Source organism: Serratia sp. 4542 (assembly GCF_016805595.1).
Taxonomy (GTDB): domain Bacteria; phylum Pseudomonadota; class Gammaproteobacteria; order Enterobacterales; family Enterobacteriaceae; genus Serratia; species Serratia nevei.
Genome location: NZ_RXKV01000003.1, coordinates 57,071 through 114,741, shown reverse-complemented (window position 1 = coordinate 114,741; position 57,671 = coordinate 57,071). Strand labels below are relative to the sequence as shown.

44 protein-coding genes and 1 pseudogene (2 of these 45 running past the window's edge) are annotated in these 57,671 nt (G+C 59.6%); 15 read left to right on the top strand and 30 right to left on the bottom strand.

Going from position 1 to position 57,671, the window contains the following annotated elements; all coding sequences use genetic code 11:
- From EKL15_RS02915 to cmoM, 6 genes are all read right to left on the bottom strand, one after another.
- On the bottom strand, window positions 1-182 hold the start of the coding sequence (locus EKL15_RS02915) for a YcbK family protein (protein WP_025302289.1). Its footprint begins 367 nt before the window's first position; only the first 182 of its 549 coding nucleotides appear in the window; the start codon lies at window positions 180-182; its stop codon lies off the left edge, out of view.
- A gap of 180 nt (window positions 183-362) precedes the next feature.
- Window positions 363-2,171: a L,D-transpeptidase gene (ldtD, locus tag EKL15_RS02910; protein ID WP_071605332.1), complete on the bottom strand. Its 1,809-nt coding sequence runs from the start codon at window positions 2,169-2,171 to the stop codon at window positions 363-365.
- Between the two features lie 220 nt (window positions 2,172-2,391).
- Window positions 2,392-6,840 carry a chromosome partition protein MukB gene (mukB, locus tag EKL15_RS02905; RefSeq protein ID WP_060440277.1) on the bottom strand — a complete coding sequence of 1,483 codons (4,449 nt, stop codon included), beginning with the start codon at window positions 6,838-6,840 and terminating at the stop codon, window positions 2,392-2,394.
- Window positions 6,837-7,565 carry a chromosome partition protein MukE gene (gene mukE, locus EKL15_RS02900; protein WP_203088763.1) on the bottom strand — a complete coding sequence of 243 codons (729 nt, stop codon included), beginning with the start codon at window positions 7,563-7,565 and terminating at the stop codon, window positions 6,837-6,839. The genes mukB and mukE overlap by 4 nt, the downstream gene beginning before the upstream one ends.
- Window positions 7,546-8,868: a chromosome partition protein MukF gene (gene mukF, locus EKL15_RS02895; protein ID WP_004928228.1), complete on the bottom strand. Its 1,323-nt coding sequence runs from the start codon at window positions 8,866-8,868 to the stop codon at window positions 7,546-7,548. The genes mukE and mukF overlap by 20 nt, the downstream gene beginning before the upstream one ends.
- A complete protein-coding gene (gene cmoM / locus EKL15_RS02890; RefSeq protein WP_015377334.1) occupies window positions 8,865-9,650 on the bottom strand; it encodes a tRNA uridine 5-oxyacetic acid(34) methyltransferase CmoM in 786 nt (261 codons plus the stop codon). Before cmoM ends, mukF begins: the two co-directional genes overlap by 4 nt.
- Before the next feature lie 152 nt (window positions 9,651-9,802).
- Between cmoM and elyC the strand changes: the two genes are divergently transcribed.
- Window positions 9,803-10,576 (top strand): envelope biogenesis factor ElyC, encoded by a 774-nt coding sequence (elyC, locus tag EKL15_RS02885; protein WP_038880809.1) that lies wholly within the window; start codon window positions 9,803-9,805, stop codon window positions 10,574-10,576.
- A gap of 7 nt (window positions 10,577-10,583) precedes the next feature.
- On the opposite strand, the gene EKL15_RS02880 is transcribed toward elyC, so the two are convergent.
- From EKL15_RS02880 to EKL15_RS02855, 6 genes are all read right to left on the bottom strand, one after another.
- The gene (locus EKL15_RS02880) at window positions 10,584-11,480 is read right to left on the bottom strand and encodes a YcbJ family phosphotransferase (RefSeq protein ID WP_060421759.1); all 897 of its coding nucleotides are present in this window, start codon (window positions 11,478-11,480) and stop codon (window positions 10,584-10,586) included.
- A gap of 149 nt (window positions 11,481-11,629) precedes the next feature.
- On the bottom strand, window positions 11,630-12,379 hold the full coding sequence (gene kdsB, locus EKL15_RS02875; protein ID WP_004928235.1) for a 3-deoxy-manno-octulosonate cytidylyltransferase: 750 nt from the start codon (window positions 12,377-12,379) through the stop codon (window positions 11,630-11,632).
- A complete protein-coding gene (locus tag EKL15_RS02870; protein WP_004928237.1) occupies window positions 12,376-12,558 on the bottom strand; it encodes a Trm112 family protein in 183 nt (60 codons plus the stop codon). Before EKL15_RS02870 ends, kdsB begins: the two co-directional genes overlap by 4 nt.
- Window positions 12,559-12,853: 295 nt before the next feature.
- A complete protein-coding gene (locus EKL15_RS02865; protein ID WP_159317866.1) occupies window positions 12,854-14,080 on the bottom strand; it encodes a winged helix-turn-helix domain-containing protein in 1,227 nt (408 codons plus the stop codon).
- Between the two features lie 113 nt (window positions 14,081-14,193).
- Window positions 14,194-14,415, bottom strand: a complete 222-nt coding sequence (locus EKL15_RS02860; RefSeq protein ID WP_203088761.1) for a cold-shock protein — start codon at window positions 14,413-14,415, stop codon at window positions 14,194-14,196.
- A gap of 222 nt (window positions 14,416-14,637) precedes the next feature.
- A complete protein-coding gene (locus EKL15_RS02855) occupies window positions 14,638-14,847 on the bottom strand; it encodes a cold shock domain-containing protein (protein WP_019454537.1) in 210 nt (69 codons plus the stop codon).
- A gap of 525 nt (window positions 14,848-15,372) precedes the next feature.
- Here EKL15_RS02855 and EKL15_RS02850 point away from each other — a divergent pair.
- Entirely contained in the window at window positions 15,373-16,779 is a 1,407-nt protein-coding gene (locus EKL15_RS02850; RefSeq protein WP_060421754.1) for a VOC family protein, read from the top strand.
- 2 nt (window positions 16,780-16,781) lie between these two features.
- Here EKL15_RS02850 and lpxK read toward each other — a convergent pair whose 3' ends face one another.
- The 9 genes from lpxK to ansB form a co-directional block, all read right to left on the bottom strand.
- Window positions 16,782-17,762 carry a tetraacyldisaccharide 4'-kinase gene (gene lpxK, locus EKL15_RS02845; protein WP_060421751.1) on the bottom strand — a complete coding sequence of 327 codons (981 nt, stop codon included), beginning with the start codon at window positions 17,760-17,762 and terminating at the stop codon, window positions 16,782-16,784.
- The gene (msbA, locus tag EKL15_RS02840) at window positions 17,762-19,510 is read right to left on the bottom strand and encodes a lipid A ABC transporter ATP-binding protein/permease MsbA (RefSeq protein ID WP_047727931.1); all 1,749 of its coding nucleotides are present in this window, start codon (window positions 19,508-19,510) and stop codon (window positions 17,762-17,764) included. The genes lpxK and msbA overlap by 1 nt, the downstream gene beginning before the upstream one ends.
- A gap of 35 nt (window positions 19,511-19,545) precedes the next feature.
- Window positions 19,546-21,816 (bottom strand): ComEC family protein, encoded by a 2,271-nt coding sequence (locus EKL15_RS02835; protein WP_080440226.1) that lies wholly within the window; start codon window positions 21,814-21,816, stop codon window positions 19,546-19,548.
- Window positions 21,817-22,093: 277 nt separating this feature from the next.
- Entirely contained in the window at window positions 22,094-22,378 is a 285-nt protein-coding gene (gene ihfB / locus EKL15_RS02830) for an integration host factor subunit beta (RefSeq protein ID WP_004928264.1), read from the bottom strand.
- A gap of 62 nt (window positions 22,379-22,440) precedes the next feature.
- Window positions 22,441-24,114, bottom strand: coding sequence for a 30S ribosomal protein S1 (gene rpsA / locus EKL15_RS02825; protein WP_004928267.1), 1,674 nt, complete (start codon window positions 24,112-24,114; stop codon window positions 22,441-22,443).
- Window positions 24,115-24,298: 184 nt separating this feature from the next.
- Window positions 24,299-24,988 (bottom strand): (d)CMP kinase, encoded by a 690-nt coding sequence (gene cmk / locus EKL15_RS02820; protein ID WP_004928270.1) that lies wholly within the window; start codon window positions 24,986-24,988, stop codon window positions 24,299-24,301.
- Window positions 24,989-25,254: 266 nt separating this feature from the next.
- Complete coding sequence (gene aroA, locus EKL15_RS02815) at window positions 25,255-26,541, bottom strand: 3-phosphoshikimate 1-carboxyvinyltransferase (protein WP_060440282.1); 1,287 nt, start codon at window positions 26,539-26,541, stop codon at window positions 25,255-25,257.
- 113 nt (window positions 26,542-26,654) lie between these two features.
- Window positions 26,655-27,740, bottom strand: a complete 1,086-nt coding sequence (gene serC, locus EKL15_RS02810; protein WP_033637853.1) for a 3-phosphoserine/phosphohydroxythreonine transaminase — start codon at window positions 27,738-27,740, stop codon at window positions 26,655-26,657.
- A gap of 302 nt (window positions 27,741-28,042) precedes the next feature.
- Complete coding sequence (ansB, locus tag EKL15_RS02805; protein WP_203088759.1) at window positions 28,043-29,089, bottom strand: L-asparaginase 2; 1,047 nt, start codon at window positions 29,087-29,089, stop codon at window positions 28,043-28,045.
- Between the two features lie 148 nt (window positions 29,090-29,237).
- Between ansB and ycaO the strand changes: the two genes are divergently transcribed.
- The 4 genes from ycaO (at window position 29,238) to pflA (ending at window position 35,682) form a co-directional block, all read left to right on the top strand.
- Entirely contained in the window at window positions 29,238-31,001 is a 1,764-nt protein-coding gene (gene ycaO / locus EKL15_RS02800) for a 30S ribosomal protein S12 methylthiotransferase accessory factor YcaO (RefSeq protein ID WP_102984911.1), read from the top strand.
- 461 nt (window positions 31,002-31,462) lie between these two features.
- Window positions 31,463-32,323, top strand: a complete 861-nt coding sequence (gene focA, locus EKL15_RS02795; protein WP_019454548.1) for a formate transporter FocA — start codon at window positions 31,463-31,465, stop codon at window positions 32,321-32,323.
- A 54-nt stretch (window positions 32,324-32,377) separates the two neighbouring features.
- Window positions 32,378-34,660, top strand: a complete 2,283-nt coding sequence (gene pflB, locus EKL15_RS02790; RefSeq protein WP_016928324.1) for a formate C-acetyltransferase — start codon at window positions 32,378-32,380, stop codon at window positions 34,658-34,660.
- Window positions 34,661-34,941: 281 nt separating this feature from the next.
- Complete coding sequence (pflA, locus tag EKL15_RS02785) at window positions 34,942-35,682, top strand: pyruvate formate lyase 1-activating protein (protein ID WP_203088757.1); 741 nt, start codon at window positions 34,942-34,944, stop codon at window positions 35,680-35,682.
- Between the two features lie 48 nt (window positions 35,683-35,730).
- Here the strand turns inward: pflA and EKL15_RS02780 are convergent, their stop codons facing one another.
- Window positions 35,731-36,882: an MFS transporter gene (locus EKL15_RS02780; RefSeq protein WP_033637849.1), complete on the bottom strand. Its 1,152-nt coding sequence runs from the start codon at window positions 36,880-36,882 to the stop codon at window positions 35,731-35,733.
- Window positions 36,883-37,045: 163 nt separating this feature from the next.
- On the opposite strand from EKL15_RS02780, the gene EKL15_RS02775 reads away from it, so the two are divergent.
- Window positions 37,046-37,411: a DUF1801 domain-containing protein gene (locus EKL15_RS02775; RefSeq protein WP_060421731.1), complete on the top strand. Its 366-nt coding sequence runs from the start codon at window positions 37,046-37,048 to the stop codon at window positions 37,409-37,411.
- Window positions 37,412-37,462: 51 nt separating this feature from the next.
- On the opposite strand, the gene serS is transcribed toward EKL15_RS02775, so the two are convergent.
- The 5 genes from serS to lrp form a co-directional block, all read right to left on the bottom strand.
- Window positions 37,463-38,755: a serine--tRNA ligase gene (gene serS, locus EKL15_RS02770; RefSeq protein ID WP_038880767.1), complete on the bottom strand. Its 1,293-nt coding sequence runs from the start codon at window positions 38,753-38,755 to the stop codon at window positions 37,463-37,465.
- A gap of 109 nt (window positions 38,756-38,864) precedes the next feature.
- Window positions 38,865-40,151 (bottom strand): replication-associated recombination protein A, encoded by a 1,287-nt coding sequence (locus EKL15_RS02765; protein ID WP_060421860.1) that lies wholly within the window; start codon window positions 40,149-40,151, stop codon window positions 38,865-38,867.
- 67 nt (window positions 40,152-40,218) lie between these two features.
- On the bottom strand, window positions 40,219-40,830 hold the full coding sequence (gene lolA, locus EKL15_RS02760) for an outer membrane lipoprotein chaperone LolA (protein ID WP_019454555.1): 612 nt from the start codon (window positions 40,828-40,830) through the stop codon (window positions 40,219-40,221).
- A 198-nt stretch (window positions 40,831-41,028) separates the two neighbouring features.
- On the bottom strand, window positions 41,029-44,679 hold the full coding sequence (locus EKL15_RS02755; protein WP_203088755.1) for a DNA translocase FtsK 4TM domain-containing protein: 3,651 nt from the start codon (window positions 44,677-44,679) through the stop codon (window positions 41,029-41,031).
- Between the two features lie 120 nt (window positions 44,680-44,799).
- Window positions 44,800-45,294, bottom strand: coding sequence for a leucine-responsive transcriptional regulator Lrp (lrp, locus tag EKL15_RS02750; RefSeq protein ID WP_004928318.1), 495 nt, complete (start codon window positions 45,292-45,294; stop codon window positions 44,800-44,802).
- A gap of 653 nt (window positions 45,295-45,947) precedes the next feature.
- Between lrp and trxB the strand changes: the two genes are divergently transcribed.
- The 7 genes and pseudogenes from trxB to infA all read left to right on the top strand — a co-directional run bounded on the left by trxB (window position 45,948) and on the right by infA (window position 53,356).
- Window positions 45,948-46,919: a thioredoxin-disulfide reductase gene (gene trxB / locus EKL15_RS02745; protein ID WP_203088746.1), complete on the top strand. Its 972-nt coding sequence runs from the start codon at window positions 45,948-45,950 to the stop codon at window positions 46,917-46,919.
- Window positions 46,920-46,994: 75 nt separating this feature from the next.
- Window positions 46,995-47,882 (top strand): annotated as a pseudogene (locus EKL15_RS02740) (LysR family transcriptional regulator).
- A 93-nt stretch (window positions 47,883-47,975) separates the two neighbouring features.
- Window positions 47,976-48,593 carry a glutathione transferase GstA gene (gene gstA / locus EKL15_RS02735; RefSeq protein ID WP_203088744.1) on the top strand — a complete coding sequence of 206 codons (618 nt, stop codon included), beginning with the start codon at window positions 47,976-47,978 and terminating at the stop codon, window positions 48,591-48,593.
- A 175-nt stretch (window positions 48,594-48,768) separates the two neighbouring features.
- Complete coding sequence (gene cydD / locus EKL15_RS02730) at window positions 48,769-50,535, top strand: cysteine/glutathione ABC transporter permease/ATP-binding protein CydD (protein ID WP_060440290.1); 1,767 nt, start codon at window positions 48,769-48,771, stop codon at window positions 50,533-50,535.
- Window positions 50,536-50,537: 2 nt separating this feature from the next.
- Window positions 50,538-52,277 (top strand): cysteine/glutathione ABC transporter ATP-binding protein/permease CydC, encoded by a 1,740-nt coding sequence (cydC, locus tag EKL15_RS02725; protein WP_203088742.1) that lies wholly within the window; start codon window positions 50,538-50,540, stop codon window positions 52,275-52,277.
- Between the two features lie 29 nt (window positions 52,278-52,306).
- A complete protein-coding gene (aat, locus tag EKL15_RS02720) occupies window positions 52,307-53,032 on the top strand; it encodes a leucyl/phenylalanyl-tRNA--protein transferase (RefSeq protein ID WP_084826495.1) in 726 nt (241 codons plus the stop codon).
- Window positions 53,033-53,137: 105 nt separating this feature from the next.
- A complete protein-coding gene (gene infA / locus EKL15_RS02715; RefSeq protein ID WP_002211347.1) occupies window positions 53,138-53,356 on the top strand; it encodes a translation initiation factor IF-1 in 219 nt (72 codons plus the stop codon).
- A 205-nt stretch (window positions 53,357-53,561) separates the two neighbouring features.
- Here infA and clpA read toward each other — a convergent pair whose 3' ends face one another.
- Window positions 53,562-55,841, bottom strand: coding sequence for an ATP-dependent Clp protease ATP-binding subunit ClpA (clpA, locus tag EKL15_RS02710; protein ID WP_004928343.1), 2,280 nt, complete (start codon window positions 55,839-55,841; stop codon window positions 53,562-53,564).
- 27 nt (window positions 55,842-55,868) lie between these two features.
- A complete protein-coding gene (gene clpS / locus EKL15_RS02705; protein ID WP_004928347.1) occupies window positions 55,869-56,189 on the bottom strand; it encodes an ATP-dependent Clp protease adapter ClpS in 321 nt (106 codons plus the stop codon).
- 356 nt (window positions 56,190-56,545) lie between these two features.
- Here clpS and cspD point away from each other — a divergent pair, with 356 nt between their 5' ends.
- On the top strand, window positions 56,546-56,767 hold the full coding sequence (gene cspD, locus EKL15_RS02700) for a cold shock-like protein CspD (protein ID WP_004928349.1): 222 nt from the start codon (window positions 56,546-56,548) through the stop codon (window positions 56,765-56,767).
- An 87-nt stretch (window positions 56,768-56,854) separates the two neighbouring features.
- Here the strand turns inward: cspD and macB are convergent, their stop codons facing one another.
- Window positions 56,855-57,671: the 3' portion of a macrolide ABC transporter ATP-binding protein/permease MacB gene (macB, locus tag EKL15_RS02695; protein WP_047727959.1), read on the bottom strand. 1,130 nt of this gene lie beyond the right edge of the window; only the last 817 of its 1,947 coding nucleotides appear in the window; its start codon lies beyond the right edge, outside the window; the stop codon is at window positions 56,855-56,857.

The window sequence follows — 57,671 nt, the reverse complement described above, 5'->3', positions numbered from 1 at the left end:
TAACCTTTGCCGTCAAAGAACTCGGCTTTAATAGATTCACCGGTATTCAGGTTATTCAACACTAAAATACGCGGTCGAGCGGTGGAAAGACTGGCAAACGCCTGCCCTGGAAGCAGCGCTATGCCCATAGCGGCGCCACCTAGCGCCAGCCATTTACGGCGGTGATGATCAATTTTGTCCATGACTCTGTTAAACCCGGCAAGAATGTCAAAATAAATGCACAAAGCAGCGCACTGTCCGAACCATAACCGCCTGCGTATGCTGAGTCAACCCGCGATACGCCTAGGTTTACAGGCCCCCGGCGACGAGGGCCTGCGGTATAGCCAAACATTCTGACCGTTATTTATTTATAATTACTGCATTTACTGCATTAATTTTTTGGCCTGAGCCAAAATTTGTGCGCCCGATCGCACCGTATTATCATAATTGTAAATATCTGTACGGAATTGCGGTTGGCCGTCATCCGAAACCCAGGCGGTCAGATAATACAGTTTTACGGGAATACGCTGGCGAATATTCACATAAGTGGTATTCCCCTCTTTCAGCGTGGAAGACACGCGGCTGTTGTTCCAGCCTGCGTCCTGCAGCAGCATATTCGCCAAATCGGAAGCCTTGTTCACCCGCACGCAGCCGGAGCTGAGCGCACGGATATCTTTCTGGAACAGGCTGTGGTTCGGGGTATCGTGCAGGTAGATGGCGTCCGAGCTCGGCATATTGAACTTGAAGCGCCCCAGCGAGTTGGTGGCACCCGGCGCCTGACGGACGCGATACGGGAAATTGCGCGCAGAAACCATGCTCCAGTCGATCATCGCCGGGTTGATCACTTCCGCATCGTTGCTCCAACCCGACAGCACCGTATAGCCGTGTTTCTGGAAGTAATTACCGTCGCGCATCGCCTTCGGCACAATGTCCTCGCGCACCAGCGTGGTCGGCACGTTCCACGGCGGGTTGACCACCACGTTGTTCAACGCGCTGCTCATCAGCGGCGTCTTACGACTCGGCCGCCCGACGATAACGCGGGAAGACAGCACTTCATTGCCGTTCTGGTAGTAGGTCAGCGAGTAGTTGGGAATGTTCACCATAATGCCGGTGCCGACATGCCCCGGTAAAATTCGCAGGCGTTGTATATTCAGCGCCAGCAGCGCGGCGCGGGTTTTCGGTGACACGTTGAGCCACTCACGGGTGCGCACGCCGATCACGCCGTCCGCCGTCAACCCCTGCCATTTCTGGAAGCGCTTGACGCCCTCCACCAGCTCATTGGTATAAAGATTGTCGCTCACCACGCTGCCAATCTGCGGCGGCGTCTGCTCCGCAGTCAACTCCGTTACCGGCGCCGCCGATGGGCTGACCGTCACGCGGCTTTTCTCTTCGTCTACCGTCAGCCCGCCGTCGTCGGGCTCATTGCTCTTCGCCGAAACCACCGCCGGTTCCGGCTCCGCTTCCGGCGCCGAGGCGGCCAGCATGCCGGTACGCGTCAGGATCTCACGCAGCGCCGGGATATCGTTGCTCATTTGGCCTGGGCGCAGGCTCGGGCCGCTGCCCACCTGTGGCCACGGACGATTGTCCGCCAGCATGTCGCGCAGCGCCTGATGCATCTTGGCGTATTGCGGATGCTGCGGCGCGAGCGAATTCACATAGCTCAGGGTACGCGCCTGGCGCACCGCCAGCTGCCATTGGTTGATCACCGCGGTGGGCGGCAAGCCAAGCTTGTAGGGAATATTGCTGTACAGCCAGTTGTTGCCGTTGGCACCGATGGCAGAGACGAACTGCAAATAGCCCAGCATCGCATCGGACAGCACCGCATCGCGGCCCGCTTCACTGAGCGCCGGATCGGTCAACATCTTCACCCATTGGGTAAACTGCGGCTGCACGCCGGACATCGCCAGTTCGGCCAGCTGCTGCTGAAACTGCTGAACGGCTTCGCGATCCTGCCACATCGGCTGCATGTGATTCGCCGCATACAGCGGTGCCAGCGTGGAAAGGTAGTGCAAATCCATGCCGCGCGGCAACGCGGCCAGCAGCTCAGAACGGCTCTGCGCAACGGACATGCCTGCTGATGCCACCGGCAACGCCGTAACGGTAGCCGATGCGGAAAACGACGACACAAGACTACAGGCGATAGCGCCACTCAGCGCCAAACGTCGTAGAGAGTTTCCCTTTTTAAGCAACATCCCTTGCCCCCTGTATGCTCACAAAAAAAACGTCAAAAACTGCATATAGTTTCAGTATACAAACAGAAAGGCCGTTTCGCCCTGCGGGCGTCGAATAACTGTTTATGTGATTAAACTAACCGCTTTTCAACGGATAAAAAAGCAGGACTATCATCCACGCGCACAAAAAAATAGCCACCCTGCGGCGGCTATTTTCGGATTTTTAGGGCGTTTTTCTGCGTTACGGCGTTTCAACCGGCGCAGTACCCAGCGCCGGCGGCTCGCCGGCGAAACCGCGCAGCCCCACCACGTGCACATGCTCGTGGTTCTGGAACACTTTACGCACCAGTTTATAGGTGGTGCCCTTCTCCGGACTGATGTTTTCCGGCGCCGCGATGATCAGCTGCATCTCCAGACGGTCGCACAGTTCGAACAGCGTAGCGATCGACTTGGCATCCAGACGCGCCGCTTCATCGAGGAACAGCAGGCGACACGGCGAGATGTCTTTACCGCGCAGGCGGCGGGATTCTTCTTCCCAGCTCTGCACCACCATCACCAGGATTGACATCCCGGTACCGATGGCTTCACCGGTAGACAACGCGCCGCTTTCCGCACGCAGCCAGCCGTCGGAGCCACGGTATACCTCCACTTCCATCTCCAGGTAGTTGCGGTAGTCCAGCAACTCCTCGCCGATGGTCTGTGGCGTGCGCTGCCCCATGTCGATCTGCGGATTCAGGCGCTGATACAGCTTGGCCAACGCTTCGGAGAAGGTCAGACGGTTGCTGTTGAACAGATCCTGATGCTGTTCCTGCTGCTCGGAGAGCACATCCAGCAGGGTGGCATGCGCTTCGCGCACATTGACGTTCAGGCGCACGCTCTTCACCTGGCCGAAGGAAACGGCCTGCAGACCCTGGTTCAGCATGCGAATGCGGTTCTGTTCGCGCTGAATGGTTTTGCGAATGATGTTGGCCACGCTTTTCGAACTGATCGCCAGCTTCTGCTCGCGCGCGGTCAGCTCTTCGGTCAGACGGCCCAGCTCAATTTCCATCTGTTCGATGGCCTCGACCGGATCGTCGGTGCGGATGATGTCCTGACGGATGCGCTCGCGCAGGTGCTGGTACACCGCGATATAGAACTGAATCTTACGCTCCGGCCGCTTCGGATCTTCCGACAGGCGCAGTACATCGCGCAGGTGTTCGTTATCCGCCACGGCCAGACGCAGCGCACCGAGCGCCTTATCCGACATCGAGCGCAGCTCGTCGCCATCCATATACGCCAGCTCGCGGCGGTGCAGGCGGCGTTCCACGCCGTTGTCTTTCACCAGGCGCATCACCGCGCACCAGCCCGCCTTGGCGGTCACCACCTGCTCGCGCAGCTGATGATAATCGCGTTCCAGCTTGCGCAGTTTCTTCTGCAGGCCGTCCATTTCGGCTTCGCAGAAGGTCAGCTGCTTCTCCAGCTGGTTGCGGCGAGCGCGGTTGTTGCTCAGCGCCGCATGCAGTTCGTCGCGACGCGCACGGGCGCGCGCTTCGGCATTGGCGTCGGCCTGCACGCCGATGTCCACCAGCTCTTGGCTCAGCTCTTTCAGCATGTCGCGCTTGGCGTCGTACGAGCTTTTCAGCGAGGCCAGCACCTGGCTGTACTGGGTGAACTGGGTTTGATACTGACGCAGTTGCTCACGGGCGCGGGCGCGTTCGGCTTCCGCCTGCTCCAGACGCTGGCGCAGCTTATCGTTCAGATCGTTGTTGGCATTCTGCATGCCGGCAGAATCGGTGTAGCTGAAGTGCGCACGACGCTGCACCACTTCAGTGAGCGCGAACGCCTGCTGTTTAGCCTGACGCTGCACGCTTTGCGCCTGCGCGTAATCCTGCTGCAGCTGTTCATGCTGCTGCGGATCGCTCTGCAGCACCGACAGCAGCGGTTCCAGCTTGGTCAGCGACACGCCGTGCTGTTGGATATGACGCGCGGCGTCCTGCGCTTCTTCCAGTTCTTCGCGGATCTCGTCGACGCGGTCCTGCAGCGTTTCATCGTTCAGCAACGACACCAGCGGCATCAGGCGGTTGAGTGCGGAAATGCCCTCTTTGGCCTGTTCGTACTGCTGACGCTGCTGCTGGTTCTGCGCTTCGTGATTGTTCAGCGCACGTTCGATCTCGCCACGACGGGCGTTCAGGCCGCGGATCTCCGCTTCCGGGTCGGCGTCGAACGCCACCGCCAGATGGGTACCAATAAAGCGGCTGAAAGCCTGGTGCGAGCGCTGGGTTTTCTGCACGTCGAACGACAGCGTGGCGTAGCGCTCCGCCAGCGTTTCACGCTCGGCATGCAGCACTTCCAGACGGTTCTCGCGCGCCGCGCGGCCGAACAACGGCACTTCCGGATAACGGGAGTAACGCCACTGGCGATCGGCGATTTTCACCACCACCGCTTTGTCCTGCTCTTCAACGGCGAACACGCTGTCATCGAACGACTGCGGATCCCCTTCGATCAGGTAAAGATCTTCCGGGCAATCTTCCAGCCCTTCAAGCATCTCACGCACCAGCGACAGATCCGGCACCACGATAGCGTGGCGCGAAGGGCCGTACAGCGCCGAGAAGTAAGGCGCGTCGTCGATGGTGACGTCATCGTAAATTTCCGACAGCAGCACGCCGCCGAAACGTTCGGCCAGCGTGACCAGGCGCTGATCTTCCGCGCCGCCCGGCTGGCTGAGACGTTCGATCTGCGCTTCCACTTCACGTTTGCGGGCCGCCACTTCGTCGCGCTCGACGGTGGTTTCACGCTCGCGCTCCAGCAGCTGCTGCATGTATTCGGTCACCTGCTGGCTGTTTTCCAGCGGCTCTCCGCTCTGATCGCTGAGCTGGCCCAGGGCGTCCTGAGCCGCCAGCCACACCGGCGCGCGCGCCGTCAGCTCACGGATGCGCTGCTGGATCTGCTCCAGCTCCTGGCGCATCTCCATGCGGCGTTCGCCGGCTTCGCTGACGTTCTGCGACAGCGCTTCCAGGCGCTCTTCCAGCTCCTGCTGCAGCATATCGAGATCGTCAGGCTGGTACTCTTGGCCATGGCGTTTGCAAAACTCTTGCAGCAGACGCTCGGCGTCCTGCTGCGAGCGCAGGCGCTGTTCCAGTTCGCTCAGGCGCAGGCGCAGCGGCTGAACGCGCTCGGCGAGGTGCTGCTGCGAAGGCCAGTCGCGCAGCAATTCGCGCGCGCACTGCCAGGCTTCGCTGCGGCTGACCTGGCCGGCGATTTTCCCCACCAGCTGATAGGCCTGTTCGAACTGGCCGTGCGCGGCGTCGGCCACGCTCAGCTTCTGTTCCAGCATCAGCAACGCTTCGGTCGCTTCCTGTTCGCGGGCCTGGAAGGTGTCTAGCCACTGTTCGGCGTTATCGGCGGTCAGATCCGGCAGTTGGCACAGGGCGCGTGCGCGTTCCAACGCCTGCAGCGCCTGCTGGTACTGAATGGCGCGGGTCTGCTGCACGTCGAGCGCCTGCTGGTAGTCGGCCAGCTGGCTCTTCAGCTCATCCACTTCCAGCTCGGCCGCTTCGGCGCGCGCTTCGTTTTCGGCCTGCTGCTCGCTCGCCTCGGCCACCACTTCGTTCTGCTCTTCCAGACGGTAGGTCAGCTCTTCCAGATCGGCTTCATAGCGTTCGATCTTCTCCTGCTGACGCATCGCCGTCTGCACCAGATTCAGGTGATCGCTGGCGGCCTGGTAATCGGTTTCCAGGTCGGATTCGGCACCGCTCTGTTCGCTCAGCTCACGCGCCATTTCCACATGGCGATACTGTTCGGCGGCCAGCTGCTTGCGGCTGCCCAACAGATCGCTGCGCAGCGCCAGCGCGCCGTCCAGATGGATGCGGCGTTCGTTGGCGTGGCGCATATAGTCCGCCGCCACATAGGAAGTGGCCTCGGAAATCAGATGTTTGAACAGATCGCGGTCCGACTGGGTGACGCGAATCGCCTCCAGCGTCATGCGGTTTTCGCGCAGCGCCGCTTCCATGTCCTGGAACGCCTTGCGCACGCCGCTGTTTTCCGGCAGCAGGTAATCGCGCAGCGAGCGGGTGATGGCGCTGGAAATACCGCCGTACAGCGACGCTTCAATCAGACGGTAGAACTTGCTGCGATCGGCGGACGAACGCAGACGTTTCGGGATCACGCCCAGATCGAACATCAGCGAGTGGTAATCGGTGATGGAGTTGAACTGCTTGAACTGCACCCCCTCCATCTCTTCCACGCGATCCTTCAGCTCCTGCAGCGACAGCACGCGCGCCTGGCGCTCACCCACCGTCTGGGTCAGCAACTCGGTCGGCTGCACCGCGGTCGGCAGGCCCTGGATGGTGAACGGTTTGATGTCGACCTTGCGATCGCGCCCCGCCACCTGCTGCAGGCGCACGCCCACCACCACGCGCTGGTGGCGCGAGTTGACGACGTCGAGAGTCGAGTAACACACGCCGGCACGCAGCTTGCCGTGCAGGCCTTTATCGCGCGAGCCGCTGGTGGCGCCCGCTTCGGTGGTGTTACGGAAGTGCAGCAGCGTCAGATCGGGGATCAGTGCGGTGACGAAGGCCGCCATGGTGGTGGATTTCCCTGCCCCGTTACCGCCGGACAGCGTGGTCACCAGCTCATCCAGATCAAAGGTGCGGGCGAAGAAGCCGTTCCAGTTAACCAGCGTCAGCGAGCGAAATTTACCGCGTTCAATCATTCCTGTTCATCCTCTGCACCGTCAGGAGCGTTATCAACCTGCTGATCCTCAGCCTCATTCTCATCGTTCAGCGACAGGCTGGTTTCAACCGGCATCGCCTCGCCGTCGCGAATCATGCGCAGCTGCGCTTCACGCGGATCGTCGCCGCTGCGCACGTCGGCGCCGAAGCGGAACACCGCCTCGGTAATGCGGAACTTGCTGCTGTCATTGCCCATGAAGTAGACCATGCCGAGGCGGCGCAGGCGGTTCAGCGAGGTGCGCACCTTTTCGTGCAGCTTCTGCCGATCGAGATCCGAGCCGGTGGAGCGCTGGTTGACGAACTTCAGCAGCTTGTTCTCATCGGCCAGGCTCAGCAGCTCGTCGTACAGCTCCTGATGGCTGAAAATACCCTCATGCGCCAGGCGCTCGGGGCTGAGATACAGGTAGCACAAGATTTTACCGACCATCATATCCAGCTCGGACAGCACCGAACGCGGGATCAGCGTGGTGGAGCGCGGGCGCAAATAGAAGAAACCTTCCGGCGCCCGAATCAGCTCGACGCTGTAACGGGTGTAAAATTCTTCCAGCTCATCCTGGAAATCCATTAAAAAGGCGTGGTTGTCCAGCTCATCGATACCGATGTGACGACCCGCGCGCAGTTGGCTGTCCAGCGCCGGGAACAGCGAGTTGGACAGTGCCTTGGCCAGCTTGACTGGCATTACTTGTTCAATATTTATCGATGACATGGGCCTGGACCTTGGCTCCGTAATCATTGATTGCCTGCCATTCCGCCGGCAACCCTGAGAAATCTGCTTCAGCCACACCGAGGCGCACTGCCTGGTCGACCACTAAGCGTGCCACGTCGAAATGACGCGCACGCGGATATTGCGCCAGATAATCGCGCATCACCGCTGCAAGGTTGAGCGGCATCTGCTGTTCCTGATACACCTTCAGCGCCTCTTCGATCATCGCCGCCAGCTGTTCGCGAATTTCGCTGAACTCTTCGAACTCCAGATCCGGCGGCAGTTCCCCGGTCACTTCCTCACTGCGCAGTGCCAGTTCTTCGTCGCGCATGTCCAGCAGACGATCGGCATTGGCATGGGTCAGCGCCCACGGGTGGTCGAAATAGGTTTGCACCGACTGGCGCAGGCGTTGGGCGAACACGCGGTTTTTATCCATATCGATAGCGGTACGGATAAATTTATGTACGTGGCGATCGTAGCCGATCCACAGGTCGATCGCCTGCTGGCCCCAGCTGATGATGCGATCCAGCTTGCTCTGCAGATCGAACACCAGCTTGTCGACGAAGCCCAGCTCCACGTTGCCGAGGGTCGCGTCCTGGATGCGCAGCAGGTTGGCCTGCAGCTTATCGCCCGCCGCATCCAACGTATCCTGCAGCTCGCGCAGGGTGCCCGAGGTTTCCGACAGCAGCATCTCGCAGCTGGAGATCGCCGCCCGCCAGTCTTTGCTCAGCAGCGCCGCGATGTCGTTTTTCACGCTCTGCTGCTGCTCGTCCATCACGCGTTGGGTCATGTCTATGCTGTCGAAGATTTCCGCCACCGAATATTTCAACGGCGCGAACACGTTGCGGTGCCAATGGAAATCGTCGCCGCCCTCGTCGGCGGCGTCGGCGGCGCGCTTGAGTTCCTGCGCCACGATCGACAGCTGCATCGACAGACGCAGCGTGGAGAATTCGCGTTGGCGAATATAGTAATCGGTAATGCCGATACCCAGCGGCGTGAGGCGGTAAATCGCATTGCCGTCCGCCAGTTCGCTGGTAAAGCGGTTCAACAGGCGCTGGCGCACCATGTCGTTGATCGCATTGTTGGCGCGCATCGCCACCGTTTCATGCGTCTGTTCAAAACCCTTGCTGACATGGCGAAATGCATCAACCAGCTCACCTTCGCTCATCTCGCCGTCCAGCCGTTCGCCGTTCAGGGTGGCGATGGCGAGCAGAAATGCGAGACGCTCCGTAGGGAGCGAAATAGAGAAATCATTTTTCCGTGCCCAGGCGACCAGTTCGGGTACTGTCTGGGAAAATTCACTCATAGTTCGTCCTTCAGGTTTGGTTTATGCGCCATGACGTGAATATAGCGCCCCAAACTCACGTACGGCTCCTGCCGGCAATAGTGCTGTTCAAGCGCCAGTAACTCTTCAAATTTTTGTGTTTGCAGCTGTCTGCTCTGCAGATAGTCGTGGAACACCCGCACGCCGGTTTTACCGCCGATACGCATGCCCAGCTGTTCCAGCCAACCGTAGACCAATAGCGGATCGTGCGGATATTGCGGCGACAGCGAACGCTTGCGGCGCCGCCTGACCTCGGGATCCACCAGTTGGAAATTACCCAACACCACGTTGCGCATCAAGAGGCCGTTGGCGTTGAAGAACATCAGCGACAGCGCGCCGCCCGGCGTCAGGCAGTCATACAACGCCTGCAGCGCCGCTTCGGGCTCGGCGATCCATTCAAGCACTGCATGAAACAATATCAGATCAACCGGCTGTTCCAAATGTTGAGCGATATCCTGCGCAGAACTTTGTACGAATTGCATGTTCTGGCTCACACCTTTCTGTTCCGCCAGCTGCGCGGCGCGCTGGATCATCTCACCAGAAAGATCGCACAACAACACCTGATGTCCTAATTCTGCCAGCTGGCAGGCCATATGGCCTTCACCGCCCCCGGCGTCGAGGATGCGCAGCGGCCGCTGCGGCAACTGCGCCAGCAACCCGGTCAGATCCTGCCAAACCACCGCCTGGCGGATTTTTCCTTTCGTGGTGCCGTAAATATTACGCGCAAATTTTTCAGCAATATCGTCAAAATTGCGATCCTGCATGGACAACGGCTCCGCTGATCTCATTCTTGTCGGCGGCAAAGCGCACGCCCATTCAAACCTGCTATTTTGGCACAGACTGGCTTAGAATGTATCTTCTTGCGGCCTGTTTATGCCTGGATGCCGCTTTTTCACCCAAAAGGATCTGATTTTCGATGCTGTTCAACCTGAAAAAGTTCTTTGGCGCCATGCTGATGCCGCTGCCGCTGTTGATGCTGCTGATGGGGCTGGCGCTGCTGCTGCTGTGGTTCACCCGCTGGCAAAAAAGCGGTAAGACGATTTTTACGCTGAGCTGGCTGTTTTTACTGCTTTTCAGCCTGCAGCCGGTGGCCGACCGGCTGCTGAGGCCGATCGAAGCCCAATACCAGACTTATCGCGGCAACGATCCGGTCAGTTACATCGTGGTGTTGGGCGGGGGCTATACCTACAATCCCGATTGGGCACCCAGCTCGAATTTACTCGGCAACAGCCTGCCGCGCGTGACGGAAGGCGTGCGGCTTTACCTTGCGCATCCCGGCGCCAGAATGGTGTTTACCGGCGCATCCGCCGGCAGCATGCAAAGCAACGCCGCCACGGCGGCGCTGGTGGCCGAAAGCCTGGGCGTGCCGCGCAGCGATATGGTGATCCTGAGGGAACCGCGCGATACCGAGGAAGAAGCCGCTCAGGTCGCCAAGTTGGTCGGCGAGCAACCGTTCATTCTGGTGACCTCCGCCAACCATCTGCCGCGCGCCATGCGCTTCTTCGAGGCGAAAGGCCTGCACCCGATCCCGGCGCCGGCCAACCAGTTGGCGATCGACTCGCCGCTGAATATCTGGGATCGCGCCACACCGTCCTCGATGTTCCTCGGCCATACCGAACGTGCCTGGTATGAAACGCTGGGCAGCCTGTGGCAGTGGCTGAAAGGCGCGGATCGCGCCGGCGCCGAGTAAGGCCCGTTCAACCGGCCAGCCAGGGCAGCAGCTGTTGCGATGCATAGTCGAACGGCCGCCGCTCCAGCTTGCCGGTATGAACCAAGCGCCCTACCGCTTCCCACACCACATACAGCCAGCGCCGTGCCAGGAAAGCGTCGGCGACCGGCGCGCGCTGCAGATAGCGGAACAGCAGTTGGCTGGGCATACCCGCCTCGCACAGGCGAAAAAGATCGTATTCGCGCGGCGCCCACAGCACCACGCCGGGATTGAGCATCGCCAACAGCTGATCGCTTTTGGGATCCTTCAGCATGCTGCGCAGCGACAGGTTACCGTGCACCAGAACACAGGGATCGTCGAAGCCGACGAAGAAATGGGTCAGCGCTTCGCGCGTGCGGTACAGCAAACGCCGATCCGCCATGGTCAGCTGCGGGGTGGTGAGATTGACTACCGTCGCCCACAGCACTTCGACCCGCTGTTGATACCAGCAAAACCAGTCGTTCTCCTGCGTGCTGTCAACGCTGCCGACGCTGCCGTGGCTGTCGATGCGGTGCCAGGCCAATATCCCGTCAACGATCTGTTCCATCAGCATGTTCCAGCGATCCGGCGAGCGCGTCGGCGCTTCAGCCGACACGCCGCGCAGGCGCTCGATCAGCAGGATTTCCTTATACGGCGTCTGTTGAGTACACACCACGCCGTACACCGTGGGCAGCCGAATATCCCCGTCGCGCGCCAGCATCGACAGCTTGTAAGCCTCCTGCTGGGCGATGCCTTGACAGATAAAGCTTTTCGCCATCAGCGGGATCGCGTTGCCCTGCCGATCGTACAGCGAATACATATGCGCATAAGGCTGCTCGCTCACCCGCTCCAGCCGGCTGATGGACTCACCCAGCACAATGCTCAGTTCGGCGCGTAACTGCTCCATAAGGCATTCACCTCAGGCTAATAAGGGGGGATGTAACATCATCGAACGGTGAGCAGAAAAATTCTTCAACGCAGATCAACAAAACGGGGAACAATCATGGGGGGTGTTGCATCGTCGGCGCGTTGCGCGGCGCGCCGACGAACTCAGGCTCAGGGTTGGATGCTGTCGCGCACGCGCTGGAGATCTTCCGGCGTATCGACCCCCACGCTCGGGATCGCTTTCGCGACCGCCACGTGGATTTTTTCACCGTACCACAGCACGCGCAGCTGTTCCAACAGCTCGATCTGTTCCAGCTGGCTCGGCGCCCAGCTGACGTAGCGACGCACGAAGCCGGCGCGGTACGCGTAGATGCCGATATGACGCAGCAGGCTGTCGCCGATGCTCTCTTTCGACGCGGCGAAACGCTCACGATCCCACGGAATGGTGGCGCGTGAAAAATAGAGCGCGTAGCCCTGCGCGTCCATCACGACCTTCACCGCGTTGGGGTTGAAAGCCTCTTCGGCGCTCTCGATCGGCACCGCCAGCGTCGCCATACCGGCCTGGCTGCCCGCCAGGTTCTCCGCCACCTGACGCACGATCACCGGTGGGATCAGCGGTTCGTCGCCCTGCACGTTAACGATGATCTGGTCGTCGGCAAAGCCGTAGTGTGCGATCACTTCCGCCAGCCGCTCGGTGCCGGAATGGTGATCCGGGCTGGTCATGCACACTTCGCCACCGGCGGCTTCCACCGCTTTGGCGACTTCAGGGTGATCGGTCGCCACGATGACGCGGCTGGCGCCGGACTCGCGGGCGCGCTCCATGACGTGTACCACCATCGGCTTGCCGTGAATATCGGCCAGCGGTTTACCCGGCAAACGGGTCGAGGCGTAGCGGGCGGGAATAATAGCGATAAAACTCATGCGTGTTTCTCATCCAGCGACAGCGCACGCGCTTCATTTTCCAACAGCACCGGAATGCCATCGCGCAGCGGGTAAGCCAACCCGTCCGCTTTGCACACCAGTTCCTGGTTTTCTTTATTGAAATAGAGTTTGCCGTTGCATACCGGGCAGGCAACGATTTCGAGTAAACGGTGGTCCATGCATCCTCCGTAAGGGGATAGGTCATCTGGGAAAGGCTGTGAGGATAGCATAACGCCCGGCCTCAGGTTAATCACCGGTGGCGCCAACCCACCGATATTTCCTCATCGCGCGGGGGCAACAGCTTGAACTGGGGCGCATCCCAGCGTAGAATTTTGTGATACAAATCACAAAAAGGCCGTGATACGTGATCAAACGTCTGCATAAAATCATCGCTCTGTTCGCTAACTTCAGCCACTGAGCCCCTTTGTAACGAGCGGCGCTGAACTTCGTTTTACCCACCGACGGCGTCGTTCGTTATTCCACTTCCCAGCCGGTCCCCCATTCAGCGGCCAACGCCGCCGGAATGTCGCCCAGCGCGACGCGTTGCGCACCGTGCCATTTGGCCGTACGCGCGATGGCCTGCCGGATATCCTGCGCCCGCTGTTTGCCGAAGCGCACCTGCGGCTCCGCATGGAAACTGATGATCTCGAACACCCCCTGGCGACGGTGCGCCTTGGCGTCAATGCGCCCCACCAGCTCACCGCGGTGCAGCACCGGCAGGGTGAAGTACCCATAGCGACGTTTTTCTTTCGGCGTATAACACTCCAGCCGATAGTCAAAGTTGAACAACTCCAGCGCCCGCCGCCGATCCCAAACTACCGGATCAAAGGGGGACAACAGGCTGGTGACCGTCGATTTGAGTTTGCTCTGTTCCGCCAGCGGCAGCAGTTCCGCCAGAGATTCATGCACATAGAACGGCCCTTCCAGCCCCTCTACCTGTACGGGCGTAATCTCCCCCTGCTCCTGCAGCTCTGCCAGCAAGGCTTTTGGCGCCACGCGTTTCAGCCGATAGTAATCTGCCAACCATTCAGCGCGAAAGATACCCAGATAGCGGCAGGTGCGGCGCAGCATCTGCCTGCGCGCCCGCTCCGCAGGCAGCGTATGACGCGCATCGTCCCAGGCCGGCAGCAACCTTTCGGTCAGATCGTAAACCCGGTGGAAGTTGCGGCGTTCGGCTACCATCAGCTTGCCGGCGGTAAACAGGATCTCCAGGTGTCGTTTCTCCGGTTTCCAGTCCCACCATCCGCTGTTGCCCTTTTTCTCGGCGCTGAAATCGGCGGAGCGCACCGGCCCCTGTTGTTCGATGTGCCGCAGCAGGCTGTCCATCGCCGCCTGGTGCTGCTGCACCCAGTCGGCGGAATATTTCCAGCCCATATCATGAGGCGCCAGCATGCGGTGCCGCAGCAAACCAAAATCCTCAATCGGCAGGAAACAGGCTTCGTGCGCCCAATATTCGAACAGCTTGCGGCCGGCAAGCGCCTGCTCCAGCCATTCCGACTGATAGGCGCCCAAACGGCTGAACAGCACCAGATACGGGCTGCGGGCGACGACGCTAATGGTATCGATTTGTAACAGCCCCATGCGCTGGATCGCGCTCACGACGTCATCGGGCTTAGCCTGGCGTTTAAGCGGAGAAAGCAGCCCCTGGGCGGCAAGGTGCAGCGCGCGAGCGGCGGTAAGGGAAATTATCGGGGTGGTCATCCTGATATCCGTAGCAAGTAGGCAGTGGCCTGATAATAGTGGATATCGAGGGATTTATCTTCGCCAGTGCTTGCGGGTGGCGACACCGGCACTGGCGAGGAAGGAGGGTGCGATCAGAACGCGATAACGTCTGCCGCGGACAGCCCATGCGAGCTGCGATAGATCGAGAACTCAACGTTCTGACCTTCGTTCAACGACTTATTTTTGGTGTTGGCGATAGCGTTGCTATTGACATAGATTTCGTCGCTGCCATCTACCGGTGAAATAAAACCATAGCCTTCGGCCTGATTAAACCATTTCACGCGGCCCATTTTTAACACAGTATTTTTAAACATAACTTATATCCTTTTACTTGAGCATCCTTGACAACGTCTTTTTTTATATTGTCTGGACGCTACCAGCCCATCCTAAAGTTTTTCGTAACAAACCTCTCGTGAGCAAAAAAATAAAAAACCCGCACTAAGGCGGGCTTGTTGAACTTAATATCTTCCGCATGACTCGGCGCTAAAGCGTCACCATGGTTGTATTAAGATCTCTTATACGCGTTCCCTGTATTCTTACAGAGCAACTACGTTGGCGGCAGCCGGCCCGCGCGGGCTGTCCTGGATGGTGTACTCGACGCGCTGGCCTTCAGCCAGGGTCTTGAAACCGTCGGTCATGATTGCGGAGAAGTGTACGAATACATCTTTGCCGCCGTCGTTCTGCTCAATGAAACCAAAACCTTTGCTTTCGTTGAACCACTTAACCTGACCAGTCTTCTTAGACATTACATTTACCTTTAAATATATTTACAAAACCTGCCATAAGAGGCAATTGGGGCCATTTCAGAAACATTACTTATGGGAGGTACTTAGAAGGTTCGTCTTTGAAGCGGAATCGGATGATAACGTTTTTGGAGGAACTGCTTAACTCTAAACTCGAACATAAATAGGTCTGGATTACAGGCCGACTTGCATTTACTCATAAATCTGGTGAATGCACAAGAGGTTTATTGCATTAAATTCGCCATTACGCCGAATTTATTTTTATCCCCCTGAATACACATGAATTAATTTACCGTTCTTCGCAGCCCATCCACCGCCTCTTCCCCCAGGCCGGCGCATCATTTGTCCGTCTGTGCGCTGCAAATGAGAGCTAACGCATAAAACTCTAATATGCTTGGCGCCTCTATAACAAATCCCAAATCAGATGGCTAAACTTGAGGGGAAAACAAGGCAGACGGCTTTTTCGCCAGCACTTTTGCCGCTAAAAACACGATTTTTCAGATTATGCTGAATCAAGGAGCTATGCGCATGACCGCCCAGCAGTTCGTTTCACCTAATGAAATCCGCGCCAGATTCTCCCACGCGATGTCGGACATGTACCAAAAGGAGGTACCGCTGTACGGCGATCTGCTGGAGTTGGTGGCGGAAACCAATCGACAGGTTCTGCGCGAAGACGCCGCACTGGCTCATCAGTTGCAAATCACCGGCGAGATAGAGCGCCTCGCCATGGAGCGCCACGGCGCGATCCGGGTCGGCACCGCGGATGAGCTGGCCACCCTGCGCCGCCTGTTCCGGGTGATGGGCATGGCGCCGGTCGGTTACTATGACCTGTCGGTAGCGGGCGTTCCGGTGCACTCTACCGCTTTTCGCGCCGTACATGAAGACGCGCTGCAGATCAGTCCTTTCCGCGTGTTCACCTCCCTGCTGCGCCTGGAACTGATAGAAGATCCCGCGCTGCGTGAGCTGGCCGAGCGCTTGCTGGCGCGCCGCCGCATCTTTACCGATCGCGCGTTGGAACTGATCGCGCTGCAGGAAGCGCAAGGCGGATTGAATGCAGCGCAGGCGCAAGAGTTTGTCGAACAAGCGCTGGAGACCTTCCGCTGGCACAATCAGGCGACGGTCAGCGCCGAAGAATACCGGCAGTTGCACGATCAGCATCGCCTGATCGCCGACGTCGTAGCGTTTAAAGGGCCGCATATCAACCACCTGACGCCGCGCACGCTGGATATCGATCGCGTTCAACAGGCGATGCCCGGCCGCGGCATTACGCCCAAAGCGGTCATCGAGGGCCCGCCGCGCCGCCGCCGTGCAATCCTGCTGCGCCAGACCAGCTTCAAGGCGTTGGAAGAAAGCGTCGATTTCGTTGAGCACGACGGCCACGCCATCGCCGGCCACCATACCGCGCGCTTCGGCGAGATCGAACAGCGCGGCGTGGCGCTGACGCCTAAAGGGCGCGCCCTCTACGACCGCCTGCTGCAGGCGACCAACGATGCACTGCAGGCACCGCCAAGCGAGAAGAACGCCGAGCGCTACTATCAACTGCTGGAGGAAAACTTCCGGGCGTTTCCGGATGATTACGCCACGCTGCGCGAGCAACAGCTGGCCTGGTTCCGCTATTTCCCGACCGAATGCGGCCTGGCGGCCAAAGAGTCGCTGGATAAGCACAGTACCCTGGAGCAACTGATCGAGAAAGAACACGTTCGCTTCCAGCCGCTGGTGTATGAAGATTTTCTGCCGGTCAGCGCAGCGGGGATTTTCCAGTCAAATCTGGGGGACAGCCGCCACGCGCAGTACAATGCCGCTTCCAGCCGGGCTGCGTTTGAACAAGCGTTGGGCAGTGAGGTGATCGACGAGCTGGCGCTGTATCAGCAAACCCAGCAGCGTTCGCTGGAGGCCTGCGCGCAAGCCCTGGGGCTTGTCACGCTGGCATCCTGAGGTTACTTGGTCAGCAGAGATTCGATACCCTGCAGCAGTTGCTCAGCCTGAGCGGACGGTAGCACCGCATCAACCGGTAAATACCACCAATTAGGCTGGGCAAAGGCGCGGCACTTCACCGCGTCCTTCTCCGTCATCAGCAGCGTTTGATCGGCTGCAACCAGCGCCGTCAGCTGCGGCTGCTGATATTCCTGATGATCGGCAAACGCCACTTCCTGCACCACCTCGACGTTCAGCTTTTCCAACGTCGCGAAGAAACGCGGCGGATGACCGATGCCCGCCATCGCCACCACGCGCGGCAGCTCGGCCGCCGGGCGACGTTCACCGCTCAGCAGGTTCACCGCGTCACGCGCCTGGAGGCGCATGGCAATCTCCCCCGCCTGCGCCACGCCGCCATTGGCGACGCGCGCATCGACGCTGCCAAGCCGCGCGGCACGCTCGCGCATCGGCCCGGCCGGTAACCACCAGCCATTGCCGAAACGGCGCACGCCGTCGATGACCACCAGCTCGAAGTCACGCTGTAAGGCATAGTGCTGCAAGCCGTCGTCGGTGATGATCGCATCCAGCGGCTGTTGTTGCAGCAAGGCCTGTACCGCCTCGGCTCGCTTGGGCGCGATCGCCACGGGCGCGCCGGTGCGCTGATAAATCAGCACCGGCTCATCCCCCGCCTCGCGGGTCGAGGTATTCTGATTGAGCACCAGGGGATAGACCGCCGACTTGCCGCCGTAGCCGCGCGAAACCACGCCAACGCGATAGCCCCGCTGCTGCAGGTGTTCCACCAGCCAGATCACCATCGGCGTTTTGCCGTTGCCGCCAGCGGTGAGGTTGCCCACCACCACCACCGGCACCGGCGCGCGCCAGCTTTTGCGCAGGCCACAGCGATAGCTGAGGCGAATCAGCCAACTGAGCAGGCCATACAGCCAGGAGAGCGGCAGCAGCGCCAGATAAAGCAGCGAACCGCCGGACCAGATGCGCTCAATCATTATTGACCAAACTGCATGCGGTGCAGCTGCGCATAGGCGCCCTGCCGTTCAAGCAATTCGGCGTGCTCGCCGCGTTCGACGATGCGGCCGTCCTCCACCACCAGGATCTCGTCCGCCTTCTCAATCGTCGACAGACGGTGCGCGATCACCAGCGAAGTACGGTCTTTCTGCAACTCGTCCAGCGCAGCCTGGATGGCACGTTCGGACTCGGTATCCAGCGCAGAAGTCGCCTCATCCAGGATCAGGATCGGGCAGTCGCGCAGTAACGCACGCGCGATGGCGATACGCTGACGTTGGCCGCCGGATAGCATTACACCGTTCTCACCGATCACCGTATCCAGGCCGTTCTCCATCTTGTTGATGAAGTCCATCGCGTACGCCATTTCGGCCGCTTTCTCAATCTGCTCGCGGCTGTATTCGCTCTCGCGCGCATAGGCGATGTTGTTGGCGATGGTGTCGTTGAACAGGTGCACGTTTTGCGAGACCAGCGCCACCTGATTACGCAGTGAGGCCAGGGTATATTCACGCAGATCGTGGCCGTCCATCAGGATTTCGCCTTCCTGGATATCGTAGAAACGCGTCAACAGGTTGGCGATGGTGGATTTGCCCGAACCGGAACGGCCCACCAATGCGACGGTCTTGCCTTCGGCGATTTTCAGGTTGATATCACGCAGCGCCGGTGTTTCCTTGGACGGGTAATAGAAGGTGACGTTGCGGAATTCGATGTCGCCTTTCGCACGCTTCACTTCGCGGGTGCCGGTGTCTTTTTCCTGTTCCATATCCAAAATGGAGAACAGCGTCTGGCATGCCGCCATCCCGCGTTGGAACTGGGCATTGACGTTGGTCAGCGACTTCAGCGGGCGCATCAGCGCGATCATCGACGAGAACACCACGGTAATGGTACCGGCGGTCAGGGTTGACATCACGCTAGGGAAGCTGGCGGCAAACAGCACGAACGCCAGCGCCAGCGAAGCGATCAGCTGAATGATCGGATCGGAAATCGAAGACGCGGAGACCAGTTTCATGCCCTGTTGACGCATGCGGTTGCTGACCGAGTTAAAGCGCTCGGTTTCCACCTGCTGGCCACCGAAGATCAGCACTTCTTTATGGCCTTTCAGCATCTGCTCGGCGCTGGTGGTCACCTGCCCCATGGTGTTCTGCATGTTCTTGCTGATGTTGCGGAAACGCTTGGACACCAGGCGAATGGCGATGGAGACGATCGGCGCCAGCACGATCAGGATCACCGACAGCTGCCAGCTGTAGTAGAACATCATGATGAACAGGCCAATGATCGAGGCCCCTTCACGCACCACGGTCACCAGGGCGCTGGAAGAGGAGGAAGCCACCTGCTCGGAGTCATAGGTAATGCGCGACAACAGCGTCCCGGTAGACTGCTGATCGAAGAAGGCCACCGGCATTCTCATCATGTGGCCAAACAGGCGGCGGCGCATCTGCATCACCACCATGCCGGAAACCCAGGAAATGCAGTAGCTTGAAACAAAGCTGGTCACGCCGCGCATCAGCATCAGCGCAATCACCGCCAGCGGCATCCACACCAGCACGCTGCTGTCGGTTTTTCCAAACCCATCGTCCAATAGCGGTTTAAGCAGAGACAGCATCAGCGTGTCCCCCGCTGCGTTCATAATCAACGCAATGGCGGCCACAATCAGCCCGGTCTTAAAAGGAGTGATCATCGGCCAGAGTCGACGGAACGTCTGCCAGGTCGAGAGATCTTTATCATTCATCATGCAAATACCAGCATCGGAAGAAATAGCGGCCTATTTTACTCATTATCACCCTCTACGCCAAACCGCTGATGGTACCAACGGGGCATTAATTGTTCGCGAAAGCCTTTAATTTGCCAATCGTTGTCGAAAAAAAGTACCGATAACTGGCCGGAGCGCGTCGTATCACGCCATGTAATGCCATTTGCCCGGTATCTGGCGACCACTTTACGCGCTGGCAATCGCCATTTGTTGTAACGAGATGCTGACGCCAGCGCCACCTCAGGATTGACCGCGCGCAGAAACGGCGGCGTCGAAGACGTTCTGCTGCCATGGTGCCCCACCTGCAATACCGTGGCCGCTAAACGGTCGCGGCGCAATCGAATCAGCTGTGCCTCCGCCTTCTTTTCCGCGTCGCCGGTAAGCAGCAGGCTGTATTTCCCGTCGTCGATGCGAATCACACAGGAGTCGTCATTGACCGGCCTTTTGAGCGTTTTCGGCGGCCACAGCACCTCGAATTGCAACGACTGCCATCGCCAACGCTCTCCGGCGACGCAGGGCAAGTGCCCCTCCCCGCGTATCGGGCTGCGCACCGTCGCCTGTGGAAACGCACTCTGTACCGTCGACAGCCCGCCGATATGATCGAGATGAGCATGGCTGATAATGATCTGTTCCAGTTCAATACCCCGCCAGTTCAGCATCGGCAAAATATGCCGCTCGGCGGCGCTGCCTGCAGGCCAACGATCGCCGGTGTCATACAATATGCCTTTGCCGTTTTGCTCTATCACCATCGCCAGGCCGTGCCCGACATCGAGCATATCGACGCGCCAGCGGTATCCCGGCTCTTTTCCTCGCCACAGCACGCAGCATATCGCGATCGTCGCCAGGCCCGGCGCATAGCGCCACCACCAATGAAAGCGCCAACAGATAACGATAAGCCATCCCGCTATGCTGGCCAGCAGCGAGGCAGCCCCCAAATCTACCCAACCGCGCTGCAGGTAATGCAGCGGCACAAACACCCCGCTCAACGTGAAATCGGCCAACCACCAAAGCCCGTAACTTAGCGAGGGGAAGACGCCGCCGATCACCGCCAGCAAAATCAACGGCACCGTCACCAATGAGACGATGGGCACCGCCCAGAGATTGGCCGGCAATGAGGTCAGCGTCAGGCCTAAAAACAGCGCGACCTGCATCGGCACCAGCAGCAGCGTCATGCCCAGCTGAATATGCAGCCAGCGTACCGGCGCCCAATACCAGGCGGAACGAAATCGCTCGCCGAGCGGCGCCCATTCGAACCAAAAAATCAAACACCCTACCGCCAGCACCGACAGCCAAAAACTGTCTGACAATACCGCCAGCGGATCGCACAACAAAATCAGCCCGACGCACCACAGCCACACTTGCCAGGAAGAACAATGAACGCCGCGCAAGCGCAGCAGCATCCACAGCGTCATCGCCAGCGCGGTGCGTACCGCCGGTGGCTGGGCGCCCACCAACCAGACATAGATCAGCGTCGCCACCCAGCCCGCGACCAGCGGAAAGCGATAACCAATCAGATGGGCGGGAAGAAAAAACTGCAGCGCACGCAGCACCGCCCAAAACAAAATGGCGACCATCGCCACATGCAGCCCCGAAATAGCCATCAGGTGCGCAATGCCGGTTTTCAGCATCAGCGTGCGCAAAGCCTGTTCCAGTGCGGTGCGTTCCCCAAACGCCAGCGCCAGCAACACCGCCTTGTAACGCAATTCACCGATGTTGGTTTCCGCATGGCTGATTATGCGCTGGCGCAGGCCGCAATCGCCATCCAGCAAACGAGCCTGCCTGACCTGCGCGGTCAAAGGTTGGCGCTGCGCGATTGCCCAACGCTGGCTGTCAAAGCCGCCTTCATTGAGCTTGCCGTGCACCGGCCGCAAACGCAGTTTCAACTGCCAGCGCTGCCCGGCGCACAGACGCTGCCGTTCTGGGGCCCACGTCGTGGTAAACGTCAGCGCAGGCACCAACCAATGGCCGTCGACTCGCTCGATGCGCATCAGCGTCTGCTTACTGGCGGCAGGCTCCAGTGCGACACTACTCACCTGCGCCACCGCCGTTACATCCGGCATGCGGCTTAGGTGCTCCATTTGCCCAAGCAGGCTTCCGGCGTTGAAAACCGCCCATATGAATCCCAAACCCAGACAGGCCAAATAACGACAGATCGGCCAACGGGTGCGCAGCAGTAAACCGGCGACAAACAGCATCGGCCACAGCAGCCATGGCTCTGGCAACCGCGGTAAAACCAGCAGCGGCAGGATGCCGCAGATAACGGCGAATATCGCCAGATCCAGCGAAATTTTGATCGCTCTTCTCCCATCGGCTCCACCATGAGCAAAAACGCGTCACGGCAAGCAAGCAGGATCGTTGAGGCGATATGTCGCCGCCAGCGGGCTTTAACGAAGATGCGGTGAGCATGGCAGGATAAGAGAGGCCTATGCAGCAGCCACACCGCAAATGCGGCGCAGTACGCAATTCACTTGCGTGTCATGGAGAATCGCAGGCGAAAAAAAAACGGCGCCTTAAAGGCACCGTTTTATATTCTTTACAAGCAACAACGCTATGAGCAGTCAGCGACTAGCCATAGATATTGGCGCGGTCACGCAACTCTTTGCCAGGTTTGAAGTGAGGAACGTACTTGCCGTCCAGCTCAACTTTGTCACCGGTTTTCGGGTTGCGGCCTACACGCGGGGCACGGTAGTGAAGAGAAAAACTGCCGAATCCGCGGATCTCAATGCGTTCGCCCTCGGCCAGCGTTGCGGCCATGTGCTCAAGCATCTCTTTCACTGCATCCTCAACGGCCTTCGCCGGAATATGAGATTGCTGGCCAGCAAGTCTTTCAATAAGTTCAGACTTGGTCATAGTACCTCCAAGCTTTGCAGCTAAACTACCGTATCGGGGCGGTCAGAAACCGCCCCCCGTCATTACTCGCCTTTAGCCGCTTTGAAAGCTTCAGCCATTGCGTTAGAGAAGTTGCCTTCTTCCTGTTTGTTGTTAACAGTTGCGATGGCGTCTTTCTCGTCAGCTTCGTCCTTAGCACGTACGGACAGGCTTACAACGCGGTTCTTACGGTCAACGCCGGTGAATTTAGCTTCAACTTCGTCACCTACGTTCAGAACCAGAGTTGCATCTTCAATGCGGTCGCGAGAGGCTTCAGATGCACGCAGGTAACCTTCTACGCCGCCTGCCAATTCAACTGTAGCACCTTTGGCGTCAACTGCAGTGACTTTACCAGTAACAATAGCACCTTTCTTGTTCATAGACAGGTAGTTATTGAACGGGTCTTCAGCCAGCTGCTTCACGCCCAGGGAGATACGCTCGCGCTCTGCGTCAACTTGCAGAACAACCGCTGCGATTTCGTCGCCTTTCTTGTATTCACGTACTGCTTCTTCGCCTGCAACGTTCCAGGAGATGTCAGACAGGTGAACCAGGCCGTCGATGCCGCCGTCCAGGCCGATGAAGATACCGAAGTCAGTGATAGACTTGATTTTACCTTCAACGCGGTCGCCCTTGTTGTGGGTTTCTGCGAACTGCTGCCATGGGTTGGATTTGCACTGCTTCAGGCCCAGGGAGATACGACGACGCTCTTCATCGATGTCCAGAACCATCACTTCCACTACGTCGCCCACGTTAACAACTTTGGACGGATGGATGTTTTTGTTGGTCCAATCCATTTCAGAAACGTGTACCAGACCTTCAACGCCTTCTTCGATTTCTACGAAGCAGCCGTAATCAGTCAGGTTGGTTACACGACCAGTCAGCTTGGTGCCTTCTGGGTAACGTTTCGCGATAGCAACCCATGGATCTTCGCCCAGCTGTTTCAGGCCCAGGGATACACGAGTACGCTCGCGGTCGAACTTCAGCACTTTAACAGTGATTTCATCGCCAACATTGACGATTTCGCTTGGGTGCTTAACGCGTTTCCAAGCCATGTCAGTGATGTGCAGCAGGCCGTCTACGCCGCCCAGATCAACGAATGCACCGTAGTCAGTGAGGTTCTTAACGATACCTTTAACTTCCATGCCTTCCTGCAGGTTTTCCAGCAGTTGATCGCGCTCAGCGCTGTTCTCGGATTCGATAACCGCACGGCGAGAAACGACAACGTTGTTGCGCTTCTGATCCAGCTTGATGACTTTGAACTCAAGCTCTTTGCCTTCCAGGTGCAGAGTGTCACGTACCGGACGCACGTCAACCAGGGAACCTGGCAGGAACGCGCGGATGCCGTTCAGCTCGACGGTGAAGCCACCCTTCACTTTGCCGTTGATAACACCGGTTACAGTCTCAGCTTCTTCGTATGCTTTTTCCAGCGTGATCCAAGCTTCGTGACGCTTAGCTTTCTCACGGGACAGCAGGGTTTCACCGAAGCCGTCTTCAACAGCATCCAGAGCAACGTCAACTTCGTCACCAACCTGGATTTCCAGCTCGCCCTGGGCGTTTTTGAATTGCTCAGCCGGGATGGCAGACTCAGATTTCAGACCGGCGTCAACCAGTACGATATCTTTGTCGATAGCAACAACGACGCCACGAACGATGGAACCCGGGCGGGTTTCGATTTCTTTTAAGGATTCTTCAAAGAGTTGAGCGAAAGATTCAGTCATGTTGTTAATCTTCAGGGTTCTTTAGTTTAACGTCCATTTAGCGTCCCGCCGAATGGGGTTGTTTCACATACCCCGCCATTGGCTCCATGCCGACAGGGTTTAAGGTTACAGGGGTAAAATTTTACCCGATATATTGCGATACCGCTATGACAAATATGACAAAAAGCCAATAGCGCCGCCGCGCTTATTGCTGCGGCAACGCCAACACTTTCTGTGCATACGTCAACGCCTGCCGGATCACTTCTTCGATCGACATGCTGGTAGAATCCAGCACGAGGGCGTCAGAAGCGGGCACCAGAGGCGCGATAGGCCGATTACGGTCACGGTCGTCCCGTTCCTTTATCTCGGCTAAAAGACGTTCAAAGTTAACATTAAAGCCCTTCTCCTGCAACTGCAGCATGCGGCGGTGCGCGCGCTCCTCCGAGCTGGCGTCGAGGAAAATCTTGACCGGCGCGTCCGGGAACACCACCGTGCCCATGTCGCGGCCATCGGCAATCAGGCCGGGCGCCTCGCGGAATGCGCGCTGGCGGCGCAGCAGCGCCTCGCGCACGCGCGGAAACGCCGCCGCTTGTGACGCGGTGTTGCCGACGGTTTCGGTGCGGATCTCATTGCTGACGTCCTCACCTTCCAAAATCACCTGCAGCTTGCCGTCCTGGGCAACGAAGCGAACATCGAGATGTGCGGCCAGCGGAACCAGCGCTTCCTCAGAAGTGATATCCACCTGATGATGCAACGCCGCCAGCGCCAGCACGCGATAGATCGCGCCGGAGTCCAGCAAACGCCAACCAAGGGACTCGGCCAACGCTTTACACAGCGTGCCTTTGCCTGCGCCACTTGGTCCATCAACGGTTATCACCGGGGCTGTAGCCGTCATTTCTCTCTCCTTCAGGTAGAAAACCTCACAGAGACACGGTGCGCTTCGGCTCAAGGCCCGCGCGCCGCACTCTCTGTCACCTGCCCAATCAGGGGCAAATACGGTGGCGTATTATACGCTGCCCTACGGCGATCTGTTACCCTGGAACTGTCCGGTTGTTGAAAATAAGCGCACAACCGCGAAAAAGTATAGAAGAAACGCCGGTCGCCAAAGGTTAAAAACGATAAAGGCCCACAAAGGGGCCTTAAAATAAACGATTTGACGGGTTACGCCGGCTGGCTGATGCGCGCCAGCTGTTCGAAATAGTCCGGGAAGGTTTTCGCGGTGCATTTCGGATCGAGAATGGTGACCGGAGTATCCGACAGCGCCACCAGCGAGAAACACATCGCCATACGGTGATCGTTGTAGGTGCCAATCTCGGCAAACTGCAGTTTGGCCGGCGGCACGACGTGAATGTAGTCTTCGCCTTCGTCCACTTCCGCCCCCACTTTACGCAGCTCGGTGGCCATCGCCGCCAGACGGTCGGTCTCCTTTACCCGCCAGTTGTAGATATTGCGAATGGTGGTCGGCCCCTCGGCGAACAGCGCTGCGGTGGCGATGGTCATCGCCGCGTCCGGAATGTGGTTCATGTCCATGTCGATGCCGCGCAGTTCACCGCGGCTGCATTCGATGAAATCGTCGCCCCAGGTAATGCGCGCGCCCATTTTCTCCAGCACGTCGGCAAACTTGGTGTCGCCCTGCACGCTTTTGCGGCCGATGCCGGTCACGCGCACGGTGCCGCCCTTGATAGCCGCCGCCGCCAGGAAGTAAGAGGCGGAAGAAGCATCGCCCTCAACCAGGTAATCGCCCGGCGCGATATACGTCTGACGCCCCTGGATATGGAACACCCGGTAGTTGTCGTGGCTCACCGATACGCCGAAGGTGCGCATCAGATGCAGCGTGATGTCGATGTACGGCTTGGAAACCAGCTCGCCCTTGATGTGGATCTGCGTATCCTGCGGCGCCAGCGGCGCGGTCATCAGCAACGCGGTCAGGAACTGGCTGGAGACGCTGCCGTCAACGGTGACCTCGCCGCCCTGGAAGCCGCCGCGCAGGCGAATCGGCGGGTAATCGGTCTGCTCGAGGTAATCAATCTGCGCCCCGCCCTGGCGCAACGCGTCCACCAAATGGCCGATCGGGCGCTCTTTCATGCGCGGTTCGCCGGTCAACACCACGTCGCCTTCGCCGAGGCACAGCGCCGCCGCCAATGGGCGCATCGCCGTCCCGGCGTTGCCGAGGAACAGTTCCAGCGGCTGGCCGGCCACCAGCGGCCCGGCCACGCCGGTCACTTCGCACACGGTGCGATCGGCGGAAAGCTGATAGTTCACGCCCAACGCCTGCAGCGCGTTCAGCATATGACGCACGTCGTCGCTGTCCAGCAGGTTGGTCAGCCGGGTCGTGCCTTTCGCCAGCGCCGCCAGCAGCAGAGCGCGGTTAGAAACGCTCTTGGAGCCGGGTAAGTTGACGGTGCCATTGACCAGGGCGACCGGGTGTAACGTCAGGGAATCCACCATGTGAACAAAACTCTCCAATTCTGATAAACGAAACGGCTCCGGAATAATGCCGGAGCCGCTTTAATGCAAAAGGACAACAGCCTGAGCAGCCCGCACCGGGCGGGCTGACGGAATCAACCGTGACGACGTTCGAAGTCGGCCATGAAGTCGGTCAGCGCCTGCACGCCGGCCAGCGGCATGGCATTGTAAATAGAAGCGCGCATCCCGCCAACTACCCGGTGGCCTTTCAGCGCCTGCAGGCCGATGGCTTCGGCTTCGCTGAGGAACACCTTGTCCAGCGCCGCATCGGCCAGCTGGAACGGCACGTTCATCCAGGAACGGTTGGCGATCGCCACCTGGCTGCGGTAAAAGTCGGATTTATCGATGGTCGCGTACAGCAGTTCGGCCTTGGCCTGATTGCGTTTTTGCATCTCCACCAGGCCACCCTGCTCTTTCAGCCATTTGAACACCAGCCCGGACAGGTACCAGGCGAAGGTTGGCGGGGTGTTGAACATCGAGTCGTTTTCGGCCAGCACGGTGTAGTCGAGGATCGACGGCACTTCTTTGCGCGCCTTACCCAGCAGATCGTCGCGTACGATCACCAGCGTCAGGCCGGCCGGGCCGATATTTTTCTGCGCGCCGGCGTAAATCACGCCGAAACGGCTGACGTCGAGCGGGCGGGACAGGATGGTCGAGGAGTAATCGCCGATCACCACCTTGTCGCCGAAGTCCGGCGTTTCATCGATGGCCACGCCGTCGATGGTCTCATTCGGGCAATAGTGGACATAAGCCGCGTCGTCGCTGAGCTGCCACTCTTTCATCGGCTTGATGCCGCTCAGGCCGTCGATACGGGTTTTCACGTCGATGACGTTCGGGGCGCAATACTTTTCCGCTTCCTTGATGGCGCTGTGCGCCCAATAGCCGCCGTCGATATAGTCGGCGGTGGCCTTGTCGCCCAGCAGGTTCAGCGGCAGCGCGGCGAACTGCGCGCGGGCGCCGCCGTGGCAAAACAGCACTTTATAGTTGGAGGGGACTTTCAGCAGATCGCGCAGATCCTGTTCCGCCTGCTCGGCAACGGCGATGAATTCTTTGCTGCGGTGACTGATCTCCATCACTGACGTGCCCAGCCCGTGCCAGTTGCACAGTTCCTGTTCCGCACGACGCAACACTTCCACCGGCAGCATCGCCGGGCCAGAGCTAAAATTATAAACCTGAGTCATTTCCCCTCACCACATTCACTGTTCGCCGCAGAAAAGCGACCTGTCGAAAAGACGCCCGAAGTTAACGCTCGCGTTAACCAACCCATCGGTTTTATCACTCACGCCCCATGGCTGCAACGCTTATTCACCCGTCGGCGGCAAACGGCCGCGCCGGGTGATGACAGGCTCTGCGGCCGTCGCGATTGTTTGGACGATAAAACCCTGCGACATGGGGAAATTCATCGGGTTAACACGGTGTTTTATGCTGTATTCAGCCAAGATGGCTGCGGGAGCCCGGCCGGCCCCCGCAGAAGAGAAAACGATCAGTACTGATTAAACATCTGCTGGATTTGCTTCGCATCTTTGGTTTGCGTCAGCGCCAGCTGCAGCAGAATGCGCGCTTTTTGCGGATTCAGCGTGCCGGCGGCAACAAAGCCGTACTTGGCGTCGTCCACTTCCGCATCTTCGGTGGTGGCGCCGGTCGGCACGCGCGATGAACGTACCACCGCCACACCGTTGTGCGCCGCCGTCGCCAGGATGTCGAACACCGTTTTATACAGGTTGCCGTTGCCGACCCCGGCGCTGACGATGCCCTGATAGCCTTCGGCGATCAGCGCCTTGGCCGGCGCATCGGAGGCGTTGGCATAGTTGTAGACGATGCCGACCTTCGGCAGTTCGTTCAGCTTGCTGACGTCGAACGGCGTATCCCGGGTATGCTTACGCTGCGGCAAGCGCTGGTAATCGATCTTGCCGTTGTGGATATATCCCAGCGGGCCGTAGTTTGGCGACTGGAAGGTCTGCACGGCGGTGGTGTTGGTCTTGGTGACGTCGCGCGCATCCAGCACCGTGTCGTTCATTGCCACCAACACCCCGCGGTTGGCCGATTGCGGATCCGCCGCCGTCACCACCGCATTATACAGGTTGAACGGACCATCGGCGCTCATCGCCGTCGCCGGCCGCATCGCCCCCACCAGCACCACCGGCTTATCGCACTTCACCGTCAGATCGAGGAAGTAGGCCGTCTCTTCCAGCGTATCGGTGCCGTGGGTGATGACGAAGCCGTCGGTCTTGCCGCAGTCGGCGTCAATTTTCTTCGCCAACGTCAGCCAGACCCGATCGTTCATGTCCTGCGAACCGATGTTCACCACCTGCTCCCCCTGCACGTTGGCGATGTTTTTCAGCGCCGGCACCGCATCGACCAACGCCTCGACGCCCAGCTTGCCCGCCGTATAGTTGGATTTCGTCGCCGAATCGCCGCCGCCGGCAATGGTGCCGCCGGTCGCCAGCAGAGTGATGTTGGGCAGCGCCAGCGCCGAGGCGCTGAAGCCGGTCAACAGGAGGGTTAACGAGCTGAGTTTCACTGATTTCATTAGATTTCTCCGTGACAGATAACTCGCTGAATTATGGCCTTTATCCTTAAAAAAACTGTGACTTTGCCGCCGCTTTAGGAATACGTGGAGCTCCAGCGTAAAACCCCGTATCATTGCGCGTTTTTAGTACGCGCAAAAAGTGAAGACAATGACGCAAACTTTTATCCCCGGTAAAGACGCCGCCCTGGAAGACTCCATCGCCCGTTTCCAGCAGAAACTGAGCGATCTCGGTTTCAACATCGAAGAAGCCTCCTGGCTGAACCCGGTGCCGCACGTGTGGTCAGTGCACATTCGCGATCGCGATTGCCCGCTGTGCTTCACCAACGGCAAAGGCGCCAGCAAAAAAGCCGCGCTGGCCTCCGCGCTGGGTGAATATTTCGAGCGCCTGTCCACCAACTACTTCTTCGCCGATTTCTATCTGGGCAAGCAGATTGCCGAAGGCGATTTCGTGCACTACCCGAATGAGAAATGGTTCCCGATCCCTGAAGACGACGCGCTGCCGGCCGGCATCCTCGACGAACGCCTGCACGCCTTCTACGATCCGCAGCAAGAGCTGAGCGCCAGCGATCTTGTCGATCTGCAATCCGGCAACGCGGATCGCGGCGTGTGTGCGCTGCCGTTTACCCGTCAGTCCGATCAGCAAACCGTGTACATCCCGATGAACATCATCGGCAACCTGTATGTTTCCAACGGCATGTCCGCCGGCAACACCGCCAACGAAGCGCGCGTGCAGGGCCTGTCGGAAGTGTTCGAGCGCTATGTGAAAAACCGCATCATCGCCGAATCCATCAGCCTGCCGGCGATCCCGGACGAAGTGCTGAACCGCTACCCGGGCGTGGTGGAAGCCATCGCCAAGCTGGAAGAGGAAGGTTTCCCGATCCTCTCCTATGACGCCTCGCTGGGCGGCAACTACCCGGTCATTTGCGTGGTGCTGTTCAACCCGACCAACGGCACCTGCTTCGCTTCGTTCGGCGCGCACCCGGACTTCGGCGTGGCGCTGGAGCGCACGGTAACCGAACTGCTGCAGGGCCGCAGCCTGAAAGATCTCGACGTGTTCACCGCACCGACCTTCGATGACGAAGAAGTGGCGGAACACACCAACCTGGAAACGCACTTCATCGACTCCAGCGGCCTGATCTCCTGGGATCTGTTCAAACAGGACGCCGATTACCCGTTCGTTGACTGGAACTTCAGCGGCAGCACGCAGGAAGAGTTCGCCACCCTGATGAGCATCTTCGACAAAGAAGACGCGGAAGTGTACATCGCCGACTACGAGCACCTGGGCGTCTACGCTTGCCGCATCATCGTGCCGGGCATGTCCGACATTTATCCGGCGGAAGACCTGCTGCTGGCCAACAACAGCATGGGCGCGCACCTGCGCGATACGCTGCTGGCGCTGCCGGGTAGCGAGTGGGAGCCGGAAGAGTACCTGGCGCTGATCGAGCAGTTGGACGACGAAGGGCTGGACGACTTCACCCGCGTACGCGAACTGCTGGGCATTGCCAGCGGCAAAGACAACGCCTGGCATACCCTGCGCGTGGGCGAGCTGAAGTCGATGCTGGCGCTGGCGGGCGGCGATCTGGATCAGGCGCTGATCTGGACCGAATGGACGCAGGACTTCAACGCATCGGTGCTGAGCCCGGCGCGCAGCAACTACTACCGCTGTCTGCAAACGCTGCTGCTGCTGGCGCAGGAGCCTGAACGCGAAGCGGCGCAGTACTACACCGCGTTCGTGAAGATGTACGGCCAGGAAGCGGTCGACGCCGCCTCCGCCGCCATCAGCGGTGAAGCGCGCTTCAACGGGCTGTTCGCCGTCGATGCCGATCTGAAGGCGTTGCCGGCCCATCAGGCGCTGCTGGCGGCCTACGAGAAGCTGCAGGCGGCCAAACGCCGCCACTGGTCCAAGGCCTAAGCATCATCAGGGGGTACTGCCACTTTGGGAGTACCCCTGCTGCCAAACGCCGCACTTCGCTGCGGCGTTTTCATTTTTGCGGTGTATTTCAACGCATTCGCTTTTATTTTCTCGCCGTAAAATTGGCGGTTAAACGACCATAAAAATAAATAAACCGTCAATTGTTGCCGGACGGTGAAATAATAATTAACCGATAATTAAACTTTCAGCGCCTCGCGGCGACAAAACGCCTAAAAATTTAACTTTACCCTACGCCGTCCACCCGGTGAATTCAAAAAATTTTGCAAACATTAAAAAAATGTTTTTACTTAAAAATCAATAAATTAATCATAAAAACCACACAAAAAACACGCCATTTTGCCGCTCTACTTCCCCGCCTTATGATCCAAATCAAATTTTCCCCTATACTGCTTTGCTAGTATCTCATTGCGTTGTTTTAACCCTTAAGAGCGAGAGTTAGTTTGAAAACTGACAGCCCCTTCGATCTGATTTTACCTGCGGCCACGGCGAAAATCGCTGAAGATGCCGGCGTGTATAAAGCCACCAAACATCCGCTGAAAACGTTTTATTTGGCGATCACCGCCGGTGTCTTCATTTCCATCGCCTTCGTCTTCTACATCACGGCGACCACCGGCACCGCCGGCGTGCCTTTCGGGCTGGCGAAACTGGTCGGCGGCATCTGCTTCTCTCTCGGGTTAATGCTGGTGGTTGTGTCGGGCGCCGACCTGTTCACCTCTACCGTACTTATCGTCATCGCCAAGGCCAGCGGCCGTATCAGCTGGGGCCAGCTGGGCGCCAACTGGCTGAACGTTTATCTCGGCAATCTGGTCGGCGCGCTGTTCTTCGTGGCGCTGATCTGGTTCTCCGGCGAGTATATGGTCGCCAACGGCCAGTGGGGCCTGAATGTCCTGCAAACCGCAGACCACAAGCTGCATCACACCTTTATCGAAGCCGTGTGCCTCGGCATTCTGGCTAACCTGATGGTCTGCCTGGCGGTCTGGATGAGCTACTCCGGCCGCACTCTGACCGACAAGATGCTCGCCATGGTGCTGCCGGTCGGGATGTTTGTCGCCAGCGGCTTCGAACACAGCATCGCCAACATGTTTATGATCCCTATGGGCATCGTGGTCAAACACTTCGCCACGCCGGAGTTCTGGCAAGCCGTAGGGGCGGTACCTGAGCAATTCGCTCATCTGACAGTAAGCAATTTCATCATCGACAACCTGATTCCGGTCACCATCGGCAACATCATCGGCGGCGGTCTGCTGGTTGGGTTGACTTACTGGGTAATTTATCTGCGCGGGGGCCGCGAACAGCACTAAGCTGTGAGTTACCGCGCGCAGAGTTAGAAATCCACAATCAAAGGTAGGTGTACAATGACCGAACTTAACGAGAAATTAGCCAACGCTTGGGAAGGTTTCAGCAAGGGTGACTGGCAGAATGAAGTCAACGTTCGTGACTTCATCCAGAAAAACTACACGCCTTATGAGGGTGACGAATCCTTCCTGGCTGGCGCAACTCAAGCCACCACCACCTTGTGGGACAAGGTTATGGAAGGGATCAAACTGGAAAACCGCACTCACGCGCCGGTTGATTTCGACACCAACGTTGCTTCAACCATCATTTCTCACGACGCGGGTTACATCGCCAAAGAGCTGGAAACCATCGTAGGTCTGCAGACCGACGCCCCTCTGAAACGCGCGCTGATCCCGTTCGGCGGCATCAAAATGGTCGAAGGTTCGTGCAAAGTGTACGGCCGCGAACTGGATCCGCAGCTGAAAAAAGTGTTCACCGAATACCGTAAAACCCACAACCAGGGCGTATTCGACGTTTACACCAAAGACATCCTGAACTGCCGTAAATCCGGCGTGCTGACCGGTCTGCCAGATGCCTACGGCCGTGGCCGCATCATCGGCGACTACCGCCGCGTGGCGCTGTACGGTATCGACTTCCTGATGGCCGACAAACTGAACCAGTTCAAATCGCTGCAGGAAAAACTGGAAAACGGCGAAGATCTGGAAATGACCATCCAGCTGCGCGAAGAGATCGCTGAACAGCACCGCGCTCTGGCTCAGATCAAAGAGATGGCCGCCAAATACGGTTACGACATCTCCGGCCCGGCCACCAGCGCGCAAGAAGCGGTGCAGTGGACCTACTTCGGCTACCTGGCCGCGGTAAAATCCCAGAACGGCGCCGCCATGTCCTTCGGCCGCGTGTCCACCTTCCTCGACGTGTTCATCGAGCGCGACATTAAGGCGGGCAAACTGACCGAAGAACAAGCGCAGGAACTGATCGACCACCTGGTGATGAAACTGCGTATGGTGCGTTTCCTGCGTACCCCTGAGTACGATGAGCTGTTCTCCGGCGACCCAATCTGGGCAACGGAATCCCTGGCCGGTATGGGCGTCGACGGCCGTACCCTGGTCACCAAAAACAGCTTCCGCTTCCTGAACACCCTGTACACCATGGGGCCGTCTCCGGAGCCGAACATGACCATCCTGTGGTCTGAGAAGCTGCCGCTGAACTTCAAGAAATTCGCGGCGAAAGTGTCCATCGACACCTCTTCCGTTCAGTACGAAAACGACGACCTGATGCGCCCTGACTTCAACAACGATGACTATGCCATCGCTTGCTGCGTCAGCCCGATGATCGTCGGTAAACAAATGCAGTTCTTCGGCGCCCGCGCCAACCTGGCGAAAACCATGCTGTACGCCATCAACGGCGGCGTTGACGAAAAACTGAAAATGCAGGTCGGCCCGAAAGAAGCGCCGATGATGGACGAAGTGCTGGACTATGACAAAGTCATGGCGCGCATGGACCACTTTATGGATTGGCTGGCCAAGCAGTACGTGACCGCGCTGAACATCATTCACTACATGCACGACAAGTACAGCTACGAAGCTGCGCTGATGGCGCTGCATGACCGTGACGTTTATCGCACCATGGCTTGCGGCATCGCCGGTCTGTCCGTGGCGGCCGACTCCCTGTCTGCCATCAAGTACGCGAAAGTCACCACCATTCGCGACGAAGACGGCCTGGCCATCGACTTCAAAGTGGAAGGCGAGTATCCGCAGTTCGGTAACAACGACGCTCGCGTCGATGACATCGCCTGCGACCTGGTGGAACGTTTCATGAAGAAAATTCAGAAACTGCGCACCTACCGCAATGCGGTACCGACTCAGTCCGTACTGACCATCACCTCCAACGTGGTGTACGGTAAGAAAACCGGTAACACCCCGGATGGCCGCCGCGCAGGCGCACCGTTCGGCCCAGGTGCCAACCCGATGCACGGCCGCGACCAGAAAGGCGCAGTAGCCTCCCTGACCTCGGTAGCCAAACTGCCGTTTGCCTACGCGAAAGACGGGATCTCCTACACCTTCTCCATCGTGCCGAACGCGCTGGGTAAAGACGACGACGTGCGTAAAGCCAACCTGGCGGGCCTGATGGATGGTTACTTCCACCATGAAGCCTCCATCGAAGGCGGCCAGCACCTGAACGTCAACGTGATGAACCGCGAAATGCTGCTGGATGCGATGGAAAACCCTGAGAAATACCCTCAGCTGACCATCCGCGTTTCCGGTTACGCCGTGCGCTTCAACTCGCTGACCAAAGAGCAACAGCAGGACGTCATTACTCGTACCTTCACTCAAACGATGTAATACGCCAACCGGGCGGGAAACCGCCCGGTGCCAACGTCGGGGCCGGTTCTGCCGGCCCTTTTCTCCCACCGCTCTCCCCTGACTCTGTACGAGTCTGTTTTGCCGGACATCTATACTGAATGGATAGCCGGCAAAACAGTTATCCGGCAACTGACCGGCCGACAGGCATCATTACCCCCGGTGGCGGGCTCACCCCGCCACTGCATCGCAGATACCTGGCCGGCGGCCACGCGCCTATTTTTAGACTGCGTTTGACAGTCAATATTGGAGAAAAACCCGCAATGTCAGTAACTGGTCGCATCCACTCCTTCGAATCCTGCGGCACCGTCGACGGGCCCGGGATCCGCTTTATCGTCTTCTTCCAGGGCTGCCTGATGCGCTGCCTCTATTGCCATAACCGCGACACCTGGGATACCCACGGCGGCAAAGAAGTGACCGTCGAAGAGCTGATGAAAGACGCGGTGGCCTACCGCCACTTCATGAACGCCTCCGGCGGCGGCGTGACCGCGTCCGGCGGCGAGGCGATCCTGCAGGCTGAATTCGTGCGCGACTGGTTCCGCGCCTGCCACGCCGAAGGCATCAATACCTGCCTGGACACCAATGGCTTCGTGCGCCGCTACGATCCGGTGATCGACGAGCTGCTGGACACCACCGATCTGGTGATGCTGGACCTGAAACAGATGAACGACGAGATCCACCAGAACCTGGTCGGCGTCTCCAACCACCGCACGCTGGGATTCGCCCGCTACCTGGCGAAACGCAACCAGCGCACCTGGATCCGCTACGTGGTGGTGCCGGGTTGGTCAGACGACGATAAGTCGGCGCACCTGCTGGGCGAGTTCACCAAAGACATGACCAACATCGAGAAAATCGAGCTGCTGCCCTACCACGAGCTGGGCAAGCACAAATGGGTGGCGATGGGGGAAGAATACAAGCTGGACGGCGTTCATCCGCCGAAGGCCGAGACCATGGATCGCGTCAAAGGCATCCTGGAAAGCTACGGCCACAAAGTCATTTACTGATTGGCGCAGCGCCAAAGAAAAACCGGCTCATGGCCGGTTTTTTTATGCTCAGGCGGCGGCGAACGGCGTGTGATGGTGATCCGGCTTCTGCTTCTTCAGCAGCATCAGCAGGTAAACCAGCGCCACGGCGGCGATCATCACGAACAGCACGCGATCGGAGTAGTTTTGCATCAGCAGCGCCGTCATCGACGGGCCCAGCAGGCTGCCGATGGTGTAACTCATCAGCAGCGCCTGGTTCATCGCCACCAACTCGTGCGGTAGCGCCTTCTCGCAGGCCCAGGACATCGCCACCGGGTACAGGGTAAAGCCGGCGCAGCCGAGGATGAACAGCGAAGGCGCCATGGCGTAGTTGCCGAGCATCGCTACGCTGGCGAGGATCACCACGAACACCTGAATGCGCAGCACCAGCAGACGCCCGTAACGATCGGCCAGCCGCCCGACCGGCCACTGGCCGACGATGCCTGAGCTGACCAGCAGCGCCATCCAGTAACCGACGTTGGCGTCGCTCATGCCCTGATGGGAGAGGTACAGCGGCATCAGGCCGTACAACGAACCGAGCACGATGCCGGAAATGATGCAGCCATTGATGCCGAGGCGCGCGCTGCGGCGTCTCAGCATTGTCCACACCGCCGCCTGCTGCGGCTCGTCTTCATGGCGGTTGACCCGCGCAAACAGCATCGGCAACATCGCGCTGATCACGATGGCAGTCACCCACGGCACCACGTGCAGCAATTCCGTCGAGGTCATGCTCAACAGCAATTGGCCGGTCACCGTACCGAGGTAATAGACAATCATATAGGCCGCCAGCAGCTGGCCGCGGTTGCTGAGATTGCCGCTGCGTAACAGCGCGCTCTCCACGATCACCCAAATCCAGGCGCAGCCGACGCCGGCGAAGAAGCGCCAGCCCAGCCAGCTCCAAAAATCGATCGACAGCACCATGCCGGCGGTCGCGGCGGCGAACACCAGACAAGAAAGATGATAGCTGCGGGTAAAGCCGACGCGCTGGATCAGTTTGCCCGCCACCAGCGTGCCCAACAGGTTGCCGCTGAAATAAGAGGAGCTGACCATTCCCACCTGCCAGGTCGACAGCTGAGCATGGGTTAACCAAAGAGGCACGAGCGTATTCAAAACGGCAATGGATACCGTGAGCAGCAAGAGGCCGCAGAGCAATAAGAGCACTGGGCGGGAGTATGCGGACATAGTGAAATTGTGACCGAACGCGCAATGAGAGTGCGCGCATCATGCCACTGGCGATAAAAAAGTCAATCGCCTCTTATCATTCCACCGCACGATTTGTTTCCGGCTAACTGGCTGAAAAAGCGCTATGCTCAGCGCAGAGCGAATTTGACGACAAAGAGGCAAGATGAGTCAGGCAAATGATGCGGCGGTAGAGGCCCTGCTGGCGGACATCGGCAGTACGCAAGGTGACCTGCTGGCCATTGTGCAGCAGGTGCGGCGGATCGCTGCGGCGAGCGGCAACGGCGTCACCGAATCGGTCAAATACGGCGGCATCATGTTCTCGCATAGCCAATTTTTCTGCGGCGTTTTCGCCTATCGCCACCACGTCACGGTGGAGTTCGGCCACGGCTACCGATTGGAAGATCGTTATCTCCAGCTCGAAGGCAACGGCCAGTATCGGCGGCACATCAAGCTCCACTCGCCCGACGAGGTGAAAAGCAAGCATCTGGCGGACTACATTCAACAGGCTTATACGCTGGCGACGGGCTGAACTCTCGGCATAAAAAAAGCGCCCGCAGGCGCTTTTTTCGTGGTTTGTCGTTTAGCCGATGTATTCCAGGCCGCCCATATATGGACGCAGCACTTCAGGTACCTGAATGCGGCCGTCGGCCTGCTGGTAGTTTTCCAGCACCGCCACCAGCGTACGGCCAACCGCCAGGCCGGAGCCGTTCAGGGTGTGGACCAGACGCGGCTTCTTGTCGGCTTTGCTGCGGCAGCGCGCCTGCATGCGGCGTGCCTGGAAGTCCCACATGTTGGAGCAGGACGAGATTTCGCGATAGGTATCCTGCGCCGGCAGCCACACTTCCAGATCGTAAGTTTTGCATGCGCCGAAGCCCATGTCGCCGGTGCACAGCAGCACCTTGCGGTAAGGCAGGTTCAGCAGCTGCAGCACTTTTTCCGCGTGGCCGGTCAGCTCTTCCAGGGCATCCATCGAATCTTCCGGACGAACGATCTGCACCATTTCAACCTTGTCGAACTGGTGCATGCGGATCAAACCGCGGGTGTCACGGCCGTAAGAACCGGCTTCCGCACGGAAGCATGGCGTGTGTGCGGTCATTTTCAGCGGCAGAGATTCCTCTTCCACGATCTCGTCGCGCACCAGGTTGGTCAGCGGCACTTCCGCCGTTGGGATCAGCGCATAGTTGCTGCTGTCGGCTTCTTCTTCCAGCGGACGGGTATGGAACAGGTCTTCGCCGAACTTCGGCAGCTGGCCGGTACCGTACAGCGTGGCGTGGTTGACCAGGTAAGGCACGTAGGCCTCCAGGTAGCCGTGCTGCTCGGTGTGCAGATCCAGCATGAACTGGGACAGCGCACGGTGCATGCGGGCGATTTGCCCTTTCATCACCACGAAGCGCGAACCGGTCAGCTTAACCGCGGCGGCAAAATCCAGCCCGCCGGCCATTTCGCCCAGATCGACGTGATCGCGCACCGCGAAGTCGTACTGGCGCGGTTCGCCCCAGCGGGTCACTTCCAGGTTTTCGCTGTCGTCCTTACCATCCGGCACGGCGTCGTCCGGCAGGTTAGGCAGCGTCAGGGCGTAATCGCGGATCTCGCTCTGCAGCGCATCCAGCGCCGCCTTGGCGGCATCCAGCTTGTCACCCAGCTCGTTCACTTCGCGACGCAGCGGCTCGATGTCTTCCCCACGCGCTTTGGCCGCGCCGATGGATTTCGATCGGGAGTTGCGTTCCGCTTGCAGCGTTTCAGTTTCTACCTGCAGAACTTTGCGACGTTCTTCCTGCGAACGCAGCAGATCCAGATCGAGTTTAAAGCCTCGGCGAGCCAGTTTGACGGCGACTGCGTCTAGCTCATTACGCAGCAGATTGGGATCGAGCATGCTAATCCTGTGCTTGTTGTTATTGAAAGAAGTGTTGTTGTTCTATGCGGCTGATTTATAGCCGCATAAAAGAAGAGTGATACCCGCTAACCTTACCGCAACGGCCTCGCTAGCGGTAGCGTTTTGTCGGGCTATTTTGATCCTGCTCAGCCAGCCATGCCAACTTTTCGCCGATTTTCCCTTCCAGCCCACGCGAGGTCGGTTGATAGTAGCGCGTATGGGCCATTTCAGGCGGGAAATAGTTCTCGCCGGCGGCGTAGGCGTTGGGTTCGTCGTGGGCGTAACGGTACTCCGCCCCCAGCCCCATCTCCTTCATCAGCTTGGTCGGCGCGTTGCGCAGGTGCTCCGGCACGTCATAATCGGCCTGCTCTTTGGCGTCGCGCATGGCGGCTTTGAACGCGGTGTAGACCGCGTTGCTCTTCGGCGCGCAGGCGAGATAAACGATCGCCTGCGCGATGGCGCGCTCGCCCTCCGCCGGCCCCACGCGGGTGAAGCAATCCCAGGCGGCGATCGCCACCTGCATGCCGCGCGGATCGGCGTTACCCACGTCTTCAGAGGCAATCGCCAGCAGACGGCGGGCCACATAGAGCGGATCGCCGCCGGCGGTAATGATGCGCGCATACCAGTACAGCGCGGCGTCCGGCGCCGAGCCGCGCACCGATTTATGCAGCGCGGAAATCAGGTCGTAATAACGGTCGCCCTTGTTGTCGAAGCGCGCGCTACGCTCGCCCGACACCTCTTTCAGCAGCTCCGGTGTCAGCACCCGCACGCCTTTGGCGTCTAACTCCGCCATGTCCGCCATCATTTCCAGGCTGTTCAGCGCCCGGCGCGCGTCGCCGCCCACCAACTCCGACAGCAGGCGGCGCGTTTCCGCCGGCAGTTCGACGTTCTGATTGCCAAAGCCGCGCGCCTTGTCGCCCATCGCCTGATCCAGCACCTGGCCGATATCTTCGGCGGTCAGCGCCTTCAGCAGGTAAACACGGGCGCGGGACAACAGCGCCGAGTTCAGCTCGAACGACGGATTTTCGGTGGTGGCGCCGATAAAGGTGATGGTGCCGTCTTCAATGTGCGGCAGGAAAGCGTCCTGCTGGCTCTTATTGAAGCGGTGCACTTCGTCGACGAACAGGATGGTGCGGCGGCCGGCGTCGCGATTTTGCCGCGCCCGCTCGATCGCTTCGCGGATCTCCTTGATACCGGAGGTCACGGCGGAGATCCGTTCGACATCCGCCTGACCGTAACGGCCGATCAACTCTGCCAGCGTCGTCTTCCCGGTGCCCGGCGGCCCCCATAAAATCATCGAGTGCAGCTGCCCGGCCTCGATGGCGCGCGGCAGCGGCTTGCCGGCGGCCAGCAGGTGCTGCTGGCCGATATACTGCGCCAGCGTGGTCGGCCGCATACGCGCGGCCAACGGCTGGAACTCGTTCTGGGAAAAATCGAGCGACAGATTATTACTCACTTGCACCTCACTGGCGCTGGTCGTCCAGCGTCACCCCCTTCGGTGGGGTAAATTTGAATTTGGCCGGATCGGCGGCGACGTTCTGTTGGCTTTTCAGCGTGTAGGAACTGCGCTGACCATCCTGCTCCACCGCAGCGAAGCTGCGAATGGTACCGCTGTTGGTCACGCTGATGGCGAACTGCTTCAGGTTGCCGCTGGCGGACTTCGGCGTCAGCTCGAAATCATCGCCCTTTTGCTTCACGTTGTACTGTTTCCAGTCGCTGGCATTATTGCGGGTGATCAGCATAAACGGCGTATTGCCGGTGGCGTTCTTCAGCCAGGTCGCCGTCACCTGCTCGACGAACGGGTTATAGAACCACAGGGTCTGGCCATCGGAGACCAGCACGCTCTCATCAGGCGACGTCATATGCCAGTTGAACAGGTTTGGCCGCTTCACCCACAGCTCGCCTTCCCCCTGTTGCACCGCGGCGCCGTCGGCGCTGGTCACGGTTTGTGAGAAGCTGGCGTGGAAACTGTTCACCTTCGCCAGGCGACTTTGCAGATCCTGCGCGGCATCGGCCAGCACGGAGGTAGAAGCGAATCCCGAAAGCAGACAGCAGGCAACTAACAGTTTTTTCATTATTCCAGATACCTTATGAAATGCGTTAACCGCAGGGCGACGCCGTGCGGGTCAAATCAACCCTTTACCCGCTTACTTTACCCGAAGCCGGCGATCGGCCGGTAGGCCAATGTTCCGAGAAGAAACGGGTTTACGCTTCTTTGCACAAGGGCCGCTTAAGCGGCCCTTTCTTATTGAATTGCAATGGCTAAACGACCATCAATCGTGCCGAGGCGGCGCCAGCACCTCGCGGTTGCCGTTGTGCCCCTGCTCGCTGACGATGCCCTGCGCTTCCATCTGTTCGATGATGCGCGCCGCGCGGTTATAACCGATGCGGAACTGGCGCTGCACGCCGGAGATGGAGGCACGGCGTTTATCCACCACGAAATCCACCGCCTGGTCAAACAACGGATCCAGCTCTTCGTCACCGTCCATACCGCCGCCGGCACCGCCCTCGCCGTCTTCGCCGCCGCTGAGAATGCCCTCTTTATATTGGGGCCGCTCGCGCGCTTTCCAATCCTTGACCACCGCGTGCACTTCCTGATCGCGCACGAATGCGCCATGTACGCGCACCGGAATCGAGGAGTTCGGCGCCAGATAGAGCATGTCACCCATACCCAGCAAGGACTCGGCGCCCCCCTGATCGAGGATGGTGCGGGAGTCGATTTTGCTCGACACGGTAAAGGCGATACGCGTCGGGATGTTGGCCTTGATAAGACCCGTGATCACATCCACCGACGGACGCTGGGTCGCCAGCACCAGGTGGATACCCGCCGCACGCGCTTTCTGCGCCAGGCGAGCGATCAACTCTTCGACCTTCTTGCCGACCGTCATGATCAGATCGGCGAATTCGTCGACCATCACTACGATGTACGGCTCCTTCTCCAATACCGGCGGCGTGATGTCCATGCTGTCGGTCGGCTTCCAGAACGGATCTGGGATCGGGCGCCCCATCGCTTCGGCCTGATCGACGCGCTCGTTGTAGCCGGCCAGGTTACGCACGCCCAAGGCAGACATCAGCTTGTAGCGGCGTTCCATTTCACCCACGCACCAACGCAGCGCATTGGCGGCGTCTTTCATGTCGGTGACCACATCGGTCAACAGGTGCGGAATGCCTTCGTAAACCGACAGCTCCAGCATTTTCGGGTCGATCATGATAAAGCGCACTTCTTTCGGCGTGGCTTTATACAGGATGCTCAGGATCATGGCGTTGACCCCGACCGACTTACCGGAACCGGTGGTACCGGCGACCAGCAAGTGCGGCATTTTGCCCAGATCGGCCACCACCGGCTCGCCGGAGATGTCTTTACCCAATACGATGGACAGCGGCGACGGGTTGTCACGGAAGGCCGGGCAATCCAGCACTTCGCGCAGGTACACCGTCTGCCGCTTGGCGTTCGGCAGCTCCAGACCGACGTAAGGCTTGCCGGGGATCACTTCCACCACGCGCACCGCCGAAGTCGACAGCGAGCGCGCCAGATCGCGCGACAGGTTGGAAATGCGCGCCGCTTTAACGCCCGGCGCCAGATCCAGCTCGAAGCGGGTGATGACCGGCCCCGGCAGGATGTCCACCACGTCGGCTTTCACGCGGTAATCGGCCAGGCTGGCCTCCACCAGGCGCGCCTTCTGTTCCAGCGCGAAGGAGTCGACCGGCTCCACCTCTTTCGGCGCTTCGGTCAGCAGATCCAGCGTCGGCAGCGGCGTGGTCGGCTTCTGCAGCGGCTGATCGTTGCGCATCAGGAACGGGTGAATCAAGCTGTCCATCGCCGGATGTTGCTCGGCCTGAGTTTGCTGAGGCGGCTGCTGCACCGGTTGCTGCGGTTGCTGATATTGCGGCTGCGACGACTGCTGATACTGCTGTTGCTGCGGCTGTTGGTACTGTTGAGGCTGCGAGTGCGGTTGCTGAGGTTGGGCAACCGGCGCGGCAGGCTCAAACTGGCCGAACGGCACGTCGTCCTCTTGCTCGCTTTGCTGTTCAATGCGCTCTTCAAGCTGCGGGGACAGCGTGAACATCGGCTCGCTCGGGCCATCGTCCACTAAATCCGCCATCGGCGAGAAGCTGAAAGCATTGCGGGTATCGACCGGGCTGGCAGCCGGCGCCTGCGGGGCCGGTTCTTGCTGGCCGTAGCGCGCCTGCTGCTGCTCGGCGAACGCCTGGCGCAGCGCGGCCTCTTGCAGCGCCTCTTCGTCGTTCTGTTGATAACCTTCGCCGTAACGTTGGCTCTGCTGTTCGGCAAACGCCTTGCTCAGCTCAGCTTCCTGCAGGGCGCTCTCGTCATCTTGCTCCGGCGCATAGCTTTCGCCGTAGCGTTGGCTTTGCTGCTCGGCAAACGCCTGACGCAGCGCAGCTTCCTGCAGCGCCTCTTCTTCCTGCGGGCTCACCGCCGTCGGCTGCTGAGGCTCCACCTCGGCCTGGCGCTGTTCCTGCTCGGCCGCACGCTGCGAAGGCAGCTTGATGCCGTAAGAAGCCAGCTCGCGGCGGGTCGGAATACGTACCGGATTCGGCCGAGGCAGCTCAGGACCGATGCCCTGTTTAACCTGCGGATTGCCGTCGCTGGTGGCCGTGAAAGCCGGCATGAAGGTCGCCGCTGCGGCGCCCGCAGCGGCAGCGGCTGCCGTATCCAGCTGTGGCTTGGCGCCGGTGGCGCTGAAACCACCCGCTCCGCTGACGTCGGCACTGTCGCGCTGCGCGGCAGTAAAATCAAAGGGAGAACGCGCCGGCGGCTGCGGCGCAGCCGGCTCTTGCCAATTGCCCAGGCGCGGCTCATCGTCGTCCCGATAAGGGTCGACGGGACGCGTCGCCTTAGGCGCAGGCGTTTCTTCCGGGATTTCGAAGGAATACAGCGGCGGCGTGGCGTCTTGCGCCGGGGCGCTCACCGGGTGCTGATTGACCGAGGTCGGCGCGGCCGGCGCCACCGTTACCGACGGCGCCTGTGTGGCGATCGGTGCGGCAACGGGCTCGTGGATCTCTGCCGTCACCGCCGGTGCAGGCGAAGCCGCCGGCGCGATTGGCGCGGCGTCGGCTTCAACCTCACCATCGTCGGCTCGCAGGCCGCTGAGCAACGGATCTGCGGCGTCTTCCGCCGCCTCTTTGGCGCTTTCGGTGACCGAAGGCGCGGAGAACAGCACGTCGTCATCGGCGGCCGCGGCTCCGGCGGCGGTCGCGGCAACCGCGGCTGCGGCGCCCTTCCCTGCCTGCTCAGGCTCGTCGTCAACGTAACGTTCGTCATCCTCGAAATAGCGCTCTTCGCGGCGTGAGCGGTTGGTCATCACCGTCGCGACGCCCAGCACAGCACCGCCGATCTTCTCGGCGATCACCAGCCAGGACCAGCCGGTAAACAGCGTCAGCCCCGCTGCCCACACGCACAGCAGCGCCAGCGTGGCGCCGATGCCGTTGAACCACGGCAACATGGCGTTGCTCAGCAGGCTGCCGATCACGCCGCCGGAAGCGAAATAATAGAGATCGTCAACGTTCAGCGCCGCCAACCCACAGGAGGTAAGCACTAACGCCAGGGTGCCGATCAGGCGCAGGGAGAGCGCGAAATAGTCGATGTAGTCTCTGTTGCCGCGCTGGCGATAGGCCGCCCAGCACAGGACCAGCATGATCGGCGGTATCGCGTAGGCGAGCACCCCGAAGGTGAAGAACAGCGTGTCGGCCAACCAGGCCCCAACACCGCCGCCCAAATTGTGAATCGGCTCATGCCACGCGGTCTGTGACCAGCTTGGGTCAGACGGGTTGAAGCTGACCAGCGCAGCCATGAGGTAAACGGCAAAAATCGCTACCACGATAAGCACAGCTTCCAGCAAACGCCGGCCACTGCTGAGTCTTTTCAGGGTAACTTCTTTATCTTCTGTATATTCCTGGCTCAAGAAAGGCTCTCCAGGTTCCTGTTAGCTGACATAGCAACAGCGCCGAGAAGCTTCCCCGGCGCCGAAACTGTATGAATAAACAGGAGTGTAACCAATTTAATCAGGTTTTGCACCTGCACCTTACCGTGTTTTGATAACCAGACGGTTACTCTGTTTCACTTCTTCCATCACTACGTAGGTACGGGTGTCGTTGACCCCCGGCAAACGCAGCAAGGTTTCACCCAACAGTTTGCGGTAAGCCGACATGTCCGGTACGCGGGTTTTCAACAGGTAGTCGAAATCGCCGGAAACCAGATGACACTCCTGAATTTCTTCAAGCTTCTGCACTGCCGAGTTGAATTGCTCAAACACATCCGGCGCGCCGCGGTTCAGCGTGATCTCCACGAAAACCAGCAGGGACGCATCCAGATAATGCGGGTTGAGCAATGCGGTATAGCCATGAATGAAACCCTGGCGCTCGAGACGGCGCACGCGTTCTAAACATGGTGTCGGGGATAACCCCACGCGCTTCGAAAGCTCGACGTTCGAAATACGCCCATCCTTCTGCAGCTCATTCAGGATGTTGCGGTCGATACGGTCAAGATCTTTACCCGGGCGTTTCTTGTTGTCTGCCATTATTATTGTCTCTCTTATTTTCTTCCGTGCACTTGCCACACCCTAGCCAACGTCAATGTGTAAGGGTTCGTTCCAAGCGAAGACCCGATGCCTGTCATATGCTTCTTCACTACCATCATTCCACGCCGCGCAGCCTGTCTGTCCAACCCCGCGCGACGCCGGTAACGACGTTTAGGTCGAGAAAAAATCAGCAAACGCTTGCGCGCCCTGCTCCGTAAACCCACCGCGCATTGCCGCCTCGCGGCGCAAATACGTACGATTTGCTGGTGTTACGGGGATAATTTCTTCTTCCTATGATGTTTTCGCAAATGCGCAGCGGATTGTCAAAGTAAAAGAAGCAAAATCAGAACAACGTACCGTCACGAAAAGTCTGCATCCCATTTTTGGTTATGAATCGCTGGTAGATAAACCCCGGCAGGGAGCGGCTCAAGTCGCAGAATGCGCCGTTTTTGCGCGGTTGGCGATTCGGCAGCCGAATGCGGCTTTGATAAGGTAAATTTCTGCGTTCAGCGTGCGATTTGCCGACAGCGGGTGCATTAATAGGCGACAACTATCATACAAATCGTTAACAACGTCGCCCGGCGCTTTTTTTACTGCGCCATTTTCCCTACAATCGGTCCATTGTCCGCCATTGTGGAATAAAGAGGTTATTCATGGGCACGGCTAAACATAGCAAATTACTGATTCTGGGCTCCGGCCCGGCCGGTTACACCGCCGCCGTTTACGCAGCGCGCGCCAACCTGAGCCCGGTGCTGATCACCGGTATGGAACAAGGCGGCCAGCTGACCACCACCACCGAAGTGGAAAACTGGCCGGGCGACGCCGAAGGCCTGACCGGTCCGGCGCTGATGGAGCGCATGCGCGAGCATGCGGAGAAGTTCCAGACTGAAATCGTCTTCGATCACATCAACAGCGTCGATCTGCAGCAGCGTCCGTTCCGCCTGTTCGGCGACAGCGGTGAATACAGCTGCGACGCGCTGATCATCGCGACCGGCGCCTCTGCACGCTACCTTGGCCTGCCTTCCGAAGACGCCTTCAAGGGCAAAGGCGTTTCCGCCTGTGCGACCTGCGACGGTTTCTTCTACCGCAACCAGAAAGTCGCGGTGGTCGGCGGCGGCAACACCGCCGTTGAAGAAGCGCTGTACCTGTCCAACATCGCCGCCGAAGTTCACCTGATCCACCGCCGCGACAGCTTCCGCTCGGAGAAGATCCTGATCGACCGGCTGATGGAAAAAGTGAAAAGCGGCAACATCGTGCTGCACACCGACCATACGCTGGACGAAGTTCTGGGCGATGAAATGGGCGTGACCGGCGTGCGTATCCGCAGCACCAAAGCGGAAAACGAAACCCGTGAACTGGAGCTGGCCGGCGTGTTCATCGCTATCGGCCACAGCCCGAACACCGGCATCTTCGGCAGCCAGCTGGAGCTGGAAAACGGCTACATCAAGGTGCAGTCCGGCATTCACGGCAATGCGACCCAAACCACTATCCCCGGCGTCTTCGCCGCAGGCGACGTGATGGATCACATTTACCGCCAGGCGATCACCTCCGCCGGCACCGGCTGTATGGCGGCGCTGGACGCAGAGCGTTACCTGGACGGCATCGCCGGCGCAGAAGTCTGCTAAGGCTTTCTCGCCACCGGCAAAAAGCGGCTCTCGGGCCGCTTTTTTTGTCTTCGCTCCTCAAGAGGATGCACGCCGATGCATAATCTTCTTCACTGGCGCCTGCTGGTTGCCGTCGCCGACAGCGGCACCATCACTCAGGCTGCGGCGATCTGCGGTATGACGCACTCTGCCGCCAGCCAGGCCATCGCTCAACTGGAGACAATGCTGAGCACCCGGCTTTTGGTGCGCCAACCGCACAATGTCGTCCTGACCCAAAGCGGCCTGCAGATCGTCGCCCATGCCCGCACGATGTTGGAAGCACTGCGGGCCATTCAGCAGTGTGCGCAACAAGCCGGCAACGCGCACGCGGGCAAAATACGCCTGGCCAGTTTCCCGTCGGCATTCAGCAAGCTGTTGCCGCCGCTGCTGCGTAAATTTCGCCGTCTGTACCCCGACATTGAGCTGATTACGCTCGAGGGCACCGATCACGAAGTGGAGAGCTGGTTAACATCGGCGACGGCAGACATCGGCGTGGTGCTCAATCCGGCGCCGGAGCGGCAGTGCTTCCCTTTGGGAGAGGATGCCTGGCTGGCGGTCGTGCCCAGCGCGCATCCGCTGGCGCGAGCGCGGCGGCCGGTGGCGCTGGATGCCCTGTTCCGGCTGCCTTTTATCCTGGCGACCGGCGGGTGCGATCTCAATGCGCAAAGCTTGGCGCAGCAGTCGGGCCTGGCGCTGGCCGATATCCGCGCCACCGTCAGCGATTGGCAAACGGCATTGACGCTGGTCAGGTAAGGCACGGGCGTCGCGCTGATGCCCGCGTCCGTGATCCCGCCCGACGCGCTTGGGGTTTGCGCTCTGCCGCTCGTTGCGCCGATTTATCGCCGTTTCGGCCTCGCGTGCTCATCCGAGGCGGCGGCCCGGCTCCCCGTCCAAACCCTGCTGAGTTACCTGCGAGAACAGGAGCAAACTCTGGCCAGTCGCTGAGCTAATAGCGGCTTTCTGAAATTTCCATTTTCCCGCCGGTGCCCGCGTCGGCATGCTGTGGCAAGCGTTCTCATTGACCCACAAGGAAATAGCATGAAGCTGTATTTTGCTCCCGATGCCTGCTCGCTTGCCCCACATATCGTCCTGCGCGAATTAGCGCTCCCCTTCACCCTGATCAGGGTGAACAATCGCAGCAAGCGCTGCGCCGACGGTGAGGATTTCTATCGCATCAACCCCAAAGGTTACGTCGCCGCCCTGCAACTGGACGATGGCAATGTGATCACCGAAGGCTCCGCTATCGTTCAATACCTCGCCGACCTGCGCCCAGAGCGCCGGCTGGCGCCGCCACCGACGGCCTTTGAGCGGGTACGGCTGCAGGAATGGCTTAATTTCATCACCAGCGAGATCCATGCCGGCGCCGCCCCTTTATTCAATGACGCCCTGCCCGAAGGCGCCAAGGCGTTGCTGCGCGACAAGTTGAGGCGGCGATTGGGTTATATCGCGCAAGCTTTGGCACCACAAACTTATCTGCTGGGAACGCATTTCAGCGTCGCAGACGCTTATCTATTTACCGTGTTGCGCTGGATGGCGCGCTTCGAGATTTCGCTGAGCGAGTGGCCGCCGCTCCAGCATTATGTGGCGCGGATCGCAGAGCGAGCGTCGGTGTGCGCCGCTCTGGAAGCCGAGGCCGCGAGTGAGGAAGTCAAATAGTCGGTAACGCGTCTGTTATAGCCACATTTGGCCGCTTTATTATTTTCAGTCTGCCGGGTGACGAGGTAACATGGGACCTCGCTTGTTTGCCGCCGATTGCGCCAAACACTATTATTTAACAGTACGTTAACCCAGCCCGTAACAAACGGGCGCCGGCGATGCAGACGCATATCTGATGAAAAAAACCAGACAGCAACAGTTAACCCGTTGGCTTAAAACCCAGAGTTCGTTAGCGCAGCGTTGGCTGCGCCTTTCCATGCTGTTGGGGCTGTTCAGCGGCCTGCTGATCGTGGCGCAGGCCTGGCTGCTGGCCAGCCTGCTGCACGCCCTGATCATCGAACATACCCCGCGCGAACAGCTGATCCCTTCGTTTATCTGGCTGGCCGCCGCGTTCGCGCTGCGGGCGCTGTTAAGCTGGCTGCGGGAACGGATTGGTTTCCTGTGTGGGCAGGTGATCCGCCAGCGCATGCGCCAACAGGTGCTGGATAAGCTGCAGCAGCTCGGCCCGGCCTGGATCCAGGGCAAACCGGCGGGCAGCTGGGCCAGCATCATCGTCGAACAGATCGAGGATATGCAGGACTATTACTCGCGCTATCTGCCGCAGATGTATCTGGCGGTTTTCATCCCGCTGCTGATTTTGATCGCCGTCTTCCCGATCAATTGGGCCGCGGGCATCATTCTGCTGGCAACCGCGCCGCTGATCCCGCTGTTTATGGCGCTGGTCGGCATGGGAGCCGCCGACGCCAACCGCCGCAACTTCGTGGCGCTGGCGCGCTTGAGCGGCAACTTCCTCGACCGCCTGCGCGGCCTGGACACCCTGCGGCTGTTCGACCGCGCGCAGGCCGAAACCGCGCAGATCGCCAAATCCTCCGAAGACTTCCGCAGCCGCACCATGGAAGTGCTGCGCCTGGCCTTCCTCTCTTCCGGCGTGCTGGAGTTCTTCGCCTCGATCTCCATCGCCGTGGTGGCGGTGTACTTCGGCTTTTCCTACCTCGGTGAACTCAACTTCGGCAGCTACGGCCTCGGCGTGACGCTGTTTTCCGGTTTTCTGGTGTTGATTCTGGCACCGGAGTTTTTCCAACCGCTGCGCGATCTCGGCACCTTCTACCATGCCAAAGCGCAGGCGATCGGCGCGGCGGAAGCGCTGGAAACCTTCCTCAGCGCCGAAGGCGAGCAGATGGGCAACGGCACGCGGCAACTGCCCGCCGATCAACCGCTGACGCTGCAGGCGAACGCGTTGGAAATCCTGTCGCCGAACGGCGTACTGCTGGCCGGGCCGCTGAGCTTCACCCTGCAACCGCAGCAGCGCGTGGCGCTGGTCGGGCTGAGCGGCGCCGGTAAAAGCTCGCTGCTGAATCTGCTGCTCGGCTTCCTGCCCTATCGCGGGTCGTTGACCGTCAACGGCATTGAGCTGCGTGAACTGTCCGCCGAAACCTGGCGCCAGCAGCTGAGCTGGGTCGGCCAGAACCCGCATCTGCCGGCGCAAACCCTGCGCGCCAATATTCTGCTGGGCTGCCCGCAGGCCGACGAAGCGCAGCTGCAGCAGGCGGTGGAACTCGCCTACGTCAGCGAACTGCTCCCTTATCTGCCGCAGGGGCTCGACACCGAAGTGGGCGACAACGCCGCTCGCCTGTCGGTCGGCCAGGCGCAGCGCGTGGCGGTCGCCCGGGCGCTGATCGGTCCGCGCCGCCTGCTGCTGCTGGATGAACCGGCCGCCAGCCTCGATGCCCACAGCGAACAGCGGGTGATGCAGGCGTTGAATGCCGCTTCGCATCAGCAAACCACCCTGCTGGTGACGCACCAGCTGGAAGATACCGAAGACTACGATCAGATTTGGGTGATGGATAACGGGCGCATCGTGCAACAGGGCGATTACGCCACCCTCAGCGCCCAACCGGGCCTGTTTGCCACTCTGATCGCCCATCGCCGCGGGGAGCTTTAATCATGCGCGTTTTGCTGCCGTTTTTGGCGTTGTATCGCCGCCATAGCCTGCTGATTAGCCTGGGCATCCTTTTGGCGATCGTCACTCTGCTGGCCAGCATCGGCCTGCTGGCACTCTCCGGCTGGTTCCTGGCCGCCTCGTCGCTGGCCGGATTGGCGGGCCTGTTGACCTTCAACTACATGCTGCCGGCCGCCGGCGTGCGCGGCGCGGCGATCTTCCGCACCGCCGGGCGCTATGCCGAGCGAGTCGTCAGCCACGACGCCACCTTCCGCGTACTGTCGCATCTGCGGGTGTTCACCTTCAGCAAGATCCTGCCGCTGACGCCGGGCGGCATCGCCCGCTTCCGCCAGGCCGAGCTGCTCAACCGCCTGGTGGCGGACGTGGACACGCTGGATCATCTTTATCTGCGGGTGATCTCGCCGTTGATCAGCGCGGCGGTGGTGATCCTGGTGGTCACCTACGGCCTGAGCTGGCTCGATCCTGCGCTCGCCCTGACGCTGGGCGGCATTCTGTTGCTGCTGTTGCTGCTGGTGCCGCCGGTGTTCTATCGCGCCGGCAAGCCGATCGGCGGCCAACTCACCGCGCTGCGCAGCCAATACCGTACCGACCTGACCGCCTGGCTGCAGGGGCAGGCCGAGCTGGTGGTGTTCGGCGCAGTCAACGACTTCCGCCAGACGCTGAACGCCACCGAACAGCGGTGGCAACGCCGCCAGTGGCAGCAGGCCTCGCTGAGCGGCAAGGCGCAGGCGTTGATGATCCTCGCCAGCGGGCTGACGGTGACGCTGCTGCTGTGGCTGACCGCCGCCGGCATCGGCGGCGATACCCAACCCGGCGCGCTGATCGCGCTGTTTGTCTTCGCCGCGCTGGCGTCGTTCGAAGCGCTGATGCCGGTCGCCGGCGCCTTCCAGCATCTCGGCCAGGTGATTGCCTCCGCCACGCGGGTCAAACAGATCATCGATCGCCAGCCGGAAGTCACCTTCCCTGCCGCCGGCCCGGCCGCCGCCGATCGGGCGCAGCTTAGCCTGCAGCAGTTGAGCTTCACCTACCCCGACCAGCCGCAGCCGGTGCTGCGCGACGTCACGCTCGAGATCGCGGCCGGCGAACACATCGCCTTGCTCGGCCGCACCGGCTGCGGCAAGTCCACCCTGCTGCAGCTGCTGACCCGCGCCTGGCGCACCGACGGCGGCAACATTCTGCTCAACGGCGAACCGCTGGAGGATTATGATGAAACCACGCTGCGTCGGATGACCACGGTCGTCAGCCAGCGGGTGCATATCTTCAGCGATACGCTGCGGGAAAACCTGCGGCTGGCCGCGCCGGACGCCGACGACGCTCGCCTGAGCGAGGTGCTGCAGCAGGTGGGGCTCGGCAAATTGCTGGACAGCGACGGCGGGCTGAACGCCTGGCTGGGCGAAGGCGGCCGGCAGTTGTCCGGCGGCGAACAGCGCCGTCTTGGCATCGCCCGCGCGCTGCTGCACCCTGCCCCGCTGCTGCTGCTCGACGAACCGACCGAAGGGCTGGACGCCGAAACCGAGCAGCAGATCCTGGCGCTGCTGCGCCGGCATTGTCAGGGCAAAACGCTGATCCTGGTGACGCACCGTCTGTACGGCCTGGAGCATCTCGACCGCATTTGCGTGATGGACGACGGCCGGATTGTCGAACAGGGCGATCACGCCACCCTGATGCGCCGGCAGGGCCGCTATGCCCGCTTTCGCAACCGTATCAGCAACCTGGCGCCGTAATCGGCCCGTAGAGGACGCAGAGAGCCTGTATGCGCATCGTTAAACTTTCCCCCCAGTCGCTGGCGTTTCCCTCGCCTGAGGGCGCCCTGCGCGACCCTAACGGCCTGCTGGCTATCGGCGGCGACCTGACGGCGCCGCGGCTGCTGGCGGCCTACGAGCGCGGCATTTTCCCCTGGTACTCGCCGGGGGAAGCGATTCTGTGGTGGTCGCCCGATCCGCGTGCGGTGCTGTTCCCGACAGAGTTTCATCTCAACCGCAGCCTGAAACGCTTTTTGCGCCACGATCCGTTTCGCATCACGCTCAACCACAACTTCGCCGCGGTGATCGCCGCCTGCGCCCATCGGCCGGATGAAGGCACCTGGATCGGCCCGGAGGTACAGCGCGCCTATCAGCATCTGCACCGCCTCGGCTACGCGCACTCGGTGGAGGTGTGGCAGAATGATCAACTGGTCGGCGGCATGTACGGCGTGGCGCAGGGCGCGTTGTTCTGCGGCGAATCGATGTTCAGCCGCGTTACCAACGCCTCAAAATGCGCATTGATGGCCTTTTGCCGCCATTTTGCCGCTTATGGCGGGGAATTGATTGACTGCCAGGTGCTGAACGCTCACACTGCCCGCCTTGGCGCGCGTGAAATTCCGCGCCGTCAATTTTTGCAGCAGCTCAGCACCCTTCAACGGCGGCCTTTGGCGCCGGCGTGCTGGGAGCCGCAAGTCATATCCCCACAGCCGGCTGAACCGCCCTCTCCAGTAAACTAATTGGTGGAAACGGTGCAATGTTCACCGACACATCTTTACATAATGGGGGTTTTTCGGCATTATCTTGCCGGTTAAAAACTAAGGTAGTTAGACCTAGAGGATTCGATGGCCAAAGAAGACAATATTGAAATGCAGGGCACCGTTCTTGATACGCTGCCGAACACCATGTTCCGCGTTGAATTGGAAAACGGGCACGTGGTAACCGCACACATCTCCGGTAAAATGCGTAAAAACTATATCCGCATCCTGACGGGCGACAAAGTCACTGTAGAGCTGACCCCGTACGACCTGAGCAAAGGCCGCATTGTCTTCCGTAGCCGTTAATCGGCTCACCGCGCGCCACACGCTGGCGGCATCGAGGATGTAATCCCTCGGGAGCCCTTTCCGTTTACCCCCGCAGCGACGTTACACAACGGGTTGCAGGTGCGCAGGTAAACTGAGAGGGCTCACTCGTTTCTGTTGTACGGTGAATCTCACCCATAAAAAAAGCGATGCCGAAGCATCGCTTTTTCTTTGCCTGAAGGCAGCCTTAGTGTACCGCGCCCTCGTCCGCCTTGCGTTTGGCGGCGCTGAGGAAGTGGTAGGTCAGCTGTTTCTTGTCCTTGTCCAGCTCGACCTTCACGGAACCGCCGTCCACCAGCGAGCCGAACAGCAGTTCGTTGGCCAACGGTTTTTTCAGGTTCTCCTGCATGACGCGCGCCATCGGGCGAGCCCCCATCGCACGGTCGTAGCCCTTCACCGACAGCCAGTCGCGCGCTTCGTCGCTCACTTCCAGCGAGACGCCCTTCGCATCCAGCTGCGCCTGCAGTTCGACGATGAACTTGTCGACCACCTGCTGGATCACCTCGGTAGACAGATGGTTGAACCAGATGATGTTGTCCAGACGGTTGCGGAACTCCGGCGTAAACACCTTCTTGATCTCTTCCATCGCGTCGGTGCTGTTGTCCTGCTGCACCAGGCCGATCGATTTGCGTTCGGTTTCCCGTACCCCGGCGTTGGTGGTCATCACCAGGATCACGTTGCGGAAGTCCGCCTTGCGGCCGTTGTTGTCGGTCAGCGTCCCGTTGTCCATCACCTGCAGCAGCAGGTTGAACACGTCCGGATGCGCCTTCTCGATCTCATCGAGCAGCACCACCGCATGCGGATGCTTGATCACCGCATCGGTCAGCAGCCCGCCCTGATCGTAACCGACATAGCCCGGAGGCGCGCCGATCAGACGGCTGACGGTATGCCGCTCCATGTACTCGGACATGTCGAAACGCAGCAGCTCGATATCCATCGCCTTGGCCAACTGTACGGTGACCTCGGTTTTCCCGACCCCGGTCGGCCCGGCGAACAGGAAGGAACCGACCGGCTTGCGCTCGTGGCCCAGACCGGCGCGGCTCATCTTGATCGCTTCGGTCAACGCTTCGATCGCCTGATCCTGGCCGAACACCAGCATCTTCAGGCGATCGCCCAGGTTTCTCAGCACGTCGCGATCGCTGGCCGACACGGTTTTCTCCGGGATGCGAGCGATACGCGCCACCACGGATTCGATATCGGCCACGTTGACGGTTTTCTTGCGCTTGCTGGCCGGCATCAACCGGCTGCGGGCGCCCGCCTCGTCGATCACGTCGATCGCCTTGTCCGGCAGATGACGATCGTTGATGTATTTCACCGACAGCTCCACCGCGGCGCGGATCGCCTTGGCGGTATAACGCACGTCGTGGTGCGCTTCATACTTGGCCTTCAGGCCGTTGATGATCTGAACGGTCTCTTCCGCCGTCGGCTCGGTGATGTCGATCTTCTGGAAACGGCGCGCCAGGGCGCGATCCTTTTCGAAGATGTTGCTGAACTCCTGGTAGGTGGTCGAGCCGATCACCCGGATCTTGCCGCTCGACAGCAGCGGTTTGATCAGGTTGGCGGCATCCACCTGCCCACCGGAAGCCGCGCCGGCGCCGATGATGGTGTGAATTTCATCGATGAACAAAATGCTGTTCTGATCCTGTTCCAGCTGCTTGAGCAGCGCTTTGAAACGCTTCTCGAAGTCGCCGCGGTATTTGGTGCCGGCCAGCAGTGAACCGATATCCAGCGAATACAGCGTGCAGTCCGCCATCACTTCCGGCACGTCGCCCTGCACGATACGCCAGGCCAGGCCCTCGGCGATGGCGGTCTTGCCGACGCCGGATTCGCCGACCAGCAGCGGGTTGTTTTTACGACGGCGGCACAGCACCTGAATCGCGCGCTCCAGCTCACGATCGCGGCCGATCAACGGATCGATGCCGCCCACACGGGCCAACTGATTGAGGTTGGTGGTGAAGTTTTCCATACGGTCTTCCCCTCCGGACTGCTCTTCGTTCACCGGGTTTTCCGCATTCGGCGCTTGGCCCGGCTCGTCTTTACGCGTGCCATGTGAAATAAAGTTCACCACGTCGAGACGGCTGACGTCGTGTTTGCGCAGCAGATAGGCCGCCTGCGACTCTTGCTCGCTGAAGATGGCCACCAACACGTTGGCGCCGGACACTTCGCTGCGGCCGGAAGATTGCACATGGAAGACCGCGCGCTGCAGCACGCGCTGGAAGCTGAGCGTCGGCTGAGTGTCGCGCTCTTCTTCGCCGGCGGGCAGCGTCGGTGTGGTTTGTTCGATGAAGGCTTCCAGCTCCTGGCGCAACGCGGCCAGATCCACCGTACATGCCTCAAGCGCTTCTCGCGCGGCAGGGTTGCTCAGCAACGCCAGCAACAGGTGCTCCACGGTCATAAACTCGTGTCTGTGCTCACGCGCCCTGGCGAAAGCCATGTTGAGACTGAGTTCCAGTTCTTGATTGAGCATAAGCACCTCCCCAATAGATTGCCTTATTCAGGCTTTTTCCAGCGTACAAAGCAACGGATGCTCGTTCTCCCTTGCGTACCGGTTCACATGGACGACTTTGGTTTCCGCCACCTCGGCGGTAAAAACACCACAGATCGCCTTGCCTTGATAGTGGACCGTGAGCATCAGTTGCGTTGCGCGTTCAATATCATAAGAAAAGAACTTTTGCAGAACGTCAATCACAAATTCCATCGGTGTGTAATCGTCGTTGTTAAGTATAACTTTATACATAGACGGCGGTTTTACCGCATCGATTTGTTTTTCTTCGGCCAAGTGTTCAAAGTTTAGCCAGTCGTTGTTATTGCCCATCGCTGCTCATCTTCTCTGCTCTGCCCTCTTATATGGGGGCAGGTTTCGGTTATTCAAAGTGGGGGATAGTTACTATTTTATCATCTTCGGCTTCGTCCCGCCGCACTGTAACGTGCGCAAAAAAACGGGCCAATTGTGACTGAATCGTGGCAATAGCGTTACCTGCTTCAAACTTTGGTGAACTGCTCCCCGCCGACAAAAGCCGATCCCTTGACGGCCCGATCATTTGCTCTAGAGTGTAAATTCGTGGCTGGTGGTCTTTTAACCACCCTTTGTCCACGCTGCTACCCGCCCACGGCGGGTGCGAAATCAGTTATTCATCTCACTTAAAATAGCGTTGCGAGGGATGTAAAAGCATGGAGACGGGTACTGTTAAATGGTTTAACAACGCCAAAGGTTTTGGCTTCATCTGCCCAGCCGGCGGTGGCGAAGATATTTTCGCGCATTATTCCACCATCAAGATGGATGGTTACAGAACGTTGAAGGCGGGCCAGCAGGTCAGCTTCGACGTGCATCAAGGGCCAAAAGGGAACCATGCCAGCCTTATTGTGCCGGTGGAAAGCGAGGCGCTGTCCTAAACGCTTCCGGCAGCGTCGCGCTGCATTGACCGTGACTGCGATAAAAATGCCAGCCGCCGTGTGACTGGCATTTTTTATGCCTTTTACTTACTCGCGCGCCAGCGCATCGATCGGATTCAGCCGCGCGGCATTGCGCGCCGGCAGATAGCCGAACACCACCCCGATGCCGGTGGAACAAAGGAACGCGCTCAGCAACGCCGCCGGCGGGAAGCTGATCTGCCAGCCCGGCAATACCAGCTGCACCGCCAGACCGATGGCGAACGACAGCGTAATCCCCAGCGCGCCCCCCACCAGGCAGACCAATACCGCCTCGATCAGGAACTGCTGCAACACGTCGCCGGAACGGGCCCCCACCGCCATGCGGATGCCGATCTCGCGCGTGCGTTCGGTCACCGACACCAGCATGATGTTCATCACGCCGATACCGCCGACCACCAGCGAAATCACCGCCACCAGCGTCAAGAACAGCTGCAGCGTGCGGGTGGTTTTCTCGGCGGTTTGCACCAGGCTGTCCATGTTATAGGTGAAGAAGTCCTTCTTGCCGTGGCGCAGCGTCAACAGGCGCGACAGCTGCTGTTCCGCTTCCTTGCTGTCGTAGCCGTCGCGGATGCGAACGGTGATCGAGTCAAAATAATTGTTGCCCATCAGCCGGTTGGCCATGGTGCTGTAAGGTACCCACACGTTCAGCGTCTTGCTGCTGCCGAACATCGACTGCTTCTCCTTGGCCACGCCGACCACCGTCGCCGGCATGTTGCCTACCAGGATCACCTCGCCCACCACGTTCTTCTGGTGCGGGAACAGCCGCCGCTGGGTATTGGCGTCGATCACCACCGTCTGCGCCTGCGACTGCACCTGCAGCGGATCGATGCCGACGCCTTGGGTAAAGCTCATGCCGTACACGCGG

Excerpts from the sequence above, each read along its gene's own strand:
- ldtD (WP_071605332.1), bottom strand. The coding sequence starts at position 2,171 with ATGTTGCTTAAAAAGGGAAACTCTCTACGACGTTTGGCGCTGAGTGGC.
- mukB (WP_060440277.1), bottom strand. The coding sequence starts at position 6,840 with ATGATTGAACGCGGTAAATTTCGCTCGCTGACGCTGGTTAACTGGAAC.
- mukE (WP_203088763.1), bottom strand. The coding sequence starts at position 7,565 with ATGTCATCGATAAATATTGAACAAGTAATGCCAGTCAAGCTGGCCAAG.
- mukF (WP_004928228.1), bottom strand. The coding sequence starts at position 8,868 with ATGAGTGAATTTTCCCAGACAGTACCCGAACTGGTCGCCTGGGCACGG.
- cmoM (WP_015377334.1), bottom strand. The coding sequence starts at position 9,650 with ATGCAGGATCGCAATTTTGACGATATTGCTGAAAAATTTGCGCGTAAT.
- elyC (WP_038880809.1), top strand. The coding sequence starts at position 9,803 with ATGCTGTTCAACCTGAAAAAGTTCTTTGGCGCCATGCTGATGCCGCTG.
- EKL15_RS02880 (WP_060421759.1), bottom strand. The coding sequence starts at position 11,480 with ATGGAGCAGTTACGCGCCGAACTGAGCATTGTGCTGGGTGAGTCCATC.
- kdsB (WP_004928235.1), bottom strand. The coding sequence starts at position 12,379 with ATGAGTTTTATCGCTATTATTCCCGCCCGCTACGCCTCGACCCGTTTG.
- EKL15_RS02870 (WP_004928237.1), bottom strand. The coding sequence starts at position 12,558 with ATGGACCACCGTTTACTCGAAATCGTTGCCTGCCCGGTATGCAACGGC.
- EKL15_RS02865 (WP_159317866.1), bottom strand. The coding sequence starts at position 14,080 with ATGACCACCCCGATAATTTCCCTTACCGCCGCTCGCGCGCTGCACCTT.
- EKL15_RS02860 (WP_203088761.1), bottom strand. The coding sequence starts at position 14,415 with ATGTTTAAAAATACTGTGTTAAAAATGGGCCGCGTGAAATGGTTTAAT.
- EKL15_RS02855 (WP_019454537.1), bottom strand. The coding sequence starts at position 14,847 with ATGTCTAAGAAGACTGGTCAGGTTAAGTGGTTCAACGAAAGCAAAGGT.
- EKL15_RS02850 (WP_060421754.1), top strand. The coding sequence starts at position 15,373 with ATGACCGCCCAGCAGTTCGTTTCACCTAATGAAATCCGCGCCAGATTC.
- lpxK (WP_060421751.1), bottom strand. The coding sequence starts at position 17,762 with ATGATTGAGCGCATCTGGTCCGGCGGTTCGCTGCTTTATCTGGCGCTG.
- msbA (WP_047727931.1), bottom strand. The coding sequence starts at position 19,510 with ATGATGAATGATAAAGATCTCTCGACCTGGCAGACGTTCCGTCGACTC.
- ihfB (WP_004928264.1), bottom strand. The coding sequence starts at position 22,378 with ATGACCAAGTCTGAACTTATTGAAAGACTTGCTGGCCAGCAATCTCAT.
- rpsA (WP_004928267.1), bottom strand. The coding sequence starts at position 24,114 with ATGACTGAATCTTTCGCTCAACTCTTTGAAGAATCCTTAAAAGAAATC.
- cmk (WP_004928270.1), bottom strand. The coding sequence starts at position 24,988 with ATGACGGCTACAGCCCCGGTGATAACCGTTGATGGACCAAGTGGCGCA.
- aroA (WP_060440282.1), bottom strand. The coding sequence starts at position 26,541 with ATGGTGGATTCCCTGACGTTACACCCGGTCGCCCTGGTCAATGGCACC.
- serC (WP_033637853.1), bottom strand. The coding sequence starts at position 27,740 with ATGACTCAGGTTTATAATTTTAGCTCTGGCCCGGCGATGCTGCCGGTG.
- ansB (WP_203088759.1), bottom strand. The coding sequence starts at position 29,089 with ATGAAATCAGTGAAACTCAGCTCGTTAACCCTCCTGTTGACCGGCTTC.
- ycaO (WP_102984911.1), top strand. The coding sequence starts at position 29,238 with ATGACGCAAACTTTTATCCCCGGTAAAGACGCCGCCCTGGAAGACTCC.
- pflB (WP_016928324.1), top strand. The coding sequence starts at position 32,378 with ATGACCGAACTTAACGAGAAATTAGCCAACGCTTGGGAAGGTTTCAGC.
- pflA (WP_203088757.1), top strand. The coding sequence starts at position 34,942 with ATGTCAGTAACTGGTCGCATCCACTCCTTCGAATCCTGCGGCACCGTC.
- EKL15_RS02780 (WP_033637849.1), bottom strand. The coding sequence starts at position 36,882 with ATGTCCGCATACTCCCGCCCAGTGCTCTTATTGCTCTGCGGCCTCTTG.
- EKL15_RS02775 (WP_060421731.1), top strand. The coding sequence starts at position 37,046 with ATGAGTCAGGCAAATGATGCGGCGGTAGAGGCCCTGCTGGCGGACATC.
- serS (WP_038880767.1), bottom strand. The coding sequence starts at position 38,755 with ATGCTCGATCCCAATCTGCTGCGTAATGAGCTAGACGCAGTCGCCGTC.
- EKL15_RS02765 (WP_060421860.1), bottom strand. The coding sequence starts at position 40,151 with ATGCGGCCGACCACGCTGGCGCAGTATATCGGCCAGCAGCACCTGCTG.
- lolA (WP_019454555.1), bottom strand. The coding sequence starts at position 40,830 with ATGAAAAAACTGTTAGTTGCCTGCTGTCTGCTTTCGGGATTCGCTTCT.
- lrp (WP_004928318.1), bottom strand. The coding sequence starts at position 45,294 with ATGGCAGACAACAAGAAACGCCCGGGTAAAGATCTTGACCGTATCGAC.
- trxB (WP_203088746.1), top strand. The coding sequence starts at position 45,948 with ATGGGCACGGCTAAACATAGCAAATTACTGATTCTGGGCTCCGGCCCG.
- gstA (WP_203088744.1), top strand. The coding sequence starts at position 47,976 with ATGAAGCTGTATTTTGCTCCCGATGCCTGCTCGCTTGCCCCACATATC.
- cydD (WP_060440290.1), top strand. The coding sequence starts at position 48,769 with ATGAAAAAAACCAGACAGCAACAGTTAACCCGTTGGCTTAAAACCCAG.
- cydC (WP_203088742.1), top strand. The coding sequence starts at position 50,538 with ATGCGCGTTTTGCTGCCGTTTTTGGCGTTGTATCGCCGCCATAGCCTG.
- aat (WP_084826495.1), top strand. The coding sequence starts at position 52,307 with ATGCGCATCGTTAAACTTTCCCCCCAGTCGCTGGCGTTTCCCTCGCCT.
- infA (WP_002211347.1), top strand. The coding sequence starts at position 53,138 with ATGGCCAAAGAAGACAATATTGAAATGCAGGGCACCGTTCTTGATACG.
- clpA (WP_004928343.1), bottom strand. The coding sequence starts at position 55,841 with ATGCTCAATCAAGAACTGGAACTCAGTCTCAACATGGCTTTCGCCAGG.
- clpS (WP_004928347.1), bottom strand. The coding sequence starts at position 56,189 with ATGGGCAATAACAACGACTGGCTAAACTTTGAACACTTGGCCGAAGAA.
- cspD (WP_004928349.1), top strand. The coding sequence starts at position 56,546 with ATGGAGACGGGTACTGTTAAATGGTTTAACAACGCCAAAGGTTTTGGC.